A 57671-nucleotide genomic window follows, 5' to 3' on the forward strand; every position below is an offset into this window, starting at 1 on the left:
AAGGTCAGCGGTGCTTGACGCGAGTGCGCTGCCGGCGGGCACGCTGGGCCCTGGTGGGGTTCTCGCCGAGCAGTGCGGCGAAGACGATCTCACGGCTGCCCGCGTGGCTGGCCCTGATCTGCGCTTGGACGATCTCGGTGGCCCTGCCGGTGCTTCCGATCCACCCGTCCTGGACCAGGCCGCTGAAGGTGGTGTTGTCCAGGTAGCGAGGGACCGTCTGGTAGCCGAACCTGAGGCCGCCCCTGCTGCCCCGCAAAGGCGAGTGAGGGGCGTTGAGGAGCTGGTCGAAGTAGGCGCGAGGCAGATACATGCCCTGTACGAGCTCATCCGTGCGGGGGATGGTGCTCTCGGCCCGGCAGAGCTTGAACCAGCACGGGTCGGAGTGCAGCCGGTAGGCGTCGTTCTCGTCGGTCACCTTCTCGCACATGGCGGCAACATCGCGCATGCGGGCCAGCTCTTTTTCGAGGTTGTCCCTGTCTCGCGCGGGATAGTACGACCAGTCGCCGTCCTTTTTGATCAGCTTCTTGTACTGCACCAGTACGGTGCTCTGCCGAGACTCATTCAGATAAATGAGATCGACGCCCAAAGTCGCCTCGGCAGGCTTGCGGTTCACATTGCCGATGAGCAATCGCTGGCCGTTTTTGGTATAGACCCGCCACCCGTGGTGGGAGGTGTCTTGGCCGAGCCAGTCCCGGAATCGGCGGGCATCGTGTGCGATCAGGTCGTCTTCCAGGGCCACCCCCTCGGGGAGACCGTCGAGGAACGAGGGGGCGTCCGGCGCCTCCAGGTCGGCGGGCGGGGTCCACAGCTCCAGCGGTTCGCGGGAGAAGCCGGCCATCTGCAAGACCAACCCCACCGCGTCCCTGACCAGGCCGACCTGCTCCCCGCGGGGGCCGCGGATCTGCACCGGAGGCTCCGGCTCACTGAGGCGGTCGAGGATCGCTCCCCATTCCGGACGCATCTCCAGCAGTACGGACAGCAGCTCCCGGCCCGCCTGATCAGGCAGTGTCCTCTCACCCTCGAGGTGCTTGCGCACATAGGGCGGCACCCGTTCGCCCAGCACGTCCATGGGGCAAGGGCCGGGCAGCTCCTCCACTCCGGTCACTGACAGCTCACGGAGCACCGTCCCCCGCCAGGACCCCTTCCGCAGGGAACCGGCATGAGTGATCATCGGCCGTGCCGCGGGGCTGGTGACGATGAGCACGACATCCCGCCCCTTCCAGTTATCGGTCGGCCGGGCGGTCACCCATCCCTTGGCCGATGCGTTTGGATCTGCCGACTTCTCCCAGAGGAGCTTCTCCTCATCCCGATTGCACCGGAGGATCGCGACCATGCCCGCAATGCTAGGCTGACGTCCGCAGCTCGGTGAAATCTTTTGGTGGCCGACTACAGACGTCCCTGCCGCTCTTAAAACGCGGACATTGGAGCATTGAAAGTGATGCTTGTGGTGTGTCGTCGGCTGAGTCCCGAGATTCAACGCCGTTCCCAACGCCGCCTGCGGAAGAATTGCGCCTCAAATGACTAGAGGTGGTTCACGGAGGCGTCCCGCCCGCAGCCGGCCTGGGTGTACGGCTTCCGTTTTCTACGGACTCTGATGACGGCCCCTCCGGTGCCGGGCCTGCAGGCGGTAGGGCCCCGGGAAGCACCGGCGGGTGGTCAGCCGCTGGTGATGTGGAACCGCTCGATGGTGAGGGATTTGCGGGGGCGGCCGTCGGTGGTGTCCAGGCCGCTGTCTACGGCTACTCCCGCCTCGGCGATGTCGTCGATGATGTCCAGGCCGGAGGTGACGTGGCCAAGGACGGTGTAGTTGGGGGCAAGGTCGCAGTAGCCGCAGACGATGAGGAGCTGGCTGCTGTTGGTATCGGGGCCAGAGTTGGCCGTGGCGACGGTGCCCCTGGTGTAGTGGACGCCGGTGAGGTTCTCGTCCGCGAAGTGATAGCCCGGGCCGCCTCTGCCGCTGCCGGTGGGGTCACCGCACTGCAGCACCTTGAGCGCGGTGGGGGCGGTCAGGCGGTGGCATTCGGCGCCGTCGAAGTAGAAGCGGCCGGCCAGGTGGATCATCGAGTCGACCGCGCAGGGGGCCTTGACGGCGTCCAAGCTCATGGTGATGGTGGCCTGACCGGGCTGGCAGCCGATGGACGGGACGGGGATCCCCACGTCCTGGTTTGCGCGGCGGGGTCAGGAAGGTAGGGGTAGGGGCCGCCGATGTTGTGCGCCTGCTCGCCCGGTGCGGCGCCGCCGCCCGCCGTGGGCCCGGCGGGGTCTGGGCTGCTTGAGCGGCCGTTGCCGTTCCGTCGAGGACGAGGAAGGCGGCTGCGCCGCCGAGCAGCGGGGCGGCGGTGAGGCCTGCGGCCGCGAGCACTTACAGAAGATGACTGCGCGGGGCCGGAGGGACGGGTGGTGGGGGAGGAGACTGCGGGGCGGGAGGCGGCATCGCAGCCGCAGGTGAACCTGCCGCAGCGGAGGCGCCTGCGGCGAACAGATCCTGGTGCCTGCCGCCGCTGAGCAGAGCGGTGAACACCTGCTCGGCGATGGGGCGTCGTGCCGGATCCTTGCCCAGGCAGGCGGCGACCAGGTCGCGCAGCAGGCCGGGGCCGGGCCGACGGGTTTTTGGGATTGCGCGACGCTGCGCGGGGCGCGGCTCACGAGCGCGTCCAGCGACCAGGGGCCGGGGCCCAGCACGGCGACCAGGAAGAAGGCCCAGCAGAACAGCGCCGCCGACTCGCCGTGGTTTTGCACCGGCAGCAGCGCCTCGGGCTGGTGGACCACGAAGTAGGCGTAGGCCATGGAGCCCGACGCCAGTGTGGCGCCGGCCCGGCTGAACAGGCCGATCATCACCAGGCCGCCGCAGACGACCTGGATGAGCGCCGCCCACCAGCTCGGCCAGGCCAGGAACTCCACCGCCCGGCCGGTGCCGCGGTTGCCGCCGAAGACCCCGAACATCGAGGCCGTCCCGTGGACCAGGAACATGAACCCGATCACCATGCGGAACAGCGACAGCACCGGACCGGAGAATCGATCCAGAAAGATCATCGCATCACCTCTCCACAAGGAGGGGGTTGGTGCAGGGATGAACCTTTTTCGGCACGTGTTCTCAAGTGCTGGAATGCAAGCCCCGCCCGGTGCCATGCCGTCCGGGCCCACCGTATCGCCGCCGGGCACGGCCGTGCCGTTGTCGGCCGCCGGAAGCGGCATGTTGAAAAAGGTTCGATGAAGTCGTGACCGAGGTGCGGGAATCGGTCCCGGCCCACTCGGCCGGCCGCGCTCGTCACGCCGTAGGCGGCGCCGGGCGCGCCCGGGGCCTCAGCCGATCGGGCGGGCGCCGGTCGCCTCCGCCAGCAGCCGCTCGTACACCTGCGGGGAGGTGGTCTCCCGGCCCAGCCGGTGCCCGGTCAGCTCGCCGTGGTCGTCGCTGGAGCCGGTGCAGGCCAGTCCCAGCTCGGCGGCCAGCGCGCGCAGCCGCCGGCGGGTGGGGGCGTCGTGGTCGGGATGGTCGACCTCCAGCCCGAACAGCCCCGCCTCGGCCAGTTCGGCCAGCCGCGCCCGGTCGATGAGCAGGCCCCCGCGGCCCGCCCCGGGGTGCGCCAGCACGGGGACGCCGCCCGCCGCGCGCACCAGGCGGATGGCGGTGACCACATCGAGGGCGTACCGCTCGGCGTAGGCGCGCCCGCCCGGGGCGATCCACTCGGGGGTGAACGCCTCCTCCACCCGGTCGATCACCCCGGCGGCGACCATGGCCCGCGCGATGTGGGGCCGTCCCACCGCGGCCCTGCCGGCCAGCGACCGCACTTGCTCCCAGGTGACGGGGACGCCCAGCTCGTTCAGCTTCTCGACCATCCGCCGCCCGCGCAGGGCGCGGGAGTCGCGGATGCGGGCGCACTCGGCCGCCAGGTCCGGGTGGGCCGGGTCGAACAGGTAGGCCAGCAGATGCACCCCCGTCGGCCCCAGCCGGCACGACAGTTCCATGCCGGGCACCAAGGTCAGTCCCGCGGGCAGCGCCTCGGCGGCCTCCCGCAGCCCGGCCACGGTGTCGTGGTCGGTCAGCGCCAGCACATCCAGCCCGGCCCGCCGGGCCCGCCGCACCACATCGGCCGGCGGCTGCGTCCCGTCCGAGGCGTTGCTGTGGCTGTGCAGGTCGATCCGCATCCTCCCGGCTCCCTCCCCAGACGGCCTCGTGGTCGTGGGCGCTCACGGTATCGGCGCAGGAAGAGCCCTTCCCTCCGCAGAACCAGGCGGCCAAAAGGCCAATTCTGCCCGACCACATGAGTAAACAACTCACAGTGACCACACTTGGACACTCGGTAAACAATCCTTCTCGATCCCGCGTCTGGTCAAGCGTCCGGCGACATGCGGGTCGCCGTCATCGAAAGGGGCTCCATTGCGGAAGTTGTCGAGATGCGCCGCGGTGTCGGCCGCCGCACTGGCGGTGGCCGCCTCCCCGGTGTTGTCGATTCCGGTCACGGCGCACGCGCAGGCCGCGCCCGCGGACTGCCCGGCGCCCTTCCCGATCGCCCAGGTGCGCGACGGGATGACCGGCTGGGGGCTGACGGTCAGCAAGGGGACCGCGCCCGAGCGTTTCACGGTGCGGGTGCAGGGCGTGCTCAAGGACGGCATCGCGCCGGGCGTCGACATGATCCTGGCCGAGGCCGACTCGCCCGCCCTCGACAAGGCGGGCGCCATCTGGGCGGGCATGTCGGGCTCGCCGGTCTACGCCCCCGACGGGCGGCTGCTGGGCGCGGTCGGCTACGGCTTCAGCGGAACCTCCAAGCTCGCCGGGATCACCCCCGCCAAGGCCATGTACGACCTGCTGAGCAAGCCGGACGCCGTCGCCGCCGCGCAGGCCGCCAAGAAGCGGGTGAAGCTGCCGGCCGCGCTGCAGCGCACCCTCACCTCGCGCGGCCTGGTGGACGCCGAGACCGCCTCCGCCGGGCTGTCGCGGCTGCCGATGCCGGTGGGGATCTCCGGGCTCGCGCAGCGGCGGATCGACGCGCTGAACAAGGCGGCCGAACGGCAAGGCGCCGAGGTCCGCTTCTACCGCGCCGGGGCCACCGGCGGGGCCGAGGGCCGGCCCGGCGCGATCGTGCCCGGCGGCAACTTCGGCGTGCTCGGCTCCTACGGCGCGGTCACCGGCGGGGGAATGGGCACCGTCACCGCGATCTGCGACGGCAAGGCGCTGGCCTTCGGGCATTCGGCCTTCTGGACGGGGGCGACCCGGCTGATCGCGACCGACGGCCACGCTCTGGCGGTGGTCCCCGACCCGGTCTTCGGGGCGTTCAAGCTGGCCAACTTCGGCGATGTCGCCGGCACGCTCACCCAGGACCGCCTCACCGGGATCGTCGCCGAGCTGGGCGCCGGACCGGCGGTGACGCCGGTGGTGTCGCGGACCACCGCCGGCGGCCGGACCCGCACCGATACCACTTACTTCGCCAATGGGGAGGAAGCGCCCGCCATCGCCGGGCTTCACCTCATGAGCGCCCTGGACCTGGCCCGTGACCGGTTCGCGGGCGGGAGCGTGACGGCCACCTGGACGGTGCGCGGCACCGTGGCCGGCAAGCCCTGGGAGATCACCCTGCCCAACCGCTACAGCGACCGCACGGACGTCAGCGAGGCGGCGGGGCTGGAAAGCGCCGCCCTGATCGGTGTCCTGGCCGACAGCCCCTACGCCGGGGTGCGCCTGACCGACCTGCGGCTGAACGTCACCGACCGCGGCGAGTACGGCCGGTACACCGTCGCCAAGCTGCTGGTGAAGCGCAACGGCAAGTGGACGGCGCTCAAGCCCGGCGGGGTGCTGCGGGCCACCGCCGGCAGGCAGGTGAAGGTCCGCATCAGGCTGACCGCCGCCCGGAGCCCCGTCAAGACGGTGGCCCTGACCTTCAAGGTCCCCAAGAAGGCCAAGGGCACCACCGGCAGGCTGTCGGTCAAGGGCGGACTGGCCCCCGCCGAAGAGGGTTTTGAGTGCTACCTCAACCCCGAGGAGTGCGGCGAGCAGATCGCCGCCGGCAGCTTCGCCGACCTGCTGAAGAAGCTGAAGGCCAAGCCGCGCAACGACCACCTGGTCGGCCGCCTGGTGCTCGGCTCCGGCAAGTCCAAGGTCGTGGTGGGCAACCGCAGGCTGCTGGACAAGATCGTGGGCGGCGAGATCTCGCTGCGGGTGCGGGTCCGCTGATCCGCATCGCCTTCCCTCCGGCCGTTCCGCTCTCCCGGCGGGACGGCCGGATTTTTCTCGCTCCGGCTTGACCCTCACGCAACGTCAGGCCCGAGCCTGGATCGCGGAAGGAGGGAATCCGATGGGTGGATACTCGGTCGGGCATGTGGCCAGGGCCGCCAAGGTGACCGTGCGGACGCTGCACCACTATGACCGGATCGGGCTGCTGAGGCCGAGCGGGCGGACCGCCGGCGGCTACCGCCGCTACAGCGACGCCGACCTGGAGCGGCTCCAGCAGATCTTGTTCTACCGGGAGCTCGGATTCCCGTTGGAGGAGATCGCCGAGATCCTCGACGACCCGAGGGCCGACCCGATGACGCACCTGCGCCGCCAGCGCGACCTGCTGGTGGGACGGATCGACCGGCTGCGCGCGATGGTCACGGCGATCGAACACGCCATGGAGGCGAGAAGAATGGGAATCTCGCTCACCCCCGAGGAGCGGTTCGAGGTCTTCGGCGACTTCGACCCCGAGGCGCACGCCGAGGAGGCCGCCGAGCGCTGGGGCGGCTACGACGCCTACCAGGCCTCGCAGCGCCGCACCGCCGCCTACACCAAGGCCGACTGGCAGCGCATCAAGGACGAGCAGGAGGCGATCTTGCGGGAGTTCGCCGCGGCGATGGCCGACGGCGCGCCGGCCACCGGCGAGCGGGCGATGGACCTGGCCGAGCGGCACCGCCGCAGCATCAGCGACAACTTCTACGAGTGCACCCCGCAGATGCACCGCGGGCTGGCCGAGCTCTACGTCGGCGACCCCCGCTTCACCGCCACCTACGAGCAGGTCGCCGAGGGCCTGGCGCAGTACGTCCACGACGCGGTCATCGCCAACGCCGACCGCAGCGAGGGCTGACATCCGGCCCGTGCGCGGGGACGCTCCCCGCACCCTCCGGCCGGGGCGGACGGTCATGCGGCCGAACGCCCCGGCGCCGTCGCGGCGCGGCTCAGCCGATGGTGTGGCCGCCGCTGACGACGATCCGTTCCCCGGTGATGTAGGCGGCCTCCTCCGAGGCCAGGAACGCCACGGCGGCGGCCACGTCCTCGGGCCTGCCGATCCTGCCCAGCGGCACGCCGGCGGTGTAGCCGGCCAGCTCCTCGGCGGTGGCGTCGGCGTGCCGCTCCACCGGGATCCAGCCGGGCGCCACCATGTTGACGGTGATCCCGAACGGGCCCAGCTCCCGCGCCCAGCACCGGGTCAGCCCGATCTGGGCGGCCTTGGCGGCGGTGTAGGCCGAGTACTCCGGCAGGGCCCGTTCGAACACGTCCGAGCCGATCTGGATGATCCGCCCGCCGCCGCGGGCCTTCATGCCGGGCAGCACCGCCTGGGCCAGCAGAGTCGGGCTTTTGACGAAGAACTCCAGCTGGTCCAGGTGGTCCCGCCAGGTGAGCTTCTCCAACGGGATCTCCGGCTGCGGCCCGGTGGCGTTGGCCACCAGCACCGCGATGCGCCCCAGCCGTTCGGTCACCTCCGCCACCAGCGCGGTGACCTGCTCTTCGTCGGTGACGTCGGCGCGGAAGGCCGCGGCGGTGCCGCCCGCCGCGCGGATGTCACCGGCCACCCGCTCGGCCCCTGCAGCGTCGGAGCGGTAGTTGACCGCCACCGCCCACCCGGCGGCGCCCAGCCGCCGTGCGATCGCCGCGCCCAGCCCGCGGGAGGCCCCGGTGACCAGGGCCACGTCCCTGCCCGTTGTCGCGTCCACGACCAAGATCTAAGGGCACTGCGCCAGGGGCGGGCAATAGCGGAATTTACGGCTATATGGGTCGGTGCCGGCGTCGGGTCTCCGTTTCGCCGCCGAGGGACGCCACGACCTGGGACGACGCGGGCGCCGCCGGAGCCCCGTTCCAGACCTTGCGGTCCCATGGCGGAAGGCTCATCGCCGCTGCGGGCGGCCGTTCCCGCCGGGCCCGGTTTGTCCCCGGACGTGCCGGGTAAAGCGGGCCGCGAACCGCAGGAGGGCGTCATGGAGTACGAGGCGAGCCGCACGATGCCGGCCGAAAGCAGGATCGTCTTCGACATCGCCGCCGACGTCGCGGCGATGAACCAGTGGCTGCCGGAGGAGGTCCGGGTGCACGAGGTCGCCCCGGGGCTGGCCGAGGCCGCAGGCAGCCTCGTCGATGTGCGCGAGGAACGCGACGGCATGCTGCTGGGCGCCCCCGAGCGGCTGCGGCTGGAGTGGGGCAGCCGGGACGGCCCGGACTACACCGGGTGGCTGCAGGTCACCGACCAGGGGGCGGGGACCAGCGAAGTGGTCGTCCACCTGTCTTTCCGCGGCCACCGCCCACCCGGCGAGGACGCCGGGCCAAACCGGGACGTCATGCAGCGGATGCTGGAGGACTCCCTGGAACGGCTCGCCGAGGAGGTCGGCCGCCGGGTGACCCAGCCGGGCTCCTGACCCGCCCCGGCAGGGGGCTCAGCCCAGCCGGTGCTCCTGGGACTCGACCTCCCGGCGCAGCTCCTCGGGGAACTTGCGGGTGTCGCGGGGCTGCACGTACGGCTCCCGGTCCGGTGGAAGACCCCGGGCGATGGCCCGCGCCCGCTGGAGTTCGGCGTTGAGCTCCACTCCCAGCAGCAGCGCGATATTGCTGATCCACAGCCAGACCAGGAAGATGATCACCCCGGCCAGGCTGCCGTAGGTCTTGTTGTAGCTGCCGAAGTTGGCCACGTAGAACGCAAAGCCCACCGAGGCCAGCAGCCACACCGCCAGCGCCAGCAGCCCGCCGGGCGTGACCCACGTGAAGCCGCGCTTGGCGTTGGGCGAGGCCCAGTACAGCAGCGCGAACAGGAAGGCGATCGCCACCAGCAGCACCGGCCACTTGGCGATGTTCCAGACCGTCACCGCCGCATCGCCCAGCCCCAGCAGGTCTCCGGCCTTGCGGGCCAGCGGCCCGGAGATCACCACCGCGATGGCCGAGGCCGACAGCAGCGTCAGCGACACCAGCGTCACCGCGATCCGGATCGGCAGGGTCTTCCAGATCGGCCGGCCCTCCGGCAGGTCGTAGATCGCGTTGGAGGCCCGCATGAAGGCGGCCACATACCCCGAGGCCGACCACACCGCCGCCACCAGGCCGATCACCGCCACCAGCCCGGCGGCGCCCGCCCCGCGCTGCAGCTCGGTCAGCGCGGTGGCCAGCACGTCGCGCACCGCGCCGGGCGCCAGGTCCCCGACGTTCCGGATGATCGACTCCGACAGCGAGGCGCCGCCCAGCCCGATCAGCGAGATGATCACCAGCATCGCCGGGAAGATCGACAGCACCGCGTAGTAGGTCAGCGCCGCCGCCCAGTCGGTGAGATTGTCCTCCTTGAACTCCCGGAACGTCCGCTTGAGCAGGTCCTTCCAGGAGGTTCGCGCCAGCGTTCCGGGCGAGGGATGCTCCTCGCGCCGGACACCGGACGCCTGCTCGCCGCCCTCCGGCCGCGGGGAGTCCCCCTGCGATTGCAGGGTGCCCTGCTCTGGTTGTGGGGCGTCTTGTTCCGGTTGTGAAGCGCCCTGTTCTGGCTGCAGGGCATCCCGCTTTGGCTGTGAGGCTTCCTGCTCTGCTCGTGGGGCGTTCTGCTCCGGTTGTGAAGCGCCCTGTTCTGGCCGCAGGACGTCCCGCTTCGGTTGTGAGGCGCCTTGCTCTGGTTGCGGGGCGTCCCGCTCTGGCTGTGAGGTTCCCTGCTCTGGGCGGGGGACGTCCTCTTCCGAGGGAGCGCGGGCGTTGCGTCCCTTGAGGTGCTTGTCCGCCCAGGTTTTGACGCGGCCGCTCATGGTCCCACCTCCGCCGGTTCCCGGCGGCGCTCGGCGGCCCGGCGCATGCTCTTGGCACTGGCCCGTTTGGTGGCCCCCTTGACCATCCCGGTGATCGCCCCGTGCACCGCCGCCGCGGCCAGCACCTCGATCCAGCCCCGGCTCAGGTCCTCGGCGTCGGGCGCCCGGTCCTCACCGGCGGCCAGTTTCCAGACCCGCTTGAACAGCATCCCGGCCAGCACGCTCCCCAGCACGCTGGTGATCAGCGACAGCACCTTGTACATCGGTCACTCACCTCGCCTGCGGCCGCATCGACGGCCCGGCATTGCCGTTCCCCGCGACACCGCCTTAAACCCGCGGCGGGCGGCCGGATACGCGTTCCGGGCGAGGGCTCCTGCGAGGCACCGCAGGCAGCGGCGTACGGTGTGCCTTGCGGACGAGTCGCCGAAGGCCCCACCGGCAAAAAGTCCGGAGCGGGGTGGTGGCCTGGACGCGCCCCTATCGTCCCGTCGAACCGAGGGAGCCGATGTCCTCCTTGCTGTTGTCCCGTCGCGACCTCGACTTTCTGCTGCACGAGTGGCTCGACGTCACCCGCCTGACCGCCCGCAAGCGTTTCGCCGAGCACTCCCGGGAGACCTTCGATGCGGTGCTGGAGCTCGGTGAGCGGATCGCCACCGACCACTTCGCCCCGCACAACAAGCTCGCCGACGCCCACGAGCCGCACCTGGACGCCGACGGCAGGGTGGTGATGATCCCGGAGGTGAAGCGGGCGCTGCGGGTCTTCGCCGAGGCGGGCCTGCTGGCCGGGGAGCTGGACGAGTCGCTGGGCGGGATGCAGCTGCCCACCGTGGTGTCCAAGGCGGTGCTGGCCTGGTTCCAGGCGGCCAACATCGGCACCGCCGCCTACCCCTTCCTCACCATCGCCAACGCCAACCTGCTGGTCGAGTACGGCACCCCCGAGCAGGTGGACACCTGGGTGCGGCCGATGGCGGCCGGGCGGTTCCTGGGCACCATGTGCCTGTCGGAGCCGCAGGCCGGCTCGTCCCTGGCCGACATCGCCACCCGCGCCGAGCCGCAGCCGGACGGCACCTACCGCCTCTACGGCACCAAGATGTGGATCTCGGCCGGCGAGCACGAGCTGAGCGAGAACATCGTCCACCTGGTGCTGGCCAAGATCCCCGGCGGGCCGCCCGGGGTGAAGGGCATCTCGCTGTTCATCGTCCCCAAGGTGCTGGTGAACGCCGACGGCTCGCTGGGGGAGCGCAACGACATCGCCCTGGTGGGCCTCAACCACAAGATGGGTTATCGCGGCACCGTCAACACGGTGCTGAACTTCGGGGAGGGCGCCCACACCCCCGGCGGCGCGCCCGGCGCTGTGGGGTACCTGGTCGGCGAGCCCCACAAGGGGCTGTCGTACATGTTCCACATGATGAACGAGGCGCGCATCGGGGTCGGCCTGGGCGCCGCCGCGCTGGGCTACACCGGCTACCTGCACTCCCTGGAGTACGCCAAGGTCCGCCTGCAGGGCCGTCCGCCCGCCGCCAAGGACCCCGCGCTCCCGCCGGTGCCGCTGATCGAGCACGCCGACGTGCGGCGGATGCTGCTGGCCCAGAAGGCCTACGTCGAGGGCGCCCTGGCCTTGGGCCTGTACTGCAGCCTGCTGGTGGACGACAGCAAGACCGCCGAGGACGCGGTGGCCCGCGACCGGGCCGCGCTGCTGCTGGACGTGCTCACCCCGATCGCCAAGAGCTGGCCGTCGCAGTGGTGCCTGGAGGCCAACTCCCTGGCCATTCAGGTGCACGGCGGGTACGGCTACACCCGCGAGTACAACGTGGAGCAGTTCTACCGGGACAACCGGCTCAACCCCATCCACGAGGGCACCCACGGCATCCAGGGGCTGGACCTGCTGGGCCGCAAGGTCGTCATGAAGAACGGCATGGGGCTGCGGGTGCTGGGCGAGACGATCTCGGCCACCGTCCAGTGCGCCATTGACCTGGGCGGCGAGACGGCCGAGATGGGCCGGGCGCTCCAGGACGCCTTCGAACGCCTGACCCTGGTCACGGCGCAGCTGTGGAGCGCGGGGGACCCGGCGGTCACGCTCGCCAACTCCTCGATCTACCTGGAGGCGGCCGGGCACATCGTGGTGGCCTGGATCTGGCTGGAGCAGGTGCTGGCCGCCCACGGCAAGGACGGCCCCTTCTATGCGGGCAAGCGGCAGGCGGCGCGGTACTTCTTCCGCTACGAGCTGCCCAAGACCGGCCCCCAGCTGGACCTGCTGGGCTCCCTGGACCGCACCACGCTGGAGATGGACCCCTCCTGGTTCTGAGCGGTCCGTCCGCCTGGAAGGCCCCTGCCGTCCGGACGGCGGGGGCACGGGCCGGTCACCGGCGACGAAAGAGCCTTGTCAGCACACAAGGGAGGGGAACCGATGAGCACGGCCGAGGAGCAGCCGGTCCTGCTGGAGATCGACCGGGGGATCGCCACGATCACGCTGAACGCCCCGGCCCGCCGCAACGCCCTGTCGGCGGCGGTGCGCACCGCGCTGGCCGAACGCCTGGCCGAGGCGGGCGCCGACGCCGGGGTGCGGGCGGTGGTGCTGACCGGCGCGGGCACGGTGTTCTGCGCCGGCGCCGACCTGAAGGAGATCGAATCCGGGGTGAGCGGCGGCCCGTCCATCCCCGAGCTGCTGACGGCCATCTTGGAGCTGCCCAAGCCGGTGGTGGCCAGCCTCAACGGCCCGGCCCGGGCCGGCGGGCTGGGCCTGGTGGCCGCCTGCGACCTGGCGGTGGCCCCCGACGATGTCACCTTCTCTTTCACCGAGGTCCGCATCGGTGTGGTGCCCGCCATGATCGCGGTGGTGTGCCGGGAGCGGATGGACCCCCGCGCCATGCAGCGCTACATGCTCACCGGGGAGACCTTCGACGCCGCCGAGGCCGCGCGCAGCGGCCTGATCACCGCCTGCTGCCCCCGGGAGGAGCTGGCGGAGACGGTCGAGGGGCTGCTGGCGGGTTTCCGGGCCGCCGAACCGGCCGCGCTGGCCCGCACCAAACGGCTGCTGGCCGAGCTGAACGGCATGCCGCGCGATGAGGCGTTCGTGCTGGCCGAGCAGGTCTCGGCGGAGTTCTTCGCCAGCCCCCAGGCGGCCGAGGGACGCCGCGCCTTCTTCGAAAAGCGCCCGCCGAGCTGGGCGCTGTAGCACTCCCGCAGGCCCCGGCGCGGCGGCTGCGCCGTGCCGGGACCTGCGGCCTGATGCAAGTGGCCTGACCAGCCGCCCGTCCTGCAACACCGGCGGCTTTCGCCGCAGCGGGAGGCCGCTGGACGGCTCAGCGAGGTTTTCTCAACGAGTCGGTGCCGCCGGGAACCGGCATCGGCTCGCAGGCCGGTGCATGAGCGCCGGTGAAGGCGGGACGGGCGGCATAGGGGCGGTCTGCGAAGGCCCGTGCCGCCGCTGCCGGGGGCGAGACATCCATTGGGAGCAGCGGCGCGGGCCTTCGCTCTGGTAGGGGGCGATACAGTGCGGTTCCCGCTTTATTTCGTTGAGAAAGCCTCAGAGCCTGGTCTGGCTACTGGTCGTACTTACCGGACTTGATGTCCGTCAGCAGTTCAGCGAAAGCAGTAGGAGTGAATCGCAGCACCTCACCGTTCGGGTTCTTGGAGTCTCGTGCTGCCACCTCTCGCAGGGCACGAGCCAGTTCTACGCATGCTCCGCCGTTGCTGCTGCTACGGGAAGACTTGCGCCACTTCATTTCCATTGTTCTGCCACCTTCAGTATCAGCTTGACTGGTTCTCGGTGTGAGAGTGTTCCCGTTCTGAGAATGTCGAAGATGTGGTGTAGATGTATGACGTCTTCTCTGGTCGGTAGCCTCGCTACTGATTGAGATTTTCTCGACGATTGGTGTTGTCGGGAATCGGTATTGGATCGCTGGCCGGTGTATGAGCGTCGGTGAAGGCGGGGGTGGGTGGCATAGGGGCGGTCTGTGAAGGCCCGTGCCGCCGCTGCCGGGGGCGAGAGCGTCCATCGGGAGCAGCGGCGCGGGCCTCCGCTCTGGTGAGGGCGATACAGCGCAGTCCCCGCTTTATTTCGTTGAGAAACCTCAGAGTCCGGCCTAGCTACCGGTCGTACTTGCCGGACTTGATGTCCGTCAGCAGTGCGCTGAACGTGCCGGGCGTGAACTTCAGTGTTCCGCTATTGGGGTTCTTAGAATCCCGCACGAACATCGCACCCTTGGTGCGCGCCAGTTCTACGCAGTTACCACCGTTGGCTCCGCTGCGCGAGGACTTGTGCCACTTCAGTTCTCTGTCCACCGTTCTTCCGCCAATCTTTGGATTAGTTTGACAGACTCCGAGCCCGAGAGAGCTTCTGCTCTGAACTGTTCGAACATCCTGCGTAGGATGGCAACGTTTTCTGTTTCTGTGATCACGTCACCGTTTAGCTGGTTGTCTACATAGGCCGCCTCCCCTGCATCGAAACTTGCGATGACGAATGGTGCCAGGAATCCAGCGCATACTGAGGAGCTGAACGGGATGACCTGCACGACGATGTGATCACGCTCAGCCATCTTGGCTATGTGCATCAACTGGTCGTGCATGATCTTAGGCCCCCCTACGTTGTTCAGTAAAGCAGCCTCAGCGAGGAGGGCTACCAAAGTTGGAGGGTCGTCCTCTCTAGTGAGGATCTTCTGGCGCTCCAGCCGCGCCTTCAGCATCTCGTCGATCTCACCGAGATGCCTGGCCGCCTGGAAAACTGAGGTTGCGTACTCCTTTGTTTGGAGCAGTCCTGGGATGACGGTCGTTTCGAATGACAAGAGGGAGGTTGCCCGGCTCTCGACTGCTCGCCAGGCCGCCATCCACTCCATCGGGGTAGCGGCGTTGATCAGCTCCTTGCGGATCTGGAGCAGCACTCCTTTGGTGTCGAAGATCTTTTCCAGGGCTTCTAGATGATCAGGCTGAGGGATGCGGCGGCCGCGTTCCCAGGAGCGGACCAGGCTTTCGGAGACGAAGACCATTTTGGCCAACTGCTCCCGGTTCATCCCTTTCGCCTGGCGCAGTCGCATGATTTCCTGCGCCAGGAACATTCGCGGTGACAGTGTCGCCATGGGGGGTACAGCTCCGCACAGGTGGGGGGTTCGGCCTTGTCCGGCCGACGCGCCTATGTTTTCCGCCCTCAATCGTAAGCCGTATCGCCACTCTTGACGAGCAGGAATTCACAGCTCGTAACGAGAGGTCAAGAGAAATGATCATTCTCGGTGACGCGATGCGCTCCCGCCACGCCTACCGGCGTCCGCACCGCACCATTCCGGCCGCACATCCCGCACAACCATTCCGCCCCAGTGGCCCAGCCTCGCCCCACCGACCACGACCGCTGACGACGGCTCTCCCCCCTTCAACCGAAAACCCGCCCCACTCAGGCCCTTCACCCGCCCTTCACCCGGCCTCCGCCCTCTTCTGCTCAACGTCTGCCCTGCTTTCCCCAGCTCCCGCCCTGCCCTGTTTGGGACCTGTCTGCCCCCGCCGCTTCTCCGCCTGGCCGCACCGCCCATCCCGCCAGGAGAAACCGCCCCACCACATCTCAGCGGCACCCGCCATCATTCCGACCGAGACGACCACCCCAGGCGGCCGTCCATGGCCCCGCCCCCAAAGCCGGTCCCAGGCCGCGGTCCTGACCGTGCCGCCCGGCCGGCAATCCACGCAACCTTGCCTGCCTGTCCGGGGCCTGCACCGCCACACCCTGGGAGGGCTCGTCCTCACCTCGGCTCGGCCGTCCACCGCGCGCAGCCGCCCGCACCTCGGCCACTCGGCCCGTTCCGCCCCGGCGACCACCCCGGGCGGCCGCTCATGACTCCGCCTCAGGAGCCCCCACCGAGCCACGCCTCCGGCCGCGCCGCTCATCCCACCCAGCCCTCAGACCACCGCAACCCCGCTCCAGCCACCCGACCGCAGACCGCACCCCACCATCCTGGTGACGCCCACCGGCACGCCCGGCCGTCCACGCCTCCGCCCCGGCGGCCGGAGCCGTCCAGCCTCGGTGATTGCACCGCCGAACGCGCCGTCTTCGTCCGCTATCTGCAGGCCGTCATCAACGTCTACGCCCCCTGGACCACCTCCCGGGCGATCAGCGACCGGGAACGCCGTTTCGCCTGCGATCGCGTCGCCAAGGCCCAAGACCTCCTGGACCGCTTCTCCGGACGCGCCCGGCATCCGCCCGCTGATGAGGAACCACCTAAGACCCATCGGCCTCCGCACTGATCACGAGCCCGTGGCGCTCGTGCCGCCGCGGCTTTCCGTGCTTCATCCACGCAATCCAGAAAGGAGTCCCATGCCGCTGCCCGTTGCCGCTTCCGTGCCGGTTGAGCCCGTCCCGTCCATGTACTGGCGGCGCGTCTTCCCCGGCCAGACCACCCAGGTCCGCGCCGCCAGAGCTTTCGCCGCCTGCCTGCTGGAGGGCTTCCCGGCCTTGGACGATGTGCTGCTGGTGCTGGATGAGCTGGCCGTCAACGCCCTGCGTCACACCCGCTCGGGCCGTGTCGGCGGCCGCTTCGTCGTGGAGGTCCGCCACAACCTCATCGGCGTGACCGTCTCCGTCACCGACCAGGGCGGCCCCACCGACCCGCGCATCCGCCCCGTCGCTGATGCCTGTGACCTGTCCGCCTTGGCCGAATCCGGCCGCGGCCTGCTCACCGTGGAGGCGCTGGCCACCGCCTGGTCCTGGACCGGCACGCCGTGTTCCCGAACCGTTCACGCCACCTTCGCCGCCCCGGCGGCCCACTGCTGAGACAGGCCACCGCGATGAGGAAACGGCACGGCCCCGGCCACCTGAGGAGGGGAGTGCGATGGCCGGGGCCGCCGACCGGCGGCAAGACCACGGCCCGGCCCGGTGGCGCATGCGGCAGGCGACCTGAGCCCGTAGCGGCGGCCGTGCCCTGGCCGCACCGCCCGGAGGTGTTCCACGGAGGGGAAAGACATCGAAGGCGAGCCCGGAGAGACGACCCGGGCACTGCATGAGTCCGGCCCCGGTGAGCGGCAGAGGTCGCGAACAGGGGCCGCATCGTCTCGGCCGCATGGCGACCTGGCAGTGGCCCACGCCGGGATACGGCCGGTCAGACCGCCTGGATAGGTCCGGCTGAACGCGCTCGAGAAGACCTCAGTGAGCCTTGGCGGCCTTCTTGCCTTTGCCTTTCTTGCCGGATTTGCCGGACTTTTTCTTGCTCTTCTTGGGCTCCCCGGCCGAAAGGGAGGCGGCGTCCTTCTTCTTGGACTTCTTGCCCTTGGCCGGCTTGGGAAGAGGCTCGGGCTCCGGTAGGGGATCGGACTCGGAAAGCTCGATCGAGATGACGGCGGCGTGCCCGGCGACCCGGTCCTTGAAAGTCTGACCCGCCCGGAACCGGGGCGTCTCGGTGGGCGGGACCTCCACCGGCTCCCCGGTCCGGGGGTTGCGGGCGGTGCGCGCCGGACGGGAGAGCTTGTCGAAGGTGCCGAACCCGGTCACCAGCACCCGTTCCCCGGCCGTCACCCTGTCCATGATCGTCTCGAAGACGGCGTCCACATGGCGCCGGGCCACCGCGGGATCGCTGCCGGCGAGGGCCGCCACCGCCTCGATCAGCTCGGTTCTGTTCAACGGCAGCACCTTTCGACGTGGGGGCTTTCGATGGTCCCTTCCCCGCCGGGACGCCGTCGTGGCGCGGACGGCCGCGGGCACAAGCCCATCGAAACGGCCCGGCTGAAAAGGTCCAGTGCCGGTCAGGCTAGATCAGGCGGGCATTTCACGCCGACTTTCGTCGCCCCAGACGGCGATCTGTGACCGGAATGACGTTATTGAAGGGCTATAGGCGTTGAGAGGACGATAGCCGCCCGGCCCCGCCGCCCGGTTTTCGCCGGGCGGCGGAGCGGGACGTCACGGGACGGCGGTGATCCGGCCGGAACCGCCCTCGGGATAGTCCGCCGCGGTGATCCGGCCGCCAAGGTCATCGGTGAGGTAAGAGGCCAGCGCCTGCTGGTAGGTCAGCCCGACCGTGGTGAACGGCAGGCCGCGGAAGGGCCACTGGTCGCCGCCGCGGGCGCTGAAGTCGTTGGTGGCCACCGACAGGTCCGGCCCCGGCACCACCCGGCCGTTCTCGACGATCACGGTGCCGTCGTCCAGCACCACCGACCGGATCCGGCTGCCGGGGGTCAGCACGGTGCCGTCGTCATCGACCACCTGGGCGGTGCCGGAGGGGTCGTAGCTGAAACGGAAGCCCGCCACCTGCGCGAAGCGCCCGTCGGCGGCGGGGAGCCGGGAGACGGCGTTCTCCAGGATCTCCTTGAACTGGGCGCGCGGCACGTTCGGGACCACCGAGACGAAGTTGCCGAACGGGGCGATGGCGAAGGTGTCCAGCTCGGTGATGGGACCGGCGGGGATCAGGGTGTTGTTGCGGATGCCGCCGCCGTTCTGCAGGGCCACATCGGGCGGCTGAACCCCGTAGGCGGCGGCGTTCTTGCGCCCGGCGGCCAGCAGCGCGTCGGCCACCAGGTTGCCCAAATTGGTCTCCTGGGTGCGCACCCCGGGCTCGCGGCGGCCCTCCAGCGCCACCTCCGACTGGGCGACGACGTTGGCCGCCATGCCCTCCACGAAACGCGACACCGGCTCCACCACGGTCCGCTGGATCTTCGGGTCGGGGGCGACGGCATCCGGCGCCACCCCCGACACCCGCACCGGGCCGCTGGCCGGATCCACCGACAGCACCCGGCCGTGCGCATCGAAGTTGACCACCAGCCGGCCGACGTACTTGTAGTCGCCGGCGGTGGTCACCACCGGGACGTCCACCCCGGCCTTGTCCTTCAAGTGCAGCGGGTAGCGCAGCTTCTGGCCGGTCGCCGGGTCGGTGGAGACGGCGTCCCCGGGCACCAGCGGGGTGGTGTCGGAGGCCAGCAGCTCGTCCCCGCCGCCGGCGATCGCCACGTCCACGTTCCGCAGCAGCGGCACCAGCTCGCGGTCCTCGCCCAGCCCCTGCAGGTGGCTGATCAGGATGATCTTGTCGATGCCGCGCCGGGTCAGCCGGTCCACCTCGGCCTGGATCAGCTCGGCCACGTTCTGCAGCACCTTGACCCGGCGGGGGCTGGAGATGGAGGCCAGCGCGGGCGTGGTGGCGCCGACGACGCCGATCTTCTCGCCGCGCTCGGTGACCGTGGCCGACGCCACGATGGCGCCCTTGCGGGCCAGCTGGTTCAGCCGGGGCTCGTCGCCGACGTCGAGGTTGGCCGACAGGAACGGCGGCGGGTTCTTGCCGAAGCTTTCGATGAAGTCGGCCAGGACGTCGGGGCCGAAGTCGAACTCGTGGTTGCCGATCGCTATCGCGTCATAGCCGATGGCCTTGAGCGCCAGCGCGTCATAGAAGGGCACGCCCTTGCTCAGGCTGGCGGTGAACTCCGGGCCGGCCAGGAAGTTGTCCCCCGACGACAGCAGGACCACCCCGCGCCGGGCCGCCTGACCGGGGCCGGGTTTGCCGGAGGTGGCCTGTTTGCGCAGCTTGCCGACCAGCGTCGCAAAGCGCGCCACTCCGCCGAAGTCCTCCTGCCCGGGGACGCCGAGCAGCTTGGACTCCCCATCATTGTTGTGAAGAATTGTCAGCGTAAAGTCTGGTTTGTCGGGCTTGCCGTGGGGGACGGCCGCCGCGCCGGAGGCGAGCGGACCGGCCAGTGCCAAGGCGGCGACCATGCACGTCGCCGTCAGATGGCGTGGACGTAGATGCGACATCATCGAAACTCCCGAAGACGGGGGCTGCCGCGCGCATTTTAAAGACACGGTGACGTGCGGCGAATGATCAGAGGTTGCCAGGAAAATCCCGCATTGATCGTCAACTGCCGCGTGGCAATCGGGTAAGGAACCTTTTCCAACGCATGGTCTTGGGCGCCGAAGACGGAAGCCCTGACGGTATCCGAGGCCATCACGTTGCAGGTCACGGCACCGCCCCCGTCCCCACCTGCGGGAACGGCATGTTGAAAAGGCGCAGCGGAACGGCCCCGCACCGCCCGGCGCGGGGCCGTTTCACCGAAAGACGGCGATCGTCCTCGAAAACCGCGGCGTCACCGGCGCGTCGGTGAGCCGTCAGCGCCCGCCGACCGCGGCCGAGGCGTTGATGATGCCGTTGCCGTAGAAGCCGTTGCGCTTCTTGGAACCCTCACAGGTGTGGCTGGTGACCACCTCGGTGAAGGACCCGTCGGGCGACTGCACCTGCCGCCGGTAGGTGTAGGAGCCGCCCTTCGGGCAGGCCGTCGCGGTGGCGCTGGAGCGCAGGATCGACTCGGTGATGCGCGGGTCGAGGCCCAGGCCGCTGCGGTCGCGCTTGCCGTACCTGCTGACGATCAGCGCCGCCACCCCGGCCGCGTGCGGCGCGGCCATCGAGGTGCCCTGCAGCGACTGGTAGTAGGCGCACGTGCCGCCCTTGCAGCTGCGGATCACATACGGGACGTTGGGCGTGCCGTCGGCGTTCAGCTCGCCCCGCTGCCGGGCCAGCCGCTCCGGGTAGGCCGCCCAGATGCCGGCGTTGTGGTCGAGCTTGCCGTCGGCGGTGTCGTACTTGTCACCGCCGGGCGCCGCCACCGCGATGTAGCCGTTGCCGAAGCTGGAGTAGTACGCCTTGCGCTTGCTGGGGCCGGTCGCCGACACCGGGACGACCCCCTTGCCCTCGGACGGCATCGACACGCAGCTCGGCGGGATCTGCCGCTCGCGCGGGCTCTCCCCGGGCTCGGAGGCGTAGTTGGGGCTGGAGGTGTCGACGTAGGGCTTGGTGTAGTCGGCGGCCTGGTTGCCGGCGGCGGCGATCAGCGTCACGCCCCGGGCGCGGGCGTAGTCGAGCGCCCGCTGCGTCGCCTCGATGACGACCCGCTGCTCGGCCTGGTCGGCGGCCGAGTCGGCCGGGTTGTCGACGCAGTTGAACAGCCAGGGGTCCACGTAGAAGGACATGTTGACCACGTCGATGCCCACGTCGCCGGCGTAGGTCAGCGCGTCCACGGTCGCCTGCAGGAAGAAGTAGCCCGAGTCCTGCCCGGCGCGCAGGTTGACCAGGGACACCCGCGGGGCGACCCCGGCGATGCCCAGCCCGTTGCGCGGCGAGGCGATGGTGGAGGCCACGTGCGTGCCGTGGTCGTTGTCGTCCACGTCCGCCGGGTCCACGCAGCTGGGCACCTCGCACGGCCCGTCCACCTCGTTGCCGTTGGCGTCCACCGGGATGTCGGTGGTGAAGTTGCGGCTGAGGCGGCGGTTGAAGTTCGGGGCGATGTCGGGGTGCGAGCCGTCGATGCCGGTGTCGATGACGCCCACCAGCACCCGCCGGTCGCCCTCCTCCGCCTTGTGGGCGCCGGAGCCGGTGGCGCCGATCTGCTTCATGTCCCACTGCAGGTTCGCCAGCGGCTCCTCGCCGCGGGCGCCGCCCCGCGGGTCCTTGCGCCGCAGGATGTGACGGCCCTCCTTCTCGACGGAGAACCGCTCATGGAGGCCGCGCACCGGCTTGGGGGCGTGCCCGATGACCCGGTTGACCGCGGCGCCCTCCAGCGCCGCCTGCCGCCGGGCCGCGGCGGCGAAGCCGGCGGCGGCCCGCACCGTCGCCACCCCCACCGCGGTGTTCTCCCGCAGGATCGTGCCGCCCGCCGCCTGCACGGCCGCGCGCGCCCGCTCGGCGGGAACCCCTTCCTTGTAGAGCACCACGTACTCGGTGGTCTGCTCGGTGACCTGCCGTGGTTTGGTCGGTCCCGCATGGGCGGGAAGCGCCAGCGACATCGCGGTGACGACGCCGGTCGCGGTGAGGACGACTCGCCGCACTGTCACACCTCCTAGCCGAGGGAGGAAATGCCTGCTTTGCACCTGACCGGGCGACGTTACTCATTCCCCCTTTTTGTTGACGACCCTCATGCAGATCACAAAATGGAACCTATTGTGTGAAGATGTCGGGTGATCGTGCCGTGTTGACCGCTTCCGTGGTGTTGAGTTACTGGGGGTATGAGATGTTCTTAGACTATTTTCCCTGGTAGATGGGCATTTGGTGGTGATGGGCGTGTGCGGCCGGCTCCTGCCCGGTGGGAGCTGAATTTCCGTTCATCGGCCAGTGGGCGGCTGCTCGTGCCTCTCTAGGGATCCGGTGGATTACCGGCGAAGTTGACCGACCCTTGAAGCTTCCGGGTGCGGAGTGCGGCACTGCGGCGCCCCTTGGGCGCCGGGCGGGCCGCCCCCGCAAACCACCCCGCATACCCGCCCGGCTCGCGGGTAGGGCACGCGGAGTCCGCGGCCCGTGCCCGTCCGATCATCCGCGGCGAGCGCAAGAGCGGGCCTTGGAAGTGGAGGGAAGCACCATGTCCGATGTCCCGCTTCCAGGCGGCTCCAGCCCGCCGGCGGGAACCGCCACGATCGCCAAGATCCTCGCCGTCCCCTTCGGCGCGGCCGCCCGGCTGCGGCACGCCCGCGCCGTCCACCCCCGGGGCCGCACCTACGCCGCGACGCTGCGGGTGACCGACACCGGCCTGGCGGACCTGCTGGGGGAGGAACGGCACGTCGTCGTCCGCCTCTCCAAGGCCACCGCGACCCCGGGCGGATTCCCCGACGTGCTGGGCGTCGCCTTCCGCGTGCCCGCCGACGCCGGGCCGGTGGACCTGCTGCTGGCCACCACCGGCTCCCGGCCCGGCCTGCGGCACCTGCTGCAGGTGCGCCGCTCCTTCGGCGACGCGGTCCACACCACGCTGCTGCCGTACTCGGTGCACGGGCGGATCCGGATGCTGGCGCTGCTGCCGGCCACCACCCGCCGCATCTCCTGCGACATGGCCACTTTGGACGCGGCGATCGCCACCGGCCCGCTGCCGTTCACCTTGGCGACGGCCTCGCTCACCGGCCCCTGGGAGCCCTGCGGGACGCTGGAGATCCACACCCCGCTGCCCGACGGCTCCCCCGACACCGACGCGTTCGATCCCGAGATCAACAACCTGCCCGCCCTGCACCCGGCCGGCCCGCTGCGGCGCTGGCGCCTGCTGGCCTACGCCGCCTCCCGCCACGGCCGCGGGCAGCCCTTCGCCGTCCCGCGCCCGGCTCCCCGCGTCCGGCCCATCAACCACCGGCGCCCCTACGCCTGGAAGTGACGGGCCGGGCCGCCGGCGTCAGGACGAGCCGGAGGCGCGCTCGCGCAGCTCCCGGCGCAGCAGCTTGCCGGTGACGGTCTTGGGCAGCTCCTTGAGGATCTCCACCTGACGCGGGTACTTGTAGGCGGCCATGCGCTCCTTGGCGAAGGCGATGAGTTCCTCGGCCGTGGCGCTGGTGCCGGGACGGAGACTGACGTAAGCCTTGACGGTCTCCCCGCGATAGGGATCGGGGACACCCACCACGGCGGCCTCGCGGACGGCGGGATGCTCATACAGGACGTCCTCGACCTCCCGGGGCCAGATCTTGTAGCCGCCGGCGTTGATCTGGTCCTTCTTGCGGTCGACCAGATAGAACCAGCCGCGGGAGTCCATGTAACCCACATCGCCGGTGCGCAGGGCGCCCCCGGGCAGGGCGTTCTCGGTCTCCTCCGGCTTGTTCCAGTAACCGGCCACCACCTGCGGGCCGGAGGTCACCAGTTCCCCGATCTCACCGGGCGGCAGATCCCGCCCGTCGTCATCGACCACCCGCACCACGGTGTTGTAGACCGGCACGCCCACCGACAGGGCGCCGGAGGCCGGATCCACCGGGGCGTCCGCCCCGAGCGGGACGGCATGAGAGGGGGAGGTGGTCTCGGTCAGCCCGTAGATGTTGTGGATGTAGTGGCCGAAGGCGGACTGGAACGCCTTGACGGTGCTGGGCGGGATGGGCGCGCCACCGGAATAGATCTTCGTCAGGCTGGCCAGCGCCTCCCGGTCGGCGTTCGGGGCGTTCATCAAGGCGATGAACACGGTGATCGAACCGACGGTGAAGGTGGCCCGCTCGGCCCGGACGGTCTCGATCGTCACCTGCGGGTCCAGCCGGTACATCAGCACCAGCGGCGCCCCGGTCAGCAGCCCCGCCGCGATGTGCCCGATCAGGCCGGTGATGTGGAACAGCGGAGCCACACCCAAGATCACATCGTCCGGCCCCAGGCCCACCCAGTCCCGGTAGGTGCGGGCGTTGAACACCACGTTGCGGTGGGTGTTCATCGCCCCCTTGGGCGGGCCGGTGGTGCCGGAGGTGTAGGTCAGGAACGCCACGTCCTCGGGCTTCAGCTCGACCGGGGCCGGGGTACGGCCGGAGAAACGCTCCAGCAGGCCGGCCATGTCGAGGGTGCCCTCGCAGGCGACCGGCTCCACCCCGCCCAGCACCCGGGGGTCGTTGCGGGTCTGGTACTCCAGCTCGGACGTGGTGATCACGGTGCGCACCGCGGTGTCACCGACGACCTTGCCCGCCACGTCCCGGTACAGGCCCTGCAGGCACACCAGCACCGTGGCGCCGCAGTCGTTCAGCAGCTCCCGCAGCTCCCGCTCCCGGTTCATCGGGTTGACCGACACCGCGATGCCGCCGGCCTTCCAGATCCCCAACTGGGCGATCACGAACTGCGGGACGTTCTGCAGGTACAGCGCCGCCCGGTCGCCGGGGGCGAACCCGTGCTCGGCCAGCGCCACGGCGAAGGCGTCGCTGAGCGCGTCCAGCTCGGCGAAGGTGATCCGGCCGTCGAAGTAGCGCAGCGCGTCCCCATCGGGATTGCGCGCGACGGTGGCCTTGAACATCGCCACCGTGTTGGCGTACTCGGGCTCGATGTCGGCGGGCTGTCCCGGCGGGTACAGCGCCAGCCAGGGCCGCTGGTCGTAAACGCTCATCGAATCGCCACCGGGTTGACCGGAGCGCCGGTGCCGCCCACGATCTTCAGCGGCGCCGCCACGTACAGGAAGCTCCACCGGCCGTCGGCGGCGCAGGCGTCGGCCAGGTCGTCCAGCCAGGCGATCTCGGTCAGCGCCACGCCCAGGTTGCGCATCAGCGCGCAGTGCAGCGGCAGCGCCACCCCGGTGTTGGGCTCGTAGGTGACCTCGTTGGCGATGGTGTCGGTGACCAGGTTGGGGATCTCCCGCTGCTGGAACCACTCCACCAGTTCCCGCGAGTAGGTCAGGCCCGGCTCGTTGAAGTCCTTGTAGAACTCCTCCCGGTCGGTGAGCTGGTACCAGTACTTCAGCCAGCCGGTGCGGATGCACAAGATGTCGTGCGGCTCGATGGTCACCCCCTGGGCCTGCGCGGCGGCCTCCAGGTCGGTGTGATCGAACGTCTCGCCCTTCTCCAGCCACGGCTTGCCCCGGTGGCGGGCCATGTCGATGAGCACCCCGCGGCCCACCACGCCCTTTTCGGCGATCGGCAGCACCGACGCCTTCTTCATCTGCCCGACCGTGGTGCGGGCGTCATAGCCGTTCCACAGCTTGCCGTCGTACCACAGGTGGCCGAGCGCGTCGTATTGCGTGGAGCCCTGCAGGAAGATCTGCGCGGTGTCGTCGGAGTAGTGCAGCCCGCCGGGGTATTGCGGCGCGTCGGGCTTGTCCCAGGAGGACTCGTCCAGGACGTTGCGGCGTTCCATGGGGGAGCGGCCGGGCCACAGCGGGTCGCCGGGAGGCTCGGTGCGCCCCATCTGGATCTGCAGGGTGAACACCTCACCGCTGCGGACGTGCCGGATGCCCCGCAGCACCTCGCTCGCGTCCAGGTAGTTCAGGCATCCCAACTCGTCGTCGGGACCCCACTTGCCCCAGTTGGACGGGGCGTCCTCACCGAGGAGCTCGCGCATGGCGGGGGCTTCGGACATCGTCGTCTCCTCCCGTTCGGCCGGGCGGAACGCCCGGCGGACGAGCCAACAAGCGCTACCCGGTCAACATATGAGCGGCTCCTGTAGATATGTCACTGAAAGAAGTAATTAATGCTTTACATTCGGTGAGGTTTGCGCACGCCGGGGCGCGCCCGGGGTCAGCGGACGTTCCCGTAGGCGTCGAGCAGGGCCTCCACGGTCACCTTGGCGCCGTCCATGTCCGCATAGCGGGCGGCGGCCGACTCGATCTCCGCCAGCTGGCCGGTCGCGGCCCGGGAGGGCACCCCGTAGACGGCGCGCACCCGCTCGCAGGCGATGCCCAGCGCCATCCGGCTGCGCTCCACGAACTCTTTGAGGGGGTAGGCGGTGCCGGGGGTGAAGAAGTCCTCGACGATGGTCGAGGGCGAGTAACAGCGCTGCACCACACCGTCCGGCCAGCAGACCTGGAAGTACATCTCCGGCATGCCCACCTCCCGACAGCAAGCCCCTCCCGCGCACGCGCCGGGCCTCTTGCCGCTGCGCACCTCACGCCCTGACCGCATACTTCAGCGGCCGTGCATTACCGGACGGCGGCATCGGCAATAAGCGCCCGTTTCCGAACGCTCACACCTCGCCGCCCGCGCCCTGCGCACGGGGCCGGACCGCAGGCCGCCGTTCGGGCCGCACGGGCGCGGGTAGGTTGCCGGTTGTCGCGATCATTTGTGATCTGGGGGCATTTCGCCGAGATCACCGGGGGTGAGGACGTGCGGGTGATCTCCGAATCGCAACTGGCGGCCGTGCTGGCCGGCGTGCCGGACGACCCCCGCGTGGTGGCCGGCGGCAACTTCGCCACCCCCCACCGGGCGCTGCGGATCCTCGACGAGACGGTGGCGCGGTACCGGCTGTTCATGCTGAACGCCCAAAAAGGCGTGCCGGACCGCGACGGCGTGGTGCTGGAGACGCCGTTCGTGGGGGCCGGGATGCGCGGCCGCGAAGGGCTGCGCTACTTCCCCTGCCGGCTGTCGCTGGTGCCGAACCTGCTGAAGGAGACGCTGCCGCCGGACGTGGTGCTGATCCAGACCACCGTCCCGGCGAGCGGGGCGGTCTCCCTCGGCATCGAGGTCAACATCCTGCCCGCCGCGATCGAGGCGGTGCGCGAACGCGGCGGGCTGGTCATCGCCCAGTTCAACCCCCGGATGCCGTTCACCTACGGGGACGCGGTGCTGCCCGCCGACGAGATCGACTACGCCATCGAGGCCGACCGGCCACTGGCCGCCCCCGAGCCCCGGCCCCGCACCGGGGTCGCCCGGCGGATCGGCCAGCGGGTCGCCTCGCTGATCCCGCCGGAGGCCACGCTGCAGCTGGGCATCGGCGCGATCCCGGACGCGGTGCTGGACTCCCTGCGCGGACGCACGGGCCTTGCGGTGTGGTCGGAGATGTTCAGCGACGGGGTGCTCGCCCTGGAACGCGCCGGCGCCCTGCGCCCCGACACCCCGATCACCGCGTCCTTCGCCTTCGGCTCCCCGGAGCTGTATGCGTGGATGCACCGCAACCGCCGGGTGCGGATGCTGCGCACCGAAAAGACCAACGACCCGGCCCTGATCGCCCGGCGGCCCCGCCTGGTGTCGGTGAACTCCGCGCTCCAGGTGGATCTGTACGCGCAGGCCAACGCCGCCCGGGTGCGTGGGATGATCTACTCCGGTTTCGGCGGGCAGACCGACTTCGTGGTGGGGGCGCTGCACTCGCCCGGCGGCCGGGCGATCATCGCGCTGCCGTCCTGGCACCCCAAGGCCGAGGTGTCCACCGTCATCCCGCGCCTGGCCGGGCCGGTCACCTCCTTCCAGCACAGCTTCATCGTCAGCGAGCAGGGCACCGCCGCGATCTGGGGGCACGACGCCAGTGAGCAGGCCCGGCAGATCATCGACCACGTGGCGCACCCGTCGGTGCGCGACGGGCTGCGCGAGGCCGGGCGCGAACTCGGCTTCCACCTGCCGTAGACCCTGGTCGGCACCGGTGCGGCGGGGAGTGGACCCGGGTGATGTCGCGCAGCGCGATGCCGCTTCCCGCACATGGGCGCCGGTGTCCCCGACTGTCAGGTTCTGCAAGGTGATGTCCCCGGGGGCGGGAAGCTTTCATTGTTCTTTCATATAGTCCCGGGATCAGGGATTTATCTGATTGTATGGCGTGCATGTTTCAATGAGGCTTCTATGGCGATGTCGGATCTTTGTGTATAACGCGGGATCTCTCGTTTTCGGATCCCGCCGAGGTGTGTCGAAAAAGTGTGATCCCCGGGTCGGGGAACCGAAAAAGATTTAAAGGCCGCGTCGATCGGCCGACGGCGGACGGCATGCCGGTATCGTGCCATCTGCTCGTGTTTTCATTCCGGGCTGGATCGGGGGATATTGCGTGGCGCAACGGGCATTCGGCGGCAGAGGGGACAACGGGGCGAAGGCGGCCGTCGTGGCGTTCGCCGTGCTGCTGAGCGGATGCGCGACGGCCGGTACGGAGATCGAGCCGCGGCTGCGGGCGGCCCGCACCGGCGGCCTGCCCTCCTCCAAACGCTTCGACCTGACCGCCCCCTCCCGCGCCCTGTTTTTGAACAAACGGCTGAAATCCGGGCGGGTCATGCAGGGCTTCGGGTTCGACCCGCGCAACAAGCGGCTCTTCGTGGCCCAGCTCGTCGATGAGCCCTCCGCCGACGCAAGCGGCGACCTGGTGATCAATCGGCTGGATTTCTCCGGACGACGCACCGGCCACATGTACCTGAGGGGGTTCGGGCACGGCATATCCATCGGGGTGGAGCCCTCCGGCAAGAACACCTACCTGTGGGTCGAGGTCGATCCCGTCGGGGCGAGCGCCCGCGGCACCCGTCTGGCCCGGTTCAAGTTCGTCCACGGAAAGACGCTGACCGGCGACTCTCCGGCCCTTGCCAAATACCGGCCCATCCCGGGCATCAGGAGCGTCACGGCCGCCATCGACCCGGTCAACCGCCGCCTGGCCATGCGCTACCGCAAGAACGGCAGACGGCGAGTCGCCGTCTACAAACTGGCCGACATCAAAGCGCGCCGCTACCACAAGCGGCTGGTCGACGTCGCCCTCCCGCCTCAAAAAGGCGAAGTCTTCCAGGGCTATGCGCTTTACGGCAGGTACCTGTACACCTACTACGGAACCGCCTACGGCCCCGGCAACCCCAAGCCGGGCAACGCCAGGCTCTCCACCATCGACCTCAACACCGGCAAACGGATCGCCGGCCCCACCCTCACCAAGGCGGGCGCCTCCCTGCCCTACCGCGAACCGGAAGGCATGGCCGTCTACCGCACCGCCTCCGGCCAGATGCGCCTGTTCTTCGGTTTCGCCTCCGGCGACCTGGGCGAACGCCGGGCCAACCTCTTCTACAAGAACGTCCTGATCAAATAGGCCGCCTTCCGGCTCACGGCAGGCGCGCGCCCCCGCGCTGCCGGTGCGAAGGCCGGTCGGGATCGCGCTGCCGGCCGGTGGGCTGCGGGCGCTGCCCGGCGGGCGGCTGCTCCAGCAGCCGCCCCAGTTCGGCGTGGATGCTTTGCAGTTCCAGGCGGTGCCCGCCCGTCAGCGGCGGCCCTTCGCCGGCGACCGCGCTCACCAGGGCCAGCCGGTCCCCGATGTCGCCGATGGCGGCGGTCAGCAGCTCCCGCCGGAACCGGCGGGCCAGTTTGCGGCCGAAGTCGCCGCGGGCCAGCCGCTGGGCCAGGCCGGTGCTCCAGGCCTGCGCGGTCTCCGCCGTCGCGCCGTGCGCGAGCAGCGCCGGTGCCAGCCCGCGCACCACCGCGACGGCCAGCGCCGGGGTGGGCTTCCAAGCGGCGTCGCCCAGGCGCCGCAGGCAGGTGTCGAGGGACAGGCCGCGCCGGTAACCCGTGCAGAGCCGGTACACGACCGCTTCGGCCCCCTGAAGGGGAGGCAGCTCCTCTGCGATGGCCGCGGTGCCCCTGGACAGGTCGGCCGTCCGCCCGGGGGAGGGCGCGGAGCCGGGGAGCGGATCATCGCCGAGGTGCGCGGTGGACCCCGACAGCAGGGCGTCGGTCCACCTCGCCAGGGACGGGTCGGCGGAGCTCAAGGAACCCAGCCGTTCGGCCCAGTAGGGGAAGTCGCCGGCGGGGATCCGCCCGGTGGCCAGCATCTCCCCGAAAGGCCGCAGCACCAGGTGCAGCCGCCCGGACTCGGCCGCCCCCTCCAGCAGCACCGCCAGGCAGTCGCGTCCGGAGGCGTTCAGCCGCCAAAGCAGCTCGGGCGCCGGAGGCTGAGGATCTTCTGCGGCCAGCACCCTCCACAGCGCCAAGAGCGTTTCTGAGTCCCCGTGGGGAGCCGACGACAGCCAGCGCAGCCCTTCCGCGCTCCGGCCCCCGGCGCCGAGCCGGGCGATGAACGCGCACAATAGCAGGGGGTTCTCCAGGACGGCTCGCAGCGTGCGGGGATGCCCTCTGGTGTCACCGGAGACGAGCACGCTGTCGTGGACCAGCCGAGCGGCGTGCCGCGCCCCCGGCACCGCGGCCCTCTCCGGCCCGTCCGGCGGGGTGACCAGGGAGGCCAGGAAGTCGTCTCCGGTGCCGTACTGGTAGGCCAGCGGCAGGGCCTCGGTGATCCCGGTGCGCTCACCCGACCACAGCAGCCGCCGGCATCTGCCGAGCAGCGCGGTCAGCAGCGTGGTGACGTCCTCATCGGCCAGTTCCCGCCACCACCGCTCGATGGTGGGCCAGTCCTGCGGCTCGGCCTTTTCGATCAGCCGGGCCAGGGCCCGGCACGCGGCCGCCCGGTGCTGGGCGTCCAGCAGGATCGGCTCGCAGTCGAACGAGGCGCGCAGCTCCTCCAGGTCCGCTTCCGCGCCCGGCACCTGGAAGGAGTGCGCCATCTCCTCCAGCGTCCGGACGGCGGGGCCGGGGTCGTCACAGGAGCGGGGGGCGGTGTCGGCGGCCAGCCTGCCGATCACCGCCGCGGCGCCGAGCCTCTCGACCGCCCTGCGCAGCGGGAGGAGATGCTCCTGCACGATGAGGGGATCGGGGGTGAGCCGCCCCGACCACGGCAGTTCCATGACGCCGTGGCCGGCGGCATGGCGGGCGAAGAACAACCGCAGCCGGTGCGGGGTGGCGCTGTTGGCCCAAGTGGTGGCGGTGAGCTTGGCGCGGTAGCCGTAGGGGAGCCAGGCCGTCACCTCGTCCAGGAAGCGCAGCCGTTCCTCCAGGGAGGCCTCCTCCGCCTGGGTGATGCACAGGCGCCGTCCCCGCACCAGCAAGGCGGCGGCCAGGGCGGGGTCCGGTTCGGCTTCCCAGGGCGTCCCGGGAACGGCGGCGGGGTCGAACGCGGGCGGATCGATGGTGATCAGCGGGCCGGTGCCGGCCTCGGGCAGTTCGACCCCGGACAGGTGCTCATAGAGGGTCGAGTAGGAGGAGCGGGCCTCGCCCAGGGCTTGGAAGGGAAAGAAGAAGAACCGCGTGGTGGACGCTTCCCACAGATGGCCGGGCTCCTGAGTCTGCAGGGCCAAACCCAGGTGAGGGACTTTGGAGACCTCCACCGTCCCGATGGTCAGCCGGGGCAGCGCCGCCTCCCCGTCCGGGGTGCCGGGGGAGAAGCGGGTGATGATCGTCTCGAAGTGGGAGGCACGCAGCCGTCCCTCGCTATGGGCGAGCACCGTGTACGCGCCGCCGGTCTCCGGGGAGATCCCCCACACCGCCCACTCGGCTTTGATCACTGCCATCGCTCCGCGTCCTCATCCGGCTCGAATCCGGAGCCGGCCCGCCGCAGGCCCCGGGACGGAAAGAAAGGCGGAATATTTCCCGGTGTCTGGGGTCATGGGTGGAAAAGGGTTCACTGCGCCGGCCCCTGAGCTGTCTCACCCTGGCCGCGTTTCAGCCGCCGCAGCAGCTTTCCGGAATCTGGGTTCTCCTTGGCGTGGGCGCCGCGGCCGCGGCCCCGCGAGCGCTTCTTGCCGAGCAGTTCATTGAGAGCCTTCACCAGGGATGCGACCTGCTGGTGATTTTTATCATCGTCGAACACCCGCCCCTTGGTGAAGGCATTGAGTTTCTGCAGGCGGCGGTTCTCATCGGACATCCGTTCCATGATCCTTCGCAGGTAGGCCCGCTGGAAGTCCGCCGCCGGCACGTTCGGTTCGAACCGTCCGGTGCTGAGGTATTCAATGAGAGCGTCCGCCCACTGCTGGCCGGTGATGCCGCTGCCGTGCCATTGCTGAATCCGAAGAGGCAGGCGTTCGACGACCTCTACCGCGACATCGGAATTGACGAGCAAGTGCTTTTGGGACAGCAGGGCGTAGGTGGTCTCCGGGTGCTCACTTCTTTGGAACATCTCCACGATGAAGTCGAGGGCCTGCTGAGCATGCTTCCTGTCCAGGGCGGGCGACTGTCCGGGCACGGCGGGAGGGGCGCCGTCTTGAGGCGGGAGGACCTGGGTCTTGTCCGGGGCGGAGCGCGAGGGCGCCTCTTGCCGCCACTCGGTGTCCCACGGCTCGTGAAGGCGACCATGCTCGAGGGCGTAGCGTATGGCCGGAACGCTCAACAGCCCGAGTTCGTCCAGCAACCGGCGCACGTCCTCGAACCGGTTCGGTCTGTCCTGCCATGATTGGTGGCGCAGGCAGTCGGCAAGCCCTTCGACCATCCGCTCCTTGTCGGCCCAGGGACGCTCCCAGGCAAAGGAGAAGGTTCCCTGGTAGTCCCTCCATTCCTGGGGGGGAACGTCCGTGATCCAGCGGGGTTGACGGTCCGCCGCCAGCAGCATGACGTCGACCGCCGCCTGAGTCACCGGATCCTTCGGCTCTAGCAGCCACAGCTCCTTGCCCCAGTGAACATTGTCGATGGGGCCGGTGTGCTGCTGGCGGATGAACCACTGGAGAAAGGCTTCGCCGACATAACGGAATTTGCGGCACTGATCGGCGATGTTCAGCATCAGCAGCAGGGAGCCGATGCCGTAGCCGGCCAGGAGCGCCACCTCGTCAATGGAGATGTCCTCGAAGTCGTGCGGGTCGGCCAGCCGGGTGACGAGCGTCCTGAGCTCTTCGGGGAGCCGGTCTTGGACCCAGACGAACGCGCTTTGAAACTCCGCCCCTCCGCTTCCGGCGAGCAGTTCGGCGATCAGCGCGAGCATGAGGGGGACGTCGCCGTCCAGGATCTGCTGGGTGTGCGGCAGGCCGGCGAGGTCATGCCCCGAACCGGTGAGGAGCAGGCGGGCCGCTCGGGCCAGCCGCCGGCCGGACGGCTCCGGCTGGGGAGGTCTCGGCCGGGCCCGGAGCACCTGCGCCAAGAAGTCGTCCACCTCGTGCCGGCGCAGGTGCGACAGCAGGTCGTACAGCGGGCGGTCCTCCTCCAGCCCCAGCGTCCGGTCGGACATGCCGACCACGGGTCCGTCCTCTTCCAGCCACAGCAGCCGGGAGATCATCCCGATCAAGGGCTGCCGCCACGGCTCCCATCCGGTGCGCTCAAGGACCTTCGGCAACCACCGGGTGACGCGGAGCAGGTCCTGCCGGTCCGGCTCCGGGAGACGGAGGATCCCGCGCAGGCACGCCTCCGCCTCCTGGGGGGCCAGGTCGTCGCCGTCGAGCCAGTTCCGCAGCTCCTGCGGGGAGGCGGTGCCGTGCGGGAGCATCCGCCGCCGCTCCAGCCGGGCCTTGACCTTGTGCAGGGCGCGGACCGCTTCGCCGGCCTCGTCGAAACGGCGTGCCTCGGTCTCCTTGGCCAGATGCGCGATGACCTCGGCCGGACCGTGCTCGTGCAGCAGCCGCCGCAGATCCCGCAGGTAGGCGTCCTGGGGGACGTCGATGTGCGGATGCCCCAGCCAGGGCAGATGGGTGGTCTGCGGGTCGGCGGAACGCCGGGAGAAAAACAGCCGCAGCTTGTGCTGGGTGGCGCTGTTGGCCCAGGTGGTCGCGGTGAGCTTGGCGCGGTAGCCGTACGGCAGCAGCGCGGCGGTGACGTCGAGATACCGCAGCCGGTCCTTGAACGAGGCCTGTTCGGCCTGGGTCAGGCAGACGCGCCTGCCCTGGAGCAGCGAGGAGAGAACGGCGGTGAGCACCGGATCGGCGGCGTCCGGCTCTTTCAGGTCCTTGGCTATGACCGCCGGGTCCAAGGGCCGGACCGAGACCTCGAACGGCTGACCGTGCCCGGTCTCGGGGAGGGGGAGCGCGGACAGCTCCTGGTAGAGGTCGCAATAGGAGACGGGCTGCTCGGCCAGCGACGCATAAGGGAAGGCGAAGAAACGGGTCGGCGCGATCTTGCGGCCGGCGCCGTCGTAGTTCTCTGAGATGTTCTGGATGGCCATCCCAAGGTAGGGCTGCTGGGCGACGTCCCACGCGCCGACGGTGACCCGGGGCAGCGCCTTGTCCCCATCGGGGGTGCCGGGGTGAAAACGGGTGATGATCGTTTTGAAATGGCTGGAACGGAGCCGGCCGTTGCTGCAGGACAGGAGGCCATAGTCGGTGGTGGCCCCCGGTTTTTCGCTCCACAGTGCCCATTCGACCGTGATCGTCGCCATGGCGTCGCGCTCCTATCGTCTGGTCACCTGACCAAGCCACAGCAAGGGCTCAAGGACGTTGATCGGGTGGATGTCGCCCCGGATCGTGTACTCCCCCGGCTGCGTCGGATGCGGGATCACATTCTGGAAACTGGAGGCCTGGAAACGGGTCGCCGTCGGGCTCAGGTAGAAACCCACCGCCGAGGTGGCGAAGTAACGCACCCGCTCCGGGGCGAAGGACGTCTTGATCGCGTCGTGGACCTGCAGGGCGCTGCGGGTCGGCGACAGGTGGCACAGCTCCCGGAACAGGTCCTCGGCCTTGTCCTCGCGGACCCGGGGGAACAGGTACGGGTCGTCGGGGTCGAAGGTGAGGTACCCCCGTCTGTGGGCGGTGTGGAAGACCTTGGGGGAGTCCAGTTTGGTGATGCAGACGGCCAGATAGTGGGGCAGGTGCCGGCCGGCGAGCCGGCCGTTTTGCATGCAGCGGTGGGTGACGTTCTGCAACGCCTGCTGGAAGTAGTGGAACTCGTCGCCGTCCTTGTTCTCCCGGAGCGGGTCGAACAGGTAGACGATGCCGTCGCATTCGGTGAGGTGGTTGACCAGCCTGTCGAACGCGTCGCCGGACTCGCCCACGCTCTCGGCGGGGTCGTCGAAGTCCAGCTCGATGTCTTCCAGCTCTTCGCTGATCTCCTCCGCCCGGTCCTTCTCCTTTCCCCTGAAGAGCCGTCCGGAGGCATCGATCAGATCCAGCTGGAAGTGCAGCGGGACGGACTCGGTGCGTTTGCGCCAGCGGTGTTTGACGACCCGCTCGGTCTCCCCCATGATCGTCCAGCTGTACTCCTGGATGCCCTCGGTCTTGCTGGGGAAGCGCCGTTCCTTGGTCAGGATCTGGGTGTTGTCGACCAGGAAGTCCACCGAGGGCTGGTCCACCCCGATGATGTTCCACTTGCCCTGGCTCTGGTTGGCCGCCACGTAAAGGGCGGCCAGGAAGGTGGTCTTGCCGCTGCTGGTGGCCCCCCACAGCCCGATCTTGGCCATCTTCGTCACGGGTGCGCCGGGGCGGTTCATCGCTTCAAGGCTCATGGTCACCTCAACCTTCGGAAACCGGCAGCGGGAAGGCCAGCCGGCCGGATTCGGGGACGACGATCTGCGTTTTGGCGGCGAGCCGGTGCGCGTCGGTGATGTCCAGCCGGAGCAGGGCGTCGCCGCCGATCCGCCGCCAGGCGGGTGTCAGATGCTCGGCGGAATCCAGCACGGCCACGCTCAGCAGCCCGGGGCGCTGCCGGATGCGGCGCAGCTGGGCCTGCCAGTCGTGTTCGTGCGGGCAGGACAGCAGCCCGCTGGGGTCCTCGCGCGGAGGGTGCGGCGGCCGCCGGCCGAAGGTCACCAGCACGACCTTGCGCCGGGGCGGGATCGTGGCCAGCCGTTTGGCGACCAGGTGCAGGGCGTCCTCGACCGGCGAGGCGGGGATGCGGTCGGAAGGGGCCGGACGCAGCCGTTCCAGAGCCTCCAGCGCGGTGGCGGGCCGGGTCAGCCACTTGCCCTGCAGCACCTTGGCCTGCTCGGCCTCCATGCGGAAGTCATGGCGGCCGTAGCCGATCACGGCCACCCGCAGCCGGTCGGTCTCCGGCAGCCGGCGGGCGGCCAGCTTGATGAAGTCGGCCGCCAGGCGGCGGCGGGCGGTCAGGCCGTCTTCGCACAGGTCCAGCAGGCAGATCAGGTCCAGTTCGGTGATCTGGGGGGCGAGCCGGTCGGGCAGCGTGGCCACCAGCGCCGACCAGGGCCGGTGCTCGGGGGTGACCCCGGCGGGTTCGAGGAAACGGATCCGGCCCTCTCCGGCGAGCACCGCGCGCAGCCGGTGCTCGCCTTCGCCCAGGTGCACGGAGCCGACCTGCAGTGCGCGGGGGCCGTCGTCCCGCCAGGCGACCACGGCCAGCACGATGCCGTCGGGATGGGGATGCACGCACCGGATGGTCAGGCTGCGCTCGGCGCCGGCCCGCTCGCCCCGGGAGAACAGCCGGATGCCGTCCAGGAACATCCGGCCGGTGCGCCGGTCCTTTCGGGCCACCACCAGTTCCAGGTGGTCGCGCAGCGGCAGGGCGGCCATCGCCTCGGCGATGAGCGCATCGACGTCGGCCCCGTTCAGCCTGCTGACCGGGGTCTGGGCGCGGCCCTGCAGCAGCATGGTCAGCGCCCGCTCCGGCACCGGCCAGCCCGGTGCGGTGCACACCGGCAGGATCCGGGAACCCTCCAGCGGCGGCAGCCGCTGGGCCAGGGCGCGTTCCAGCCCCGCCCACAGCCTGACCCGGTCCACCCCGCCCAACCCCCCGGCGAGCCGGAACTGCAGCTCTTCGGCGGACCCGCTCGCCAGCATGGGCACCAGGACCTGCCAGGGCACGGTGCGGCGCCGTCGCGCCTGCGGCAGGCCGAATCCGTCCACCCCGACGACGGTCACGGCGATCCCGTCCCGGCCGGCCTCGACGATGCTCAGCCGCCCGTCATCGAGGGCCTCGTCCAATGTCCGGCTGAGGCGGTCACGGAACTCCTCGGCGGAGTCGGTGTCGACGCGGGCCTGCCGGCGGGCCATCACCCACTCGGTGTCGCTGGGGCGCTTGCCGCGGATGTAGGGCAGGTCCTGGCCCTCTACGGGGGAGATGCGGGCGGCGGCGATCGCGTCGAACAGCCGCTGGGCGTCCTCTATGCGCTGTTCTTGGACCAGGGTGGGGGTGCCGGGGGGAGGGGGCTGCCAGCCGCACTCCTCGCACGGTTCGTCCTTTCCCGTGGGCGCGAAGCACACCGGGCAGGGGACCTGCTCATGACGAGGCATAGGGCGTCCTCATGCGCTGAGGCACTCACCGGGGAGTGCGGCTCGTACGGGAACGGCTCTGGGGTGCCGGCATCCACAGGGACATCGGGCTTCCGCCCGGCCGGGTGCGGCCCGGGCACCGAAGGCCCGCGCCCCGGGCCTCGGCCGGTCTGCGGGCTGGGGACGAGGGGCGCCTTGGGGCGGTGACCGCAGATCACCGCCGATGTTATGGGCGGTCCCCATGTCAGGGCATGTCAAAAGAGACCCGCCATATACGACCCGTGAGACCATACATAATCGGACATGTGATTGTAATTGCCCCCATGGGTCACCGCTCGTATCGACAGGCCTCTGAGTAGGGATGGTACAACGGGCTGACAGGCGGTTTTGAGTATTTTGACACATAGAGCACCTGATGTCGGTTTGTTCAGGTGTTGTGACCGGGCGTGTTCCGCCGCTGGTCGTTTCGGGGGTCGTGGCGGAGACGCTCCCGGATCCGTGCGGGACTTTGCGCGCCAAGGCTCTCTTTTTTGTGTCAATCCTCGCGTAGTCTCCGTTCAGGACATGATGCCGCCGAGTTCACCCGGACACCCTGGCCGCATTCGGACGGATGGACGATCAAAGGCCGACAACACGGGGGGAGTTGCTTGAAGAACATCCTGGTGTGGCTTTCCAGCGCTCGTGAGGACGTCCTGGAAGACAGCCCCGGCGACAGGCCCAAGTACATCGGCATCGGCAGCGCCATCGTGATCACCGGCACGATCGCCGGTGTCGCCATGACCTATGCCCTGGCCAGCGCGGTGAAGGCGTCGCTTTGGGTGGCCGTGCCCTTCGGCGTGGCCTGGGCGGTGGGCATCATGCTGCTGGACCGCTGGCTGGTGGCCACCATCCAGCGCGGCTCCTGGGTGCAGAACATCCTCACCACGGTGCCCCGGCTGCTGCTGGCCGTGCTGCTCGGCCTGGTGATCTCCACTCCCCTGGTGCTCCGCATCTTCGAGCCGGAGATCGTCGCGGAGATCTCCCGGATGCAGCAGGAGAAGGCCGACGCCTTCCAGCGGCAGCAGCGGGAAGGGGACGTCGGCAGGGACATCGCCGCGCTGACCGCCCAGCGCGATGAGCTGCAGAGGATCATCGCCAGCGGCGGCGACGCCCCCAGCGACCCGGAGGCCGACCCTGAGATCCGCGGTCTGCGCGCGCAGCTCAAGGAGGCCGAGACCGCCCGGGACGAGGCCGTCAAGAAGCTGGACTGCCAGCTGTATGGGCCGTGCAAGCCCACCGGGCCGGGGCCGCTCGCCGACGCCGCCCGCCGGGAGCTGAACCTCGCCGAGGCGCGGATCAAGACGATCGACGGTCAGATCGAAAAGCGCAAGCGGGAGCTGAACGCCAACGACGAGGCCAGCCGCGCCCAGCGGGTCGCCGACGCCAAGGCGGCGCTGCCCGGCGTGCAGCGCAGGCTGGAGGATCGCATCCGCCAGCAGGAGAGCCTGCGCCGGCAGTTCGAAGAGCGTCAGCGCAACGCAAACGGCCTGCTGGCCAGGATCGAGGCGCTGGACCGGCTGTCGGAGCGCGACAGCTCCATGGGGCGGGCCCACCGGCTGCTGATCCTGCTGTTCACCGCCATCGAGATCCTGCCGGTGCTGGTCAAGCTGCTGATGCTGTTCGCGCCGGAGAACAACTACGAGCGGATCCTCAAGGACAGGGAACGCGAGGAGCTCCTGCGCGCCCAGGTCAAGAGCCGCGCCGGCGCGGATGGGCAGGCCCTCAGCGATGACATCCTCAAGCTGTGGGGGATGCCCCCCGACCCACCGGGATCGGAAGGGGGAGAGGCGCCGCCCAAGCCGACCACCCCGATGCCCGACGGTCCGGCGCCGGCGCAGACAGGCGGCCGTCTTCCCGAGGAGGGCTACCCCTCGGAGGACTCCAGGCGGCTGATGGAGATGCCCGACGCCAACGTGCGCGGCTACGACGGTGAGCGGCTGGACTTCGGTGACGGCGCTTTCGAGGACGGCCGGCGGGACGACCTCGACGACTGGAAGGAGACGTCCCCGGGCGGCTGGGAGGAGGGAACCGCCGCCGACCGGAGGGCCGGCGCCGCCTCCGACGGGTGGAGCGACGATCCCGGCGACGACGAGGGCCGGAGGGCGGAGCCCGCTTCGGGGGTCTGGGACTCCGTTCCCTTCTCGGGCGGGCGAGAGGACGGCGCCGCCGGTTCCCCGCGGTCGGTGACCGACGATTTCGCCGATCCGCGGGCGGCCGCCGCGTCCGACTCCAGGCGACCGGACTCGTCCGGAGGCGACGAGGGGGACCGTCTGCTGAAGTTCGACGACTGAATCCCTCGCCCGCCGTGGCCGTCCGGCCCGGTGAACCCTTGCAACACGTGGTCTTGGGCGCCGAAGACGGGCCCGGGCGGTGTCCGAGGCCATGACATTGCAGGTCACGGCAGCTCGGGAGCGCGAGGAACGACGTGGGAGTGTCCAGGTGACGGGTCAGTTCGGCGGCGGCCGCTTCGACCGGATCCGCAAGCTCGGCGAAGGAGGCATGGGCAGTGTCTGGTTGGCCTGGGACCGCAAGCTGGAACGCAAGGTCGCCATCAAGCAGCTGCGCACCGATCTGCTGACCCCGCAGGGCAAGCCGCTGATCACCCCCGCCCGGGTGCTCCGGGAGGCACGGGCGATCTCCCGGCTGCAGCACCCCAACATCGTGCAGATCCTGGACCTCATCGAGGCGCCCGGCGAACCGCTGCTGATCATGGAGTATGTGGCCGGCGAGCCGCTGTCGGAGCTCATCGAGCGCCGGCCCGCCCTGACCGAGCTGCAGGCCGCCGAGATCGGGCTGGCCGTGCTGGACGCCCTCACCGCCGCGCACGCCCAGCAGGTGCTGCACCGCGACGTCAAACCGGGCAACATCCTGATCAAACGGGCCACCGTGCACAGGGAGACGCTGTCCCAGCGGGTCCGCTTGATCGACTTCGGCAACGCCGCCATCGAGGACTACCGGGTGACGACCAAGAGCATCCTGGTCGGCAGCCTGTGGTACATGGCTCCGGAGCGGTTCAACGGGCAGACCGGCGCGCCGTCCGACCTGTGGTCGCTGGGGGTGACGCTCTACCAGGCGGTGGAACGGCGGCTGCCGTTCCCGGGGGAGCAGATGCAGCAGGTCATCCACGCTCTGATCAACGAGGAGCCCGCTCCGCTGACGCCGGGGCGGCTGCTGGCCCCCGTGATCACCGGGCTGCTGGTCAAGGACCCCGACCGCCGGCTGGAGGCCGCGCAGGCCCGCGACATGCTCGTAGAGATCATCGAGACGGAGCGCGCCCGGCGGCGGCCGCGTCCCGTGCGGCCGGAGGGCGGGGGCGAGCCGCGGAGCACGCCTCACCCGCAGGGCACGGCGCCCGGGCCGCAGCGCCCCGCCCCGCCCCGAGAACCGGCCCCGTCGCAGCCCGAGTCGCCGCGGGGGTTCGCCGCGATCGTGGCGCACAGCCCGCAGGAGGCGGTGGCGCTGCTGCGGGAGCAGGGGCCGCGGACGGCCGCTCAGCGGCTGGACCGCTTGGCGGCGGGGTCGGATGAGGCCGTCACCGTGGTGCTCGGGGTGGGCGAGGAATTCGCCGGCGCGATGCTCGCCCACGCCCGTCCCGAAACGGCCGCGGCGGTGCTGGGGCGGATCCCCGGCGAGCAGGCCGCCCGGCTGCTGGCCGCCGTCCCGCCGGGGGCCACCGCCCCGATACTGGCGGCCTTCCCCACCGGTGATCCCGCCACGGCGCACCTGATGCGGGCACTGCCGGCGCGGGCCGCCGCCCGCATACTGAACGACCTGCCCTGGCAGCGAGTCGGTGAGCTGCTCAAACCGCTGTCACCGGCGCGCAGGGCGGAGATCTTGAGCGGGATGAGCCCTCGCCGGGCCGCCGCCGTCCTGGACCGCCTGCCGGCGGACGCGCAGCGGGCCGCCGCGCTCATCCAGCGGATCCCCGCCGACCGGGTCGGCGCGATCCTGGACCGGATGGACGCCCGGCGAGTGGCCCGCATCCTGCTGGTTCATCCCGACCGGGCGGCGCGCCTGCTGAAACTGATGGGCACGGCCGAGCGCGGTCAGGTCCTCGACCACATGGACTGATGCCCGGTGGTGGGCGTCAGGGCGCGGTGAGGGTGGCCAGGGCGCGGTCCGGTTCCCAGTGGGCGCGCAGTGAGGTGATCAGGCCGTTCTCGTCGACCGTGTAGACGATCACGCAGTCGATCGTCATGGTGGCGCCGCCGTCCAGGGTGGTGGTGATGGTGGTGACGTTGGCGCAGCAGGGGCCGTTGGCGAAGGAGTCGGTGACGCGGAAGCGCACCCGCGCCGAACCGATGTGCTCGTCCCAGAACCGGCCGATTCCCTCGTGGCCGCGGTGCCCCTTGCCCTCGGGGTCCAGCATCGAGGGGCCGACGGGGTCCTCCACGAGGGCGTCCGGGGCGAACAGGGCCAGCCACTCGTCCTTGCGCCCGGCGGCGGCCGCGGCCATGGAGCGCCGGGCCGCCCGGCGCGCCGGATGGTCGCCCTCCGGTGCCTGCCACAGCACGTCGGGGGAGTCGATCATGACTGAACTGTAACGTGTTCTCGTTTTGGGTCAAGGGTTCACCTTGGCGATCACCGATTCGGCGAACCGCTCCAGGTGCTCGATCTTCTTGGCCAGCGGCTGGGTGTCCGGTCCTTTGACATAGGGGTTGCGGAACCCGACGATCACGTCGGTGACGCCCTTGTCGGCCAGGCGTTTGACCCCGTCCACCGAATAGGCCTCGGGGGAGATCACATGGATCTCAAACGGCCGGTCGGCGGTGCCTTCGGCGGCGCGCAGCTCCGCGAGCCTGGTCAGCAGCGCATCCAGCTCGGCCGGGTCGCCGCCGCCGTGCATCCACCCGTCGCCCAGCCGGGCGGCCCGGCGCAGCGCCGCCTCGCTGTGCCCGCCGATCAGGATCGGGATCGGCTCGGTGGGCACCGGGGACATCTTCACCGGGGGCAGGTCGAAGAACTCCCCGTGGTACTCGAAGTACCCGCCTGCGGTCAGCCCGCGGACGATCTCGATGGCCTCGTCCATCCGCCTGCCGCGCCGCTCCCAGGGCACCCCCATCACCGCGAAGTCCTCCGGCCAGGGGCTGAGCCCGACGCCCAGCGCCAGCCGGTTGCCGGTCAAAAAGGCCACCGAGGAGGCCTGCTTGGCCACCAGCACCGGGGGACGGACGGCCAGTTTGAGCACGAACGGGGTGAAGCGGATCTTCGAGGTCACCGCCCCCATGGCCGCGATCAGGGAGAACGGCTCGATGAAGCTTTTGTCCTCCAGGAACTCCCGGCTGCCGTCGGCGGTGTAAGGGTAGGTGGCGTCCGATTCCCTGGGGTAGACCAGGGAGTCGGCCACGGTGAAACTCGCATACCCGGCGGCCTCGGCGGCCTGGGCCAGCGGCAGGTAGTAGGACGGGTCGGTCATGGCCTCGGCGTAGCTGAACCGCATGCCGCCGAGCATAGTAGAACCTGTTTCAATTTGATATCCCGGAAGCGGGCGCCGCCTAGAGGGCTTGAACCCCGCGCGGAGCCCGTCCGTGTTCTTCGATGGGGCCGTGCGGCCCGCCCGGAACGGACCAGCACTCGATGAGGTCGGCGAATGTTCTTGCGAGCCTGGGGTATCGCGCGATCCCTGGTGATGTACCACGGTGTGCCCGGCAGGCACCGGCGCATGCTCCGCCTGTACGGGGAGTTCCTGCGGCCCGGGGACGTCGCCTTCGACATCGGCGCCCACGTGGGCAGCCGGGTGCGCGCCTGGCGGCGCCTGGGGGCGCACGTGGTCGCGGTGGAGCCGCAGCCGGACTGCCTGCGGGTGCTGCGCCTGTTCTTCGGGCGCGACCCGGGCGTGGCCATCGTCCCGCTGGCCGCCGGGGCGCGGCCGGGACGGGCCGCGCTGGAGCTGTCCACCGCCACCCCCACGGTCTCCACGATGTCGCGCCAGTGGATCGAGGCGGTGACCACCGACCGCAGCTTCGCCCGGGTGCGCTGGGACCGCTCCGTCGAGGTCGAGGTGACCACCCTGGACGACCTCATCGCCGCCCACGGCGAGCCGGCCTTCTGCAAGATCGACGTCGAGGGTTTTGAGGCCGAGGTGCTGTCCGGGCTCACCCGCCCGCTGCGCGCCCTGTCGTTCGAGTACATCCCCTCGGCCCACGACGCCGCCCTGGCCGCCCTGGACCTGGTGGAACGCCTGGGCGCCAAGGCGGGCGGCTACCGCTACAACTACTCACCCGTCGAAACGATGCGCTTCGCCGGCGAACGCTGGGTCGACGCCGCCACCTTGGTCCGGGGCCTGGAGAAGATCCGCCCCCTGGGCCGCTCCGGCGACATCTACGCCCGCCTCCAGGACGCCCCGCCCGGAAGCCCCGGCAAGCTGCCCCTCCCGGGGGCGGAGTGAGCCTTTTCAACGCATGCGCCAAGGCACCGTGGACAGGACCCCGGTGCCGCGGCGTTCCCGCCCCCGACGTCCCCGTCGTGACCGGTGAGAACGGCGTGTTGAGAAAGGTTCAGCGGCCAGCGGTCCGTCCGGTGGGGCCTCGCCGTGTTGAGGGCCGGTTGCCCGACGTGTGATCAGCAAAAGGGCTCGGCATCCGGGCGGCATGCGGCCGGCCGAGAGAGATCCTTCAGCTCTGAGCGCACGGTGTTTTGTGGGACGCGCACTCCGGGACGACCGGCGGGGAGCGCCGAACCGCTCGATGACATGCGCATCTTGCCGGATAACCTGGCATGCGTCACGAGTCGGCCGGGGATAGGGGGTCGGTGTGACGGGTGAGGGGGACGCGCCGTCGCCGCTGCCTCCCCTGACCTCCTCCGAGCGTGAGTTCATCGAGCGCTACCTCGGCGTCATCGACCTCCTCGGCCGGATCAACCCGGCGAACGCCGAGTCCACCTACGCGGCCCTGCGCGCCGCTCAGGGCCTGGTCGGCGAGGCCAAGGGGCTGCGCGACGCGCTGGAGACCATGTTCCAGCGCGGTGAGAAGGAGGTCTTCAGCGACGACCTGGTCCGCGCGCTCAGGCAGTTGGACGGCCGGCGCCGCATAGGGCGACTCGCCCTGCCGGACGAATGACCGCCCTTCGCCGAGTGAACGGCGCAGGTGGACGGACGGGGAACAGGGTGCCCTATGACGACGCAGGGCGAACGCGACATCTTCGCGCTCGCCCTTACGAAGCGGGTGCGCCGTCAGGGAGTCGAACCCCGAACCCGCGGATTAAGAGTCCGCTGCTCTGCCAATTGAGCTAACGGCGCTTGTCGTATCGGGGGCTTGCCCCTCGCGACGTCAGGAACTTTATCAGGAGCAGGCGGAGTGCGCGAATCGGTTATCGGGATGCGGGGCTGGAGGCGCTGTCGGGGCGGGTCTCGTCGGTGCCGGCCGGGTGCAGGGCGCCCCGCCACAGGGCGATGGCGCTGGCCCGGGAGGTGACGCCGAGCTTGGCGTAGATGCGGTTGACGTGGTTCTTGACGGTCTTTTCGCTGAGGAACAGCTGGCGGGCGATCTCGCCGTTGGAGCGGCCGGTGGCGATCAGGTCCATGACCTCGGCCTCGCGGGCGGACAGGCCGTGGCGGGCGCGGCTGGCGTCGCGGAGGGCGCGGATGAGGTCCAGCGGGGTGAAGGAGCCGGGCACCAGGTGACCGCAGGCGCCGGCGTGCAGCGCCTGCCGGGCGGCCGGGTCGTCGGGCGCGGCCAGGACGAACACGCGGGCGCGCCGGCTGAGGGCGGCCAGCCGGCCCGATCCGGTGAGCTGCGAGCCCAGCAGGATCACATCCGGCCGGTGGCGTTCGGCCAGTTCCATGGCCTCAGAGCCGTCCCGGGCCTCGGCGACGACCGTGAAGTGGTCCCCGGCCGACAGCAGGGTGATCGCCTCGGCTCGGGTGCCGGGGTCGCCGTCGGCCACCAGGACCCGCAGGGGGGTCGTTCCGTGCACGCTCATCCACCCTCCGTCGTTCGGCTCGGCCAGCGCCGGAGTTGATAACGCCGGAGCATAACCCGCCGATCTTCCAGATCCAACAACGGTGGTCAGGAGACGAGTGACGGTTAAAAGTTCAACTGACAACGCCGCCGGGATCCGCGGTGCGAACGGCCGGCCCCCGGCCGCCGAAAGCGAAACGCAAGTGCGAGCGGGGAGCGGGCACGGGCCGGAAAACGCCACAGGCCCCGTCGCGTGCGATCGCGACGGGGCCTGCCCATCAGGGTGAGTGAGGGGACTTGAACCCCCGACACCCAGGACCACAACCTGGTGCTCTGCCGACTGAGCTACACCCACCACGGGGCCGGAATGACCGGCCTAGAGAAGTGTAGCGGCTTTCGAGGGGTGATCGTGCATCGACATCACCGAACCTGATTTCAGCACGTGGTCTCGGGCGGCCGAGACGACGGCCCCGGGGGTGCACGGCGCCGTGCCATCGCAGGTCACAGTCTCCTCACTGACTGCGATGCACCCGTGCCGAGCTGCGGGAGCGGAATGCCGAAAAGGGGTCACTGCGAATCCCGGGCGGTGGCGGCGACCACCTCGGCGGCCACCGCGCGGGCGGTCTCCGAGTCCGGTCCCGGCTGGGGGACGAAGATCGCCTGACGGTAGTAGCGCAGCTCCCGGATGCTCTCGGTGATGTCGGCCAGGGCGCGGTGACCGCCGGTCTTCTGCGGGCTGGCGAAGTAGGCGCGGGGGTACCAGCGCCGGGCGAGCTCCTTGATGGAGGACACGTCCACCATGCGGTAGTGCAGGTGGGCGTCCAGGGCGGGCATGTCACGGGCGATGAACGACCGGTCGGTGGCGATGGAGTTGCCGCACAGCGGCGCCTTCTTGGGGTCGCGGACGTGGGTGCGCAGGTAGGACAGCACCATCTCCTCGGCCTCGCCGACCGACACTCCGCCCGGCAGCGCGTCCAGCAGCCCGGAGACGGTGTGCATCTCCCGGACGACCTTGGACATCTGGGCGAGCGCCTCCTCGGGAGGCTTGATCACCACGTCCACGCCCTTGTCGAGGATGTTGAGCTCACTGTCCGTCACGAGGACGGCGATCTCGACCAGCGCGTCCTTGCGCAGGTCCAGTCCCGTCATCTCGCAATCGGCCCATACCAACAGGTCGTTCATGGGTTTCACCCTAATCGGCCGGGGCGGTGGCGACGCTTGGAGCGCTTCAGGGGACCTTGATCGACTCCACCACCAGCTCCAGGTCGCCTCCGTTGACATGGCTGTCGGGCATGGTCACCCACAGCACGCTGGGACGCTGCTCGGGGCCCTGATCGACCAGCACGAAGGCCACGGTCTCGGTGCGGAAGTTCCAGCCGCGGGCGGCGGCCTGCGGGAAGGAGAGCCGGAACTTCAGGTAGTGGGCCCGGTGCCCGTCGATGCTGCGCGGCTGCGACTGCAGGTCCTCGCGGATGTGGGCGGGGTAGCTGCCGGTGGGCGGCGGCTCGGTCTCCATGGCCCGGGCGAGTTCGGTGATCGCCGCCTCCAGGTCCTCGGGCCCGTCGTAGGCGATCGCCTCCGGCAGCCTGCCGGAGGCGATCGAGGCCACGTACCGGCCTCCCGTCCCGTCGTAGTCCTCCTGGACGACGGCGCTTTGGACGCGGTTGAACCCGTAGGCGCGGGCGAGGTTGTCGTCGGGATCGAGCGGCCGGGGCCGCCACCGGCCGCCGAGCCGCGGATAGGACAGCCCCGAGTCGGTGATCGTCCCGACCACCGGGGACCGGGCTGCGGGGTCGGCCGAGGGAGCGGCGGGGGAGACCGTGGGACCGGCGGGGGCCGCTTCGGGCTCCTCCCGCCCGCCGGCGATGCCGGTGGCGAACGCCGCGACCAGCACGACCAGGACGACCAGCAGCGCGCCGCCCCCGCCCAGCGCCCACAGCGGCCCGCTGCCGCCGGAGGGCGGTGCGGGCGCCGGTTCCTTGGCCGGCTGCCGGGGCAGCGGCGCCGGGGGCTCGGCCGGGGGCTCAAAGGACGGGCGGCTCAGGTTCCAGTTGGGCTGCTTCCCGCCCGGCGGCCGGGAGTCCTCGCCGGAGGGGGACGCGCCGGCGGAAGACGCCGCGGGAGCCTGCGGTCCGGCGCCGTCGTGGGCGGGCGCGGCGACGCCCGCCTCCTCGGCCGCCCGGGTGGCCTGCGTCCACTGGGCGCCGTTCCAGTAGCGCAGCAGACCGGGGGTGCCGAAGGGGTCGTGGTACCAGCCCGCCTCCGGTGTCTGGCCGCTCATGGCGCCGAGATTATGCCAACCACATCACGGTGCGGTATCCGCCTCATCGGCCCGGTATGCCCGAAGGCGGGATGCCGGGGCGCAGCAGCGGGTCGGGGATCGGCTCGCCGAACACCTGGTGCACCGGCAGGACCCCGGCCCACACGTCGAGCGCGTAATCGGCCTCCTCGTCGCGAGGCGGACCCTGGCGCACCTTGACCGACGCCTCCTCCAGCGACAGCGCCAGCACCGCGGTGGCCGCCAGCTCCTTGCGGCTGGGCCGGCGGACGATGTCCCAGCGGCCGGGGGCGAGGTGCTCGCAGATGGCGCGCAGGCCGGCCAGCCGCTCGCCGGGGTCGGTGACCGGGCGGGGCGTCCCGTAGATCATGGCGCTGCGGTAGTTGACCGAGTGGTGGAAGATCGAGCGGGCCAGCACGATGCCGTCCAGGTGGGTGACGGTCACGCAGACCTCCCGCCCGGCCGCCTCCGCCAGGCTGCGCGCCCCCGTGGAACCGTGCAGGTAGAGGGTGTCGCCGTCGCGTCCGTAGGCGGTGGGCACCACCCGCGGCGCGCCGTCCACGATGACGCCCAGGTGGCAGATCATGCCCGCGTCGAGGACCTCGTGCAGCGCACTCCGGTCCGTGCGGGCCCGCTCGCGCGCCCTGCGCAGCGTGGTGCGCTCGGTGGCCGACAGCGGACCTCCCCGCGGGCGGCGCGGAAGGGCGGGAGAAGACGCATGACCCGAAGGCCCGGGCCGGAGAGGGTTCGTCATGGCGCCTTACGCTAGGCGGGAAGTGGCCATCTCCCCAGGGCCACTTTCCGGTGTTTTCCCAAGACCACTTCGGGAGGTGGCGGCCACGGGCACCACAGCGCCGCGCGCCCAGCCGGACCTGCCGCTGTTCGTGGACCGCGCGGCGGCCGAGCCGTTGAGCGCGCAACTGGCCGCGCAGGTGCGCGCCGCCATCCGGGCCGGACGGCTGACCCGCGGGGAACGGCTGCCCTCCAGCCGGGCGCTGGCCGGTGCGCTGGGAGTCAGCCGGACGGTCGTCATGGACGCCTACACCCAGCTGTACGCCGAGGGCTGGCTGCACGGGCGGCACGGTTCGGGCACCTATGTCGCCGATGTGAGCCCCGAGGAGCCCGCCGCGGCCGGCGACGGCCCCGAGCCGGAACGGGACCGGCGGGCGGAGCCGGACGGATGCATCGACCTGCGGCCCGGGGCGCCCTGGGAGGGAGGACTGGACACGCCCGCCTGGCGGCGCGCCTGGCGGATGGCCGCCTCCGCCTCCCTGGGCGGCCGTCCCGACCCCTGGGGGCTGCCCGCGCTGCGGGAGGCGTTGTGCGAGCACATGCGGCGCAGCCGCGGCGTGACCTGCCGTCCCGGGCAGGTGGTCGTGACGCGCGGGGCGACCGGCGCGCTGGACATGCTCGCCGCCACCGTGCTGCGCCCCGGCGACCGGGTGGGCGTGGAAGAGCCCGGCTACCGGCGGGCGCGCGCGGTGCTGGCCGCCCGCGGCGCCCGCATCGTGCCGTGTCCGGTGGACGAGCACGGGCTCATCGTCGACGGCCTCCCCGACGATCTGCGGCTGATCTACACCACGCCCGCGCACCAGTTCCCGCTGGGCGGCGTGCTGCCGGTGCAGCGGCGCCAGGCGCTGCTGGCCTGGGCGCGCCGCCGCGGCGCGCTCGTCGTCGAGGACGACTACGACGGGGAGTTCCGCTACGACGTGGCGCCGCTGCCCACCCTGCATGAGCTGGACCCGCACACCGTGGTCTACCTGGGCACCATGTCCAAGCGGCTGAGCGCCGGCATCGGGGTCGGCTGGCTGGTCGCCCGCACGGAGCTGGCCGCCGCGGTCGCCGGTCGCCGCCTGGAGCTGGGCGACCGGACGGCGGCGGTGCCGCAGCAGGCCGTCCGGCTGCTGCTGCAGTGGGGTGAGCTGGACCGGCACATCCGCCGTGTCCGCGCCGAGTACGCCCGCCGCCGCGCCATGGTCGTGCAGACGTTCGCCGGGCTGCCGCTGCGCGGCACCACCGCCGGGCTGCACCTGGTGGTGGAGCTGCCCGGGGCCGTGGTCGAGCAGGTGACGGCCCGGGCCGACCGGGCGGGCGTGCTGCTGGATCCGCTCGCCGGGCACTATGCCGGGCCGCCGGCGCTCACCGGGCTGGTGATCGGCTACGGCGCCGCCCCGGCCGGCCGGCTGCGCGCCGGCTGCCTGCTCGTCCGCCGCCTGATCGAGGAGGCGATGGGCTGAGCGTGCCCGGCGCGAGGGATCAGACCGCCCCCGGGGTCAGCAGCGGCTGCGACGTCTTGGACAGGTCGTGGGCGAGCAGCCGGGACTGCCCGGCGGGCGAGATCGCCGGGGTGCGGGGCCGCGGGATCTCCACCACCGGGGTGTCCTGGCCGGTGATCCGGCGGATGTCCAGGTCCCCGGGGTCGGGCAGCATGGAGCCGGGCACCTGGGAGGCGCCGAAGTGACCGCCCTTGGCCCAGGGGCGGCGGTGCCGGTCGGCGTGGTAGGACTGGGGCGCCGGCAGCGGCGGCCCGGCCGGCCAGCGGCGGGGGATCCCCCAGCCGTCCAGCCAGCGCATGATCGCGTCCAGGCCGTTGAGCGGGCCGCTGGTGAACGGCTCGCGCACCAGCCCCACCACCATGATCTGCACGCAGGTGCGGCCCTCTCCGCGCACCGGGTCGGCCAGCAGGCAGGCGGCGCGGGTGGCGGGCAGCATCTGGATCGCCTCGCCGGTGCACGGATTCCACACCAGGTGGGCCGGGCGCCCTTCCTTGGCCAGGTCCTGGGCGGTCGAGCGGGCGGAGACCATCAGGGGGTCGCTCTCACTGGTGAACCAGACGACCCTGGGGGCACCCCCTTTCAGCTGTCCTCCGTCCAGCTGGACCGGCATGCGTCCGGCACCGGGTAGCCATGCGTCGGCCACTGCGCGTCCCCCCCAATCGGGCGATGGCCCCGAATGGTTCAATCCTTCGTTGTTAGCCGAGACTGGTCGCAAAGTCCAGGGCAGGACCGTGTCGTCGGGTTCTGCGGGTGTCAAGGGCGGTCTCGGCCCTATGGCGCTGTGAGCATGTTCGGCCCCTCATGCGTATTCGCTTCTACCCTGAAATGGTCGGAAATGGTAGGGAGTCTTCGGGGTGATGCGGAGCGCCCGGAGCGGGGGCACGGGCGTCCGTGCAGGTGAGGCCGGGACGCCGCCGGTGGAAAACTTTCCTTGGGCGTCCGAAACTGGCCAATAGATTACCTGAGTTCCCCGGAGAACGCCGCTCTCCTCCCCCCGCCCTCACGCCCGCCGACCGAGTTGCGTTCTAATAGGGCGCCATAAGCGACCACAGCAGCCGGACGTCCGGCCGGGCGCTTGGTCCGCCGGCCGTCCGGACGATCACTGAACGGAGTCGTGTCATGAGCGGTGAGCTTCCGGCCGGCGTTCCCGGTGTGGACGTGCCCCGGCTGGCCGCCTGGCTGGAGCGGACGCTGCCCGGCAGCGGCCAGATCACCGGGGTGCGGCTGATCGCCGGCGGCCGGTCCAACCTGACCTACGGGATCACACTGGCGGACGGGCGGCGGGTGGTGCTGCGCCGGCCCCCGCTGGGGCACGTGCTGCCCACGGCCCACGACATGGCCCGCGAGTACCGGGTGCTGTCGGCGCTGTCGGGCGGCAGCGGGGTGCCGGTGCCGACGCCGCTGGCGTTCTGCGACGACGAGGATGTGATCGGCGCCCGCTTCTATGTGATGGACCACGTCGAGGGCCGGGTCCTGCGCACCATGGAGGACGCCGCCGACGTCACCCCCGAGCAGGCCCGCCAATTGAGCGAGCGGCTGGCGGAGGTGCTGGCCGCCATCCACACGGTGGACGTGGAGGCCGCCGGGCTGGCCGACTTCGGCCGGCCGGCCGGATACATGGCCCGCCAGCTCAAGCGGTGGGGCCAGCAGTGGGAGCGGTCCCGGGAGGCGATCTTGGCCACCGGCGCCACCCGCGACCTGCCCGCCTACGAGCGGTTGGTGCGGCGGCTGGGCGAGCGGCTGCCCGAAAGCGGCCCCGTCGGCCTGGTGCACGGCGACTACCGGCTGGACAACGCGCTGACCCGGCTGGAGCCCCGCCCCGAGATCGCCGCGGTCGTGGACTGGGAGATGTCCACGCTCGGCGACCCGCTGTCGGACCTGGGACTGACGCTGGTGTACTGGGCGCAGGCCGACGACGAGCACCGCCTTCCGGTCGGCGCCACCGTCACCGCCGCGCCCGGCTTTTTGACCCGGCGGGAGTTCGCCGAGCGCTATGCCGAGCTCACCAAGTTCGACCTGTCGGACATCGACTTTTATGTGGCGTTCGCCTGCTACAAGCTGGCGGTGATCTTGGAGGGCATCCACGCCCGCTACCTGCAGAACGCCACCGTCGGCGAGGGCTTCGACAAGATCGGCGACGCGGTGCCGCTGCTGCTGGACCGCGCCCACCACATCCTGGACACCGGCTCGGCCTGGTAGCCGCCCGGCGGTCGCGGCGAGCACGCGGCGGGAACGGCCCCATCCGGGCGGCACCGCCGCGTGCTCACACCGGGCCGTGGAGGTCCGATGTCCGCACGGTGACGCTTCCCGGCCCGGCATGGGAGAGCACCACGGCCGGGACGGGCGCTTTGGCCCTTCGCACCCCGCCGGGAGCCCGGGAAGCGGCCGTCACGGCTGGAACCGTCCGGGGCCGGGCGGGGTCCCCGGATCTTCATCACCGGGATCGTCGGGCTCTCCGGGGTCGCCGGGATCGCCGGGATCACCGGGGTCTCCCGGGTCCGGGTTCCTGGGGAGGCAATCCCATCTGACGGTCGCGGCCCCGTTGGGAGAGAAGGCCACGGTGGCCGACCCGCTGCGCTCGCAAGAGATCGCCAGGGTGGCGGTGACACCGGTGGAACGGCCGGCGGCCAGCGTGCCGCCGCCGAAGGCGCGCACCGGGAACAGCGAGCGGACGCTCCAGCGGACCGGGCCGCCCCGCGCGGTCACCGTGATCGTGCACGACTGGGCGCCCCTCGGGATCCGGCACCCGCTGACCACCAAGGTGCCCGCAGTGGTGCGCGGCGACGGGGTGGACGGCTGCGGCGAGGGCGTGCTCGAGGCGGTCGGCGTGGCCGAGGACGGCGTCACCGTCGGTGTCGGCAGAGTCGGCGACGGGCCGTCGTCCGGGCTCGGCGACTCCTCCTCTTCCGGCTCCGGCGACTCTTCCTGGGCGGCGGTGGGCTGCGGCGTGGACCCGCCGGCGGCCGAGGAACCGCCCCCGCGGGGCAGCCACAGGAACGCCCCGGCCACCACCACGATGACCAGGACGGCGGCGGCCAGCGCCGGCAGCAGCCCCCTGCCCGGCCCTTTGCGCTCGCCCGCGGCGGCGGCCCGGCGGGAGGGGCGCTGCAGGGGCGCCGGCCAGCCCCACTCGTCGAACGGCCCGGCCTGCTCGGCGAGCACGGCCCGGGTCTCGGCGTACTGGGGGTCCAAGGCCGCGGCCAGCACCGCGCCGCGCAGCTGCGCCGGCATCAGCGCCACCGGCAGGGCCTGCAGCAGCCGCCCGGAGGCCACCCGGCGCTCGCGCTGCTCGGCGCAGATCGGGCAGCCGTCGTCCATATGGCGGCCCACCTGGCGGGCCAGCGCCGGCGGTGGGGGCCACTCCTGGCCCTCCATCAGCGCGTTCACCTCCGGGCACCGGCCCGACTGGGAGATGATCGACACCAGCAGCGCATGGTCCAGCCGGTTGCGGGCCTCCACCGCCAGCTGCGCGGTCTCGGCCTCGTCCATGCCGAGCACGGCGGCGATCTCGTCGGTGGTCAGGCCGTGCCGCAGCAGCAGGTCCAGCATCTCCCGGCGGCGGCCGCCCAGGCCGGTCAGCGACCCGTGCACCAGGCGGCGCAGCTCCATCCGGCGGTTGCGGTCGCGTTCGTCCGCGAAGACGTCCTCGACCTCCGGCGCCGGCTGCACCGGCCTGCTCTCCCCGGTGTAGGGATCGACGACCATGCCGGGGCCGGGGAGCTGCCCGTGCACGTCGGGAGTGTTCAGCCGGCGCAGGCACTCGTTGCGGACCATCGCATACAGCCAGGCGCGCAGCCGCTCCGGCTCGGCCAGGCCGCCGATGCAGACGGTGACCGCCAGCAGGGTGTCGTGCAGTGCCGCGGATGCCGCCTCCTGGTCTCGCAGCAGCGCGTGGCAGTAGTCGTACAGGCGGGCGGCGTAGGCGTCGAAGACCTGCGCCAGCGCCTCCAGTTCACCGGCGGCCAGCGCCTCGGCCAGCCGCCGGTCCTCGCTTCGGTCGAGACTCGGCCATCCGGACACTTACCCACTCCCGCGGTCACGTGAGGTCAGGTGCCACCGGCCCACTGCGCAACGCGAGACAGGGGGAGGGGGCCCGACGCCCCGCTCCCGTCGGGCCCCCTCCCCCTGTCAGGACGTCCGAGCGGCCCCGCCGGTTGACACCGTCGGTGAAGAAATCTCAGCACCGTTGTTTCGGCTCAGATCGTCCCTTTCTTTCAGTTCGCCATCCGCTTCGACAGCGCCTGCAGGAAGATCTTCTGGATCTCGTTGGGGTTCTGCGTCACGTACACATCGCCCCGGGTGACTTTGGCGATCTGCTTGAGCTCGTTGACGTCCACGCCCGGGCCGAAGCCGAGCATGATCACCTGGATCGGCCGGGTGGGGTCGATCATGCTCTCCAGTTCCCGGAGGGTCTGGCGCAGCGTGGGGCCGTCGTCGTCTTCGTTCTTGCCGTCGGTGAACAGCAGGATCGAGTTGCCGAACTCCGGCTTGTAGGTCTTGGACATGTACCGGTAGGCGGCCAGGATCGTGTCGTACAGGCCGGTGTCACCGGTCGGCTTGGGCTCGATGCGGCTCAGGCTGGACAGCAGGAGCTGACGGCGGGTGACCGAGCCGACCCGCTCGCCCAGCGGGCCCATCGGGACGATCTCCTTGTAGTCCTTGTCGCCGTCCAGCTTGGTGGAGAACACCCACTGCCCCAGCTCCGAGTCGTTGGGCAGCAGCGACAGCCCGCCCTGGGCCACCCGGGCGGTGGCCTGCATCCGGGTCAGGCCGCCGCCGACCGGCGCCAGCATCGAACCGGAGATGTCGATGATCGACAGCATCCGGATGCTCAGCGACAGCTTCGACCAGGCCTGGACCAGCTCCTGCACGGTGGCCGGCTGCGGCGTCGGCAGCAGCCGCAGCCGCTGCGGGCTCACCCCGGTGCGGGTGCCGAAGGTGCTGGGGGCCTTGCCGTCGGCGGACCGGAAGCCCAGCGCGCGCACGTCCTCGCGGGTGGGCTCGCTGTTGATCGCCTGCTCCAGCAGCCCGGCGGCCCGCTGCTTGGCCGCATCGGTGCTGACCACGGCCATCGGGTAGTCCAGGTTGAGGGTGCCCTCGGACGGATAGATCGCCACCGCCGGCTCAGAGGGGTTGCCGCGGTTGTGCGCCCACACGCTCTGCTCGTGGGTCAGCGCCATCGGGTAGCGGCCCTTGCGGTCCCTGCGGAAGGAGGCGAACTGGGCGGCCACCGAGGGGGTGGTGTTCTCCCGCATGGTCCGCGTCATGCCGGTGAAGATCGCCTCGCGGTTGGGGTCGTTGGCCAGCAGGATGTTGGCCAGCAGCAGCGAGGTCAGGCCGACGGCGTTGCGGGTGGGGTCCGGCACGAACAGCCGGACGCTGCCGGCCGGGATCACCTGGTTCTTGGTCTGCGCCCCGCCCGGCAGGGCGCCGACCGCGGCCAGCAGGTTGTCCCAGGAGGGGCTGGAGATGACGCCCTGCCGGCGCAGGCTGGCCGCCAGGGTCTGCGGCATGGCCACCACGATGGGGGTCTGCGCCAGGGAGGTCTTGGTGGGACGGACGCTGTTCTTGCCCTTCTCCGACAGGCGGACCAGCGACAGCCACGCCGAGGAGTCGGGGATCCACACATCCGGCCGGCGGTTGGTCTCGTTCTCCACGGCCTGGCCGGACAGCAGCGCGGTCAGCGACGACGGATCGGCCGAGCGGACCGCGACCTGCACGCACTTGTCGTCGACCTTGTGCTTGGCCTCGTTGAAGCGGCCGGCCATCTTGTCGGCGGCCTCCTTGATCTCCGGGGCCACCGCCACGTCCAGCTTGAGGGCGTCGTCCCCGCCGCAGCCGCCTCCGGCGCCGGCGAAGGCGTAGACGCCCACCCCCAGCAGCACCGCCAGGCCCACGGCGCCGGCCATCGGGCCGATCAGCGCGGCCAGGTTGCGCTTGCGGCGCCGCTCCCCGTAGTCGTACTCGCCGCTGCCGGACCCGCCGCCGGAGCGGCCCGATCCGCCGGAGCCGCCGCCCCGGGTGGGGCCGCCGTCGGAGCGGCTGATGGTCTCATAGGAGCCGAATCCGCCGCCGGCGAACGCGCCGCTGTCCCGCGCGCCCGGCCCTTCGGGACGGGAGGCGCCGAACGAGTCCGATGCACGGGACGCGCCGGCCCCGGGCGGCACGCTGTGCCCGCCGGTGCTGTGCGGTGACCATTCCGCGGGGCTCGGCTCTCTGGGGCCGGTGGGAGCGCTGAAGGCGCCGCTGCTTTGGGCGGACCTTCGCTCGGGGGGAGCGCTGAACCAGTCGGGGATGTCGTTTTCACCCGTTCTGCCGGGGGTTCCCCAGGCGCTGTGACCGCCGGCGGGGCTGCGTTCGCCCGGTGGGCCGTACTCCCCGGAACCGCCCGCCGGACCGCGGTCGCCATAACCGCCGTAACCTGCGGCGGGGGAGGCCCCGCCCGGCTCCTGGAAGCGGCCGGTCGGACCGCTGAGCGGATCGTCCTGCGGGCCGTAGGAGCCCGGGCCGCCCGAAGCGGGGGGCGGGCTCTGCCTTTCACGCGGGCTGAACCAGTCGGAGGATCCGCCGCCGGCCGGGCCGAACGCCGACGAAGGGTGGGCGTCGTGCCCGCCGTTGCCAGGCTCCTCCGGCAGGTCGTTGCGATGACGTCCGCTCACGGCTGTCCTCGATTCACCGAAAACCGTCCCATGCTGCCCGGCACTGTAGCGGCACCCCACAATGGTTACAAAGAGGTAAAAGTGGCGGATGTTGCACTTTGTCAGCGGATCGCCAAGGTGCTCACGGCAGCTTGTGACCTGCCGTGGATTCTTCACCTCCCTGCCGGATTGCGGGGAGTGTGCCGCTGATCACATGCCAGTTGTCGTGTGTCTGCGCCCGTCCGGTTCCTGAGGCTCGTTCCGGCATGGTACGCGCAGGGAGGGAGGATATCCGGAGTTTGCCCATATTCGTCCCGGCTTGTTTCCGGGTATGCTCTGCAGGCCCCGTAACCGATCTTGGGAAACCTTCCGCCGCCGCCGGGCGAGCCGCCGGCAAGACCGATAAGTAAGGTGCGAGCAGGGAACGGGGGCGAAGGTGGGACGAGCGAGCGGCACCTTCCGGCAGTCTGAGCCGGAACCCGGCATCTGCGAGACGGCCGGGAGCACCGCCGTTCCCGGCCGGCCCGGACGAACGGCGGGCCGCTGGCGCTCGGCCCTGGCATGGACGGCGGTGGGCTGCTGGACGGCCTGGGCGCTGGGCCGGCTGGCGGGCGCCGACCGGCTGCCCGGCGTGCAGATGCCGATCACGCCGCTGATCTCGTTCACCCCCTACGCGGCGGCCACGGCCGTGGTGCCCGTGCTGGGCGCCGCGCTGCTGCGGCACCGCCGGGCGCTGATCGCCGGCGCGCTGACCGCCGGCGTGCTGGCGGCGCTGGTGCTGCCGCGGGCCGTCGCCGCCTCCCAGCCCCCGGCCCACGGCCCCCGCCTGCGGGTGCTGACCGCCAACCTGCGGTTCGGGCTGGCCGACCCGGACCGGATCGTGGAACTGGTGCGGCACCACGCGGTGGACGTGCTGAGCCTTCAAGAACTGACCCCTAAGGCGGTGGAACGCCTCAACGCCGCCGGGCTGGGCCGCCTGCTGCCGCACGCGGTGCTCCACCCCCGGAGCGGGGCGGCAGGCAGCGGCCTGTATGCGCGGCATCCCCTCCGCGAGCTGCCCGCGCTGCCCGGCTCGGTGTTCGCCATGCCGCGGGCGGAGCTCACCCTGCCGGCCGGGCACAAGGTGGAGGTGGCCGCCGTGCACCCGCCGCCGCCCATCTCCGGCCGGGCCGTCGGCAACTGGATGCGCGACCTGCGGGCGCTGCCCGCGGCCGGCCGGCGGGGACAGCCGGTGCGGATCCTGGCGGGCGACTACAACGCCACGCTCGACCACGCCCACTTCCGGCGGGTGCTGTCCCGCGGCTACGCGGACGCGGCCGACCGGGCCGGCATGGGCCTGACGCCCACCTGGAGTTCGCCCGGCGGACGCATCCGGCTGACCATCGACCACGTGCTGGTGGACCGGCGCTGCGCCGTCCACCGGGTGCGGGTCCACGACCTGCCGGGCAGCGACCATCGCGCCGTCTTCGCCGACGTCCGCCTGCCGTAGGCTCGGGGCCGTCCGGTCGCAGAAAGGGTTGAAGCGCGCAGATGGCGACTGTGATCCCGGTCGAGGACCCCGCCGACCCCAGGCTCACCGACTACACGCGGCTGC

Annotated in this window: 47 protein-coding genes and 2 tRNA genes (1 of these 49 running past the window's edge); 18 read left to right on the forward strand and 31 right to left on the reverse strand. The window is 70.9% G+C overall.

Translation table 11 applies throughout. The features are described from left to right. Positions 1–4: 4 nt before the first annotated feature. From BUE48_RS06030 to BUE48_RS06045, 4 genes are all read right to left on the reverse strand, one after another. Positions 5–1333 carry a hypothetical protein gene (locus tag BUE48_RS06030; RefSeq protein ID WP_286989235.1) on the reverse strand — a complete coding sequence of 443 codons (1329 nt, stop codon included), beginning with the start codon at positions 1331–1333 and terminating at the stop codon, positions 5–7. Positions 1334–1656: 323 nt separating this feature from the next. Further along, positions 1657–2157: a peptidylprolyl isomerase gene (locus BUE48_RS06035; protein WP_286989237.1), complete on the reverse strand. Its 501-nt coding sequence runs from the start codon at positions 2155–2157 to the stop codon at positions 1657–1659. Positions 2158–2178: 21 nt separating this feature from the next. Continuing rightward, the gene (locus BUE48_RS06040) at positions 2179–3033 is read right to left on the reverse strand and encodes a DoxX family protein (protein WP_286989239.1); all 855 of its coding nucleotides are present in this window, start codon (positions 3031–3033) and stop codon (positions 2179–2181) included. 270 nt (positions 3034–3303) lie between these two features. Then, the gene (locus BUE48_RS06045) at positions 3304–4146 is read right to left on the reverse strand and encodes a PHP domain-containing protein (RefSeq protein WP_012851587.1); all 843 of its coding nucleotides are present in this window, start codon (positions 4144–4146) and stop codon (positions 3304–3306) included. Positions 4147–4387: 241 nt separating this feature from the next. Between BUE48_RS06045 and BUE48_RS06050 the strand changes: the two genes are divergently transcribed. Next, positions 4388–6166 (forward strand): SpoIVB peptidase S55 domain-containing protein, encoded by a 1779-nt coding sequence (locus tag BUE48_RS06050; protein ID WP_286989240.1) that lies wholly within the window; start codon positions 4388–4390, stop codon positions 6164–6166. A gap of 121 nt (positions 6167–6287) precedes the next feature. Next, the gene (locus tag BUE48_RS06055; RefSeq protein WP_012851589.1) at positions 6288–7052 is read left to right on the forward strand and encodes a MerR family transcriptional regulator; all 765 of its coding nucleotides are present in this window, start codon (positions 6288–6290) and stop codon (positions 7050–7052) included. Positions 7053–7143: 91 nt separating this feature from the next. Here the strand turns inward: BUE48_RS06055 and BUE48_RS06060 are convergent, their stop codons facing one another. Next, positions 7144–7899 (reverse strand): SDR family oxidoreductase, encoded by a 756-nt coding sequence (locus BUE48_RS06060; RefSeq protein WP_041439346.1) that lies wholly within the window; start codon positions 7897–7899, stop codon positions 7144–7146. A gap of 261 nt (positions 7900–8160) precedes the next feature. Here BUE48_RS06060 and BUE48_RS06065 point away from each other — a divergent pair, with 261 nt between their 5' ends. Beyond that, on the forward strand, positions 8161–8592 hold the full coding sequence (locus tag BUE48_RS06065) for an SRPBCC family protein (RefSeq protein WP_286989243.1): 432 nt from the start codon (positions 8161–8163) through the stop codon (positions 8590–8592). Between the two features lie 18 nt (positions 8593–8610). On the opposite strand, the gene BUE48_RS06070 is transcribed toward BUE48_RS06065, so the two are convergent. Together BUE48_RS06070 and BUE48_RS06075 are read right to left on the reverse strand one after the other, a co-directional pair. Then, positions 8611–9948: a YihY/virulence factor BrkB family protein gene (locus BUE48_RS06070; protein ID WP_286989244.1), complete on the reverse strand. Its 1338-nt coding sequence runs from the start codon at positions 9946–9948 to the stop codon at positions 8611–8613. Further along, positions 9945–10211, reverse strand: coding sequence for a DUF4235 domain-containing protein (locus tag BUE48_RS06075; protein WP_012851593.1), 267 nt, complete (start codon positions 10209–10211; stop codon positions 9945–9947). Before BUE48_RS06075 ends, BUE48_RS06070 begins: the two co-directional genes overlap by 4 nt. Positions 10212–10453: 242 nt before the next feature. Here BUE48_RS06075 and BUE48_RS06080 point away from each other — a divergent pair, with 242 nt between their 5' ends. Both BUE48_RS06080 and BUE48_RS06085 read left to right on the forward strand, forming a co-directional pair. Further along, a complete protein-coding gene (locus tag BUE48_RS06080; RefSeq protein WP_286989247.1) occupies positions 10454–12253 on the forward strand; it encodes an acyl-CoA dehydrogenase in 1800 nt (599 codons plus the stop codon). Positions 12254–12355: 102 nt separating this feature from the next. Next, entirely contained in the window at positions 12356–13123 is a 768-nt protein-coding gene (locus tag BUE48_RS06085; protein ID WP_012851595.1) for an enoyl-CoA hydratase-related protein, read from the forward strand. Between the two features lie 367 nt (positions 13124–13490). On the opposite strand, the gene BUE48_RS24475 is transcribed toward BUE48_RS06085, so the two are convergent. The 3 genes from BUE48_RS24475 to BUE48_RS06100 all read right to left on the reverse strand — a co-directional run bounded on the left by BUE48_RS24475 (position 13491) and on the right by BUE48_RS06100 (position 15002). Beyond that, the gene (locus tag BUE48_RS24475; RefSeq protein WP_342610198.1) at positions 13491–13946 is read right to left on the reverse strand and encodes a DUF397 domain-containing protein; all 456 of its coding nucleotides are present in this window, start codon (positions 13944–13946) and stop codon (positions 13491–13493) included. A 91-nt stretch (positions 13947–14037) separates the two neighbouring features. After that, entirely contained in the window at positions 14038–14232 is a 195-nt protein-coding gene (locus BUE48_RS06095; protein WP_012851597.1) for a DUF397 domain-containing protein, read from the reverse strand. Continuing rightward, the gene (locus BUE48_RS06100) at positions 14217–15002 is read right to left on the reverse strand and encodes a helix-turn-helix domain-containing protein (protein ID WP_041439347.1); all 786 of its coding nucleotides are present in this window, start codon (positions 15000–15002) and stop codon (positions 14217–14219) included. The genes BUE48_RS06095 and BUE48_RS06100 overlap by 16 nt, the downstream gene beginning before the upstream one ends. A 760-nt stretch (positions 15003–15762) precedes the next feature. Between BUE48_RS06100 and BUE48_RS06105 the strand changes: the two genes are divergently transcribed. Together BUE48_RS06105 and BUE48_RS06110 are read left to right on the forward strand one after the other, a co-directional pair. Further along, positions 15763–16173: a hypothetical protein gene (locus tag BUE48_RS06105; protein WP_286989249.1), complete on the forward strand. Its 411-nt coding sequence runs from the start codon at positions 15763–15765 to the stop codon at positions 16171–16173. 70 nt (positions 16174–16243) lie between these two features. After that, positions 16244–16699: an ATP-binding protein gene (locus BUE48_RS06110; protein WP_012851600.1), complete on the forward strand. Its 456-nt coding sequence runs from the start codon at positions 16244–16246 to the stop codon at positions 16697–16699. Between the two features lie 369 nt (positions 16700–17068). Here the strand turns inward: BUE48_RS06110 and BUE48_RS06115 are convergent, their stop codons facing one another. The 3 genes from BUE48_RS06115 to BUE48_RS06125 all read right to left on the reverse strand — a co-directional run bounded on the left by BUE48_RS06115 (position 17069) and on the right by BUE48_RS06125 (position 21727). After that, the gene (locus BUE48_RS06115; RefSeq protein ID WP_286989251.1) at positions 17069–17542 is read right to left on the reverse strand and encodes an HU family DNA-binding protein; all 474 of its coding nucleotides are present in this window, start codon (positions 17540–17542) and stop codon (positions 17069–17071) included. A 276-nt stretch (positions 17543–17818) separates the two neighbouring features. Further along, positions 17819–19606, reverse strand: coding sequence for a bifunctional metallophosphatase/5'-nucleotidase (locus BUE48_RS06120; RefSeq protein ID WP_245536994.1), 1788 nt, complete (start codon positions 19604–19606; stop codon positions 17819–17821). Between the two features lie 402 nt (positions 19607–20008). Next, entirely contained in the window at positions 20009–21727 is a 1719-nt protein-coding gene (locus BUE48_RS06125; protein ID WP_245536995.1) for a S8 family peptidase, read from the reverse strand. A gap of 521 nt (positions 21728–22248) precedes the next feature. On the opposite strand from BUE48_RS06125, the gene BUE48_RS06130 reads away from it, so the two are divergent. After that, positions 22249–23025, forward strand: a complete 777-nt coding sequence (locus tag BUE48_RS06130; protein ID WP_012851604.1) for a hypothetical protein — start codon at positions 22249–22251, stop codon at positions 23023–23025. A gap of 18 nt (positions 23026–23043) precedes the next feature. On the opposite strand, the gene BUE48_RS06135 is transcribed toward BUE48_RS06130, so the two are convergent. From BUE48_RS06135 to BUE48_RS06145, 3 genes are all read right to left on the reverse strand, one after another. After that, positions 23044–24711 (reverse strand): class I adenylate-forming enzyme family protein, encoded by a 1668-nt coding sequence (locus BUE48_RS06135; RefSeq protein WP_012851605.1) that lies wholly within the window; start codon positions 24709–24711, stop codon positions 23044–23046. Beyond that, positions 24708–25676, reverse strand: a complete 969-nt coding sequence (locus tag BUE48_RS06140) for a cyclase family protein (RefSeq protein WP_012851606.1) — start codon at positions 25674–25676, stop codon at positions 24708–24710. Before BUE48_RS06140 ends, BUE48_RS06135 begins: the two co-directional genes overlap by 4 nt. Before the next feature lie 158 nt (positions 25677–25834). Continuing rightward, a complete protein-coding gene (locus BUE48_RS06145) occupies positions 25835–26140 on the reverse strand; it encodes an MSMEG_0570 family nitrogen starvation response protein (RefSeq protein ID WP_286989254.1) in 306 nt (101 codons plus the stop codon). Between the two features lie 222 nt (positions 26141–26362). Between BUE48_RS06145 and BUE48_RS06150 the strand changes: the two genes are divergently transcribed. Together BUE48_RS06150 and BUE48_RS06155 are read left to right on the forward strand one after the other, a co-directional pair. Then, the gene (locus BUE48_RS06150; protein WP_286989255.1) at positions 26363–27652 is read left to right on the forward strand and encodes an acetyl-CoA hydrolase/transferase family protein; all 1290 of its coding nucleotides are present in this window, start codon (positions 26363–26365) and stop codon (positions 27650–27652) included. 409 nt (positions 27653–28061) lie between these two features. Further along, positions 28062–29072 carry a phage baseplate protein gene (locus BUE48_RS06155; protein WP_148232942.1) on the forward strand — a complete coding sequence of 337 codons (1011 nt, stop codon included), beginning with the start codon at positions 28062–28064 and terminating at the stop codon, positions 29070–29072. Positions 29073–29085: 13 nt separating this feature from the next. Here BUE48_RS06155 and BUE48_RS06160 read toward each other — a convergent pair whose 3' ends face one another. The 4 genes from BUE48_RS06160 to BUE48_RS06175 form a co-directional block, all read right to left on the reverse strand. Then, entirely contained in the window at positions 29086–31380 is a 2295-nt protein-coding gene (locus tag BUE48_RS06160; protein ID WP_012851610.1) for a hypothetical protein, read from the reverse strand. A gap of 110 nt (positions 31381–31490) precedes the next feature. Continuing rightward, the gene (locus BUE48_RS06165) at positions 31491–34163 is read right to left on the reverse strand and encodes a hypothetical protein (protein WP_012851611.1); all 2673 of its coding nucleotides are present in this window, start codon (positions 34161–34163) and stop codon (positions 31491–31493) included. Between the two features lie 12 nt (positions 34164–34175). After that, positions 34176–35225, reverse strand: a complete 1050-nt coding sequence (locus BUE48_RS06170; protein ID WP_012851612.1) for a hypothetical protein — start codon at positions 35223–35225, stop codon at positions 34176–34178. Between the two features lie 7 nt (positions 35226–35232). Continuing rightward, the gene (locus tag BUE48_RS06175; RefSeq protein ID WP_286989259.1) at positions 35233–36969 is read right to left on the reverse strand and encodes an amino acid adenylation domain-containing protein; all 1737 of its coding nucleotides are present in this window, start codon (positions 36967–36969) and stop codon (positions 35233–35235) included. Between the two features lie 626 nt (positions 36970–37595). Here BUE48_RS06175 and BUE48_RS06180 point away from each other — a divergent pair. Both BUE48_RS06180 and BUE48_RS06185 read left to right on the forward strand, forming a co-directional pair. Beyond that, entirely contained in the window at positions 37596–39278 is a 1683-nt protein-coding gene (locus BUE48_RS06180; protein ID WP_286989261.1) for a DUF4407 domain-containing protein, read from the forward strand. A 148-nt stretch (positions 39279–39426) separates the two neighbouring features. Beyond that, positions 39427–41058: a protein kinase domain-containing protein gene (locus BUE48_RS06185; protein ID WP_012851615.1), complete on the forward strand. Its 1632-nt coding sequence runs from the start codon at positions 39427–39429 to the stop codon at positions 41056–41058. 16 nt (positions 41059–41074) lie between these two features. Here BUE48_RS06185 and BUE48_RS06190 read toward each other — a convergent pair whose 3' ends face one another. After that, positions 41075–41518 carry a nuclear transport factor 2 family protein gene (locus BUE48_RS06190; RefSeq protein WP_012851616.1) on the reverse strand — a complete coding sequence of 148 codons (444 nt, stop codon included), beginning with the start codon at positions 41516–41518 and terminating at the stop codon, positions 41075–41077. A 30-nt stretch (positions 41519–41548) separates the two neighbouring features. After that, positions 41549–42427: a TIGR03619 family F420-dependent LLM class oxidoreductase gene (locus BUE48_RS06195; protein ID WP_041441045.1), complete on the reverse strand. Its 879-nt coding sequence runs from the start codon at positions 42425–42427 to the stop codon at positions 41549–41551. Between the two features lie 222 nt (positions 42428–42649). Between BUE48_RS06195 and BUE48_RS06200 the strand changes: the two genes are divergently transcribed. Both BUE48_RS06200 and BUE48_RS06205 read left to right on the forward strand, forming a co-directional pair. Further along, positions 42650–43375, forward strand: coding sequence for an FkbM family methyltransferase (locus tag BUE48_RS06200; protein WP_286989264.1), 726 nt, complete (start codon positions 42650–42652; stop codon positions 43373–43375). A gap of 364 nt (positions 43376–43739) precedes the next feature. Then, a complete protein-coding gene (locus BUE48_RS06205; RefSeq protein ID WP_012851619.1) occupies positions 43740–44045 on the forward strand; it encodes a hypothetical protein in 306 nt (101 codons plus the stop codon). Between the two features lie 106 nt (positions 44046–44151). Here BUE48_RS06205 and BUE48_RS06210 read toward each other — a convergent pair. The 6 genes from BUE48_RS06210 to BUE48_RS06235 form a co-directional block, all read right to left on the reverse strand. Next, a tRNA-Lys gene (locus BUE48_RS06210) sits at positions 44152–44224 on the reverse strand. 71 nt (positions 44225–44295) lie between these two features. Next, positions 44296–44907 carry a response regulator transcription factor gene (locus BUE48_RS06215; RefSeq protein ID WP_012851620.1) on the reverse strand — a complete coding sequence of 204 codons (612 nt, stop codon included), beginning with the start codon at positions 44905–44907 and terminating at the stop codon, positions 44296–44298. 260 nt (positions 44908–45167) lie between these two features. Further along, positions 45168–45240 (reverse strand) — tRNA-His (locus tag BUE48_RS06220). Between the two features lie 212 nt (positions 45241–45452). Continuing rightward, complete coding sequence (gene orn / locus BUE48_RS06225) at positions 45453–46067, reverse strand: oligoribonuclease (protein ID WP_012851621.1); 615 nt, start codon at positions 46065–46067, stop codon at positions 45453–45455. 46 nt (positions 46068–46113) lie between these two features. Next, positions 46114–47166, reverse strand: coding sequence for a DUF2510 domain-containing protein (locus BUE48_RS06230; RefSeq protein WP_286989268.1), 1053 nt, complete (start codon positions 47164–47166; stop codon positions 46114–46116). Between the two features lie 43 nt (positions 47167–47209). Further along, complete coding sequence (locus BUE48_RS06235) at positions 47210–47839, reverse strand: pyridoxamine 5'-phosphate oxidase family protein (protein WP_041441048.1); 630 nt, start codon at positions 47837–47839, stop codon at positions 47210–47212. A gap of 154 nt (positions 47840–47993) precedes the next feature. Between BUE48_RS06235 and pdxR the strand changes: the two genes are divergently transcribed. Next, entirely contained in the window at positions 47994–49400 is a 1407-nt protein-coding gene (pdxR, locus tag BUE48_RS06240) for a MocR-like pyridoxine biosynthesis transcription factor PdxR (protein WP_245536996.1), read from the forward strand. Positions 49401–49419: 19 nt separating this feature from the next. On the opposite strand, the gene BUE48_RS06245 is transcribed toward pdxR, so the two are convergent. Further along, entirely contained in the window at positions 49420–50049 is a 630-nt protein-coding gene (locus BUE48_RS06245) for a hypothetical protein (protein WP_012851625.1), read from the reverse strand. 509 nt (positions 50050–50558) lie between these two features. Here BUE48_RS06245 and BUE48_RS06250 point away from each other — a divergent pair. Beyond that, entirely contained in the window at positions 50559–51638 is a 1080-nt protein-coding gene (locus BUE48_RS06250; protein ID WP_012851626.1) for a phosphotransferase family protein, read from the forward strand. 189 nt (positions 51639–51827) lie between these two features. On the opposite strand, the gene BUE48_RS06255 is transcribed toward BUE48_RS06250, so the two are convergent. Further along, positions 51828–53459, reverse strand: a complete 1632-nt coding sequence (locus BUE48_RS06255; protein ID WP_012851627.1) for an RNA polymerase sigma factor — start codon at positions 53457–53459, stop codon at positions 51828–51830. A 194-nt stretch (positions 53460–53653) separates the two neighbouring features. Beyond that, positions 53654–56098 carry a substrate-binding and VWA domain-containing protein gene (locus BUE48_RS06260; protein ID WP_012851628.1) on the reverse strand — a complete coding sequence of 815 codons (2445 nt, stop codon included), beginning with the start codon at positions 56096–56098 and terminating at the stop codon, positions 53654–53656. A gap of 415 nt (positions 56099–56513) precedes the next feature. Between BUE48_RS06260 and BUE48_RS06265 the strand changes: the two genes are divergently transcribed. Together BUE48_RS06265 and BUE48_RS06270 are read left to right on the forward strand one after the other, a co-directional pair. Then, entirely contained in the window at positions 56514–57566 is a 1053-nt protein-coding gene (locus BUE48_RS06265; RefSeq protein WP_286989272.1) for an endonuclease/exonuclease/phosphatase family protein, read from the forward strand. Between the two features lie 41 nt (positions 57567–57607). Then, positions 57608–57671, forward strand: the 5' end (the start) of a protein-coding gene (locus tag BUE48_RS06270) for a TrmH family RNA methyltransferase (RefSeq protein WP_012851630.1). It continues 758 nt past the right edge of the window; only the first 64 of its 822 coding nucleotides appear in the window; it begins with the start codon at positions 57608–57610; the stop codon falls past the right edge of the window.

Source organism: Thermomonospora sp. CIF 1, assembly GCF_001896795.1.
GTDB classification, from domain to species: Bacteria; Actinomycetota; Actinomycetes; order Streptosporangiales; family Streptosporangiaceae; genus Thermomonospora; species Thermomonospora curvata.

Coding starts and splice junctions, on each gene's coding strand:
- BUE48_RS06030 (WP_286989235.1), bottom strand. CDS start 1,333: ATGGTCGCGATCCTCCGGTGCAATCGGGATGAGGAGAAGCTCCTCTGG.
- BUE48_RS06040 (WP_286989239.1), bottom strand. CDS start 3,033: ATGATCTTTCTGGATCGATTCTCCGGTCCGGTGCTGTCGCTGTTCCGC.
- BUE48_RS06045 (WP_012851587.1), bottom strand. CDS start 4,146: ATGCGGATCGACCTGCACAGCCACAGCAACGCCTCGGACGGGACGCAG.
- BUE48_RS06055 (WP_012851589.1), top strand. CDS start 6,288: ATGGGTGGATACTCGGTCGGGCATGTGGCCAGGGCCGCCAAGGTGACC.
- BUE48_RS06065 (WP_286989243.1), top strand. CDS start 8,161: ATGGAGTACGAGGCGAGCCGCACGATGCCGGCCGAAAGCAGGATCGTC.
- BUE48_RS06070 (WP_286989244.1), bottom strand. CDS start 9,948: ATGAGCGGCCGCGTCAAAACCTGGGCGGACAAGCACCTCAAGGGACGC.
- BUE48_RS06075 (WP_012851593.1), bottom strand. CDS start 10,211: ATGTACAAGGTGCTGTCGCTGATCACCAGCGTGCTGGGGAGCGTGCTG.
- BUE48_RS06080 (WP_286989247.1), top strand. CDS start 10,454: ATGTCCTCCTTGCTGTTGTCCCGTCGCGACCTCGACTTTCTGCTGCAC.
- BUE48_RS06085 (WP_012851595.1), top strand. CDS start 12,356: ATGAGCACGGCCGAGGAGCAGCCGGTCCTGCTGGAGATCGACCGGGGG.
- BUE48_RS24475 (WP_342610198.1), bottom strand. CDS start 13,946: ATGGACGCTCTCGCCCCCGGCAGCGGCGGCACGGGCCTTCACAGACCG.
- BUE48_RS06100 (WP_041439347.1), bottom strand. CDS start 15,002: ATGTTCCTGGCGCAGGAAATCATGCGACTGCGCCAGGCGAAAGGGATG.
- BUE48_RS06105 (WP_286989249.1), top strand. CDS start 15,763: ATGACTCCGCCTCAGGAGCCCCCACCGAGCCACGCCTCCGGCCGCGCC.
- BUE48_RS06110 (WP_012851600.1), top strand. CDS start 16,244: ATGCCGCTGCCCGTTGCCGCTTCCGTGCCGGTTGAGCCCGTCCCGTCC.
- BUE48_RS06130 (WP_012851604.1), top strand. CDS start 22,249: ATGTCCGATGTCCCGCTTCCAGGCGGCTCCAGCCCGCCGGCGGGAACC.
- BUE48_RS06135 (WP_012851605.1), bottom strand. CDS start 24,711: ATGAGCGTTTACGACCAGCGGCCCTGGCTGGCGCTGTACCCGCCGGGA.
- BUE48_RS06140 (WP_012851606.1), bottom strand. CDS start 25,676: ATGTCCGAAGCCCCCGCCATGCGCGAGCTCCTCGGTGAGGACGCCCCG.
- BUE48_RS06145 (WP_286989254.1), bottom strand. CDS start 26,140: ATGCCGGAGATGTACTTCCAGGTCTGCTGGCCGGACGGTGTGGTGCAG.
- BUE48_RS06160 (WP_012851610.1), bottom strand. CDS start 31,380: ATGGCAGTGATCAAAGCCGAGTGGGCGGTGTGGGGGATCTCCCCGGAG.
- BUE48_RS06165 (WP_012851611.1), bottom strand. CDS start 34,163: ATGGCGACGATCACGGTCGAATGGGCACTGTGGAGCGAAAAACCGGGG.
- BUE48_RS06170 (WP_012851612.1), bottom strand. CDS start 35,225: ATGAGCCTTGAAGCGATGAACCGCCCCGGCGCACCCGTGACGAAGATG.
- BUE48_RS06175 (WP_286989259.1), bottom strand. CDS start 36,969: ATGCCTCGTCATGAGCAGGTCCCCTGCCCGGTGTGCTTCGCGCCCACG.
- BUE48_RS06190 (WP_012851616.1), bottom strand. CDS start 41,518: ATGATCGACTCCCCCGACGTGCTGTGGCAGGCACCGGAGGGCGACCAT.
- BUE48_RS06195 (WP_041441045.1), bottom strand. CDS start 42,427: ATGCGGTTCAGCTACGCCGAGGCCATGACCGACCCGTCCTACTACCTG.
- BUE48_RS06200 (WP_286989264.1), top strand. CDS start 42,650: ATGCTCCGCCTGTACGGGGAGTTCCTGCGGCCCGGGGACGTCGCCTTC.
- BUE48_RS06215 (WP_012851620.1), bottom strand. CDS start 44,907: ATGAGCGTGCACGGAACGACCCCCCTGCGGGTCCTGGTGGCCGACGGC.
- orn (WP_012851621.1), bottom strand. CDS start 46,067: ATGAACGACCTGTTGGTATGGGCCGATTGCGAGATGACGGGACTGGAC.
- BUE48_RS06230 (WP_286989268.1), bottom strand. CDS start 47,166: ATGAGCGGCCAGACACCGGAGGCGGGCTGGTACCACGACCCCTTCGGC.
- BUE48_RS06245 (WP_012851625.1), bottom strand. CDS start 50,049: ATGCCGGTCCAGCTGGACGGAGGACAGCTGAAAGGGGGTGCCCCCAGG.
- BUE48_RS06250 (WP_012851626.1), top strand. CDS start 50,559: ATGAGCGGTGAGCTTCCGGCCGGCGTTCCCGGTGTGGACGTGCCCCGG.